Source organism: Streptomyces bauhiniae (assembly GCF_004784475.1).
Lineage (GTDB): Bacteria > Actinomycetota > Actinomycetes > Streptomycetales > Streptomycetaceae > Streptomyces > Streptomyces seoulensis.
Genome location: NZ_SRRT01000010.1, coordinates 55572 through 113242, shown reverse-complemented (window position 1 = coordinate 113242; position 57671 = coordinate 55572). Strand labels below are relative to the sequence as shown.

The 57671-nt window shown below is 71.1% G+C and carries 42 protein-coding genes and 1 pseudogene (2 of these 43 cut by a window edge); 24 read left to right on the top strand and 19 right to left on the bottom strand.

Annotated features, from left to right (window positions below; genetic code table 11):
• Positions 1-1226 carry the 3' portion of a heavy metal translocating P-type ATPase gene (locus E5083_RS28875; RefSeq protein WP_135788624.1) on the top strand. The gene continues 1039 nt to the left of window position 1, outside the view, so the window shows 1226 of its 2265 coding nt (coding positions 1040-2265); the start codon falls outside the window, past its left edge; the stop codon is at positions 1224-1226.
• A gap of 551 nt (positions 1227-1777) precedes the next feature.
• On the opposite strand, the gene E5083_RS28870 is transcribed toward E5083_RS28875, so the two are convergent.
• Complete coding sequence (locus E5083_RS28870) at positions 1778-3091, bottom strand: citrate synthase (RefSeq protein WP_199812214.1); 1314 nt, start codon at positions 3089-3091, stop codon at positions 1778-1780.
• 165 nt (positions 3092-3256) lie between these two features.
• Complete coding sequence (gene recD2 / locus E5083_RS28865) at positions 3257-5557, bottom strand: SF1B family DNA helicase RecD2 (protein ID WP_135788623.1); 2301 nt, start codon at positions 5555-5557, stop codon at positions 3257-3259.
• Between the two features lie 180 nt (positions 5558-5737).
• Here recD2 and E5083_RS28860 point away from each other — a divergent pair, with 180 nt between their 5' ends.
• The 4 genes from E5083_RS28860 to E5083_RS28845 are packed head-to-tail and all read left to right on the top strand — an operon-like array spanning position 5738 to position 11218.
• A complete protein-coding gene (locus E5083_RS28860; protein WP_135788622.1) occupies positions 5738-6796 on the top strand; it encodes a LacI family DNA-binding transcriptional regulator in 1059 nt (352 codons plus the stop codon).
• Positions 6793-8337, top strand: coding sequence for a sugar ABC transporter ATP-binding protein (locus E5083_RS28855; RefSeq protein ID WP_135788621.1), 1545 nt, complete (start codon positions 6793-6795; stop codon positions 8335-8337). The genes E5083_RS28860 and E5083_RS28855 overlap by 4 nt, the downstream gene beginning before the upstream one ends.
• Entirely contained in the window at positions 8327-10276 is a 1950-nt protein-coding gene (locus tag E5083_RS28850; RefSeq protein WP_135788620.1) for an ABC transporter permease/substrate-binding protein, read from the top strand. Before E5083_RS28855 ends, E5083_RS28850 begins: the two co-directional genes overlap by 11 nt.
• Positions 10277-10306: 30 nt before the next feature.
• Positions 10307-11218, top strand: a complete 912-nt coding sequence (locus tag E5083_RS28845) for a ribokinase (RefSeq protein ID WP_135788619.1) — start codon at positions 10307-10309, stop codon at positions 11216-11218.
• Positions 11219-11394: 176 nt separating this feature from the next.
• Here the strand turns inward: E5083_RS28845 and E5083_RS28840 are convergent.
• From E5083_RS28840 to E5083_RS28820, 5 genes and pseudogenes are all read right to left on the bottom strand, one after another.
• Positions 11395-12176, bottom strand: a pseudogene (locus E5083_RS28840) (IS5 family transposase).
• Positions 12177-12282: 106 nt separating this feature from the next.
• Positions 12283-14124 carry a glycoside hydrolase family 3 protein gene (locus E5083_RS28835; protein ID WP_135788618.1) on the bottom strand — a complete coding sequence of 614 codons (1842 nt, stop codon included), beginning with the start codon at positions 14122-14124 and terminating at the stop codon, positions 12283-12285.
• A gap of 164 nt (positions 14125-14288) precedes the next feature.
• Positions 14289-15722 (bottom strand): S28 family serine protease, encoded by a 1434-nt coding sequence (locus E5083_RS28830; protein ID WP_135788617.1) that lies wholly within the window; start codon positions 15720-15722, stop codon positions 14289-14291.
• 87 nt (positions 15723-15809) lie between these two features.
• Positions 15810-16199 carry a hypothetical protein gene (locus tag E5083_RS28825; RefSeq protein ID WP_135788616.1) on the bottom strand — a complete coding sequence of 130 codons (390 nt, stop codon included), beginning with the start codon at positions 16197-16199 and terminating at the stop codon, positions 15810-15812.
• A 118-nt stretch (positions 16200-16317) separates the two neighbouring features.
• A complete protein-coding gene (locus E5083_RS28820; RefSeq protein ID WP_135788615.1) occupies positions 16318-20037 on the bottom strand; it encodes an ABC transporter ATP-binding protein in 3720 nt (1239 codons plus the stop codon).
• A gap of 156 nt (positions 20038-20193) precedes the next feature.
• Between E5083_RS28820 and E5083_RS28815 the strand changes: the two genes are divergently transcribed.
• Positions 20194-20475, top strand: a complete 282-nt coding sequence (locus E5083_RS28815) for a hypothetical protein (RefSeq protein WP_135788614.1) — start codon at positions 20194-20196, stop codon at positions 20473-20475.
• On the opposite strand, the gene E5083_RS28810 is transcribed toward E5083_RS28815, so the two are convergent.
• Entirely contained in the window at positions 20468-21454 is a 987-nt protein-coding gene (locus tag E5083_RS28810) for an esterase-like activity of phytase family protein (RefSeq protein WP_135788613.1), read from the bottom strand. The genes E5083_RS28815 and E5083_RS28810 overlap by 8 nt on opposite strands.
• 41 nt (positions 21455-21495) lie before the next feature.
• Positions 21496-22419: a serine hydrolase gene (locus E5083_RS28805; RefSeq protein ID WP_135788612.1), complete on the bottom strand. Its 924-nt coding sequence runs from the start codon at positions 22417-22419 to the stop codon at positions 21496-21498.
• A 188-nt stretch (positions 22420-22607) separates the two neighbouring features.
• On the opposite strand from E5083_RS28805, the gene E5083_RS28800 reads away from it, so the two are divergent.
• The 3 genes from E5083_RS28800 to E5083_RS28790 are packed head-to-tail and all read left to right on the top strand — an operon-like array spanning position 22608 to position 27588.
• Positions 22608-22964 carry a WXG100 family type VII secretion target gene (locus E5083_RS28800; RefSeq protein ID WP_135788611.1) on the top strand — a complete coding sequence of 119 codons (357 nt, stop codon included), beginning with the start codon at positions 22608-22610 and terminating at the stop codon, positions 22962-22964.
• Positions 22961-27331 (top strand): DUF6531 domain-containing protein, encoded by a 4371-nt coding sequence (locus tag E5083_RS28795; RefSeq protein ID WP_244317685.1) that lies wholly within the window; start codon positions 22961-22963, stop codon positions 27329-27331. Before E5083_RS28800 ends, E5083_RS28795 begins: the two co-directional genes overlap by 4 nt.
• Positions 27328-27588: a hypothetical protein gene (locus E5083_RS28790; RefSeq protein WP_135788610.1), complete on the top strand. Its 261-nt coding sequence runs from the start codon at positions 27328-27330 to the stop codon at positions 27586-27588. Before E5083_RS28795 ends, E5083_RS28790 begins: the two co-directional genes overlap by 4 nt.
• On the opposite strand, the gene E5083_RS28785 is transcribed toward E5083_RS28790, so the two are convergent.
• Entirely contained in the window at positions 27568-28452 is an 885-nt protein-coding gene (locus E5083_RS28785; protein ID WP_135788609.1) for a helix-turn-helix transcriptional regulator, read from the bottom strand. The genes E5083_RS28790 and E5083_RS28785 overlap by 21 nt on opposite strands.
• Before the next feature lie 123 nt (positions 28453-28575).
• Here E5083_RS28785 and E5083_RS28780 point away from each other — a divergent pair, with 123 nt between their 5' ends.
• The 3 genes from E5083_RS28780 (at position 28576) to E5083_RS28770 (ending at position 31776) form a co-directional block, all read left to right on the top strand.
• Positions 28576-29967 carry an MFS transporter gene (locus E5083_RS28780; RefSeq protein WP_135788608.1) on the top strand — a complete coding sequence of 464 codons (1392 nt, stop codon included), beginning with the start codon at positions 28576-28578 and terminating at the stop codon, positions 29965-29967.
• Positions 29968-30101: 134 nt separating this feature from the next.
• The gene (locus E5083_RS28775; RefSeq protein WP_135788607.1) at positions 30102-30788 is read left to right on the top strand and encodes an alpha/beta fold hydrolase; all 687 of its coding nucleotides are present in this window, start codon (positions 30102-30104) and stop codon (positions 30786-30788) included.
• A gap of 184 nt (positions 30789-30972) precedes the next feature.
• On the top strand, positions 30973-31776 hold the full coding sequence (locus E5083_RS28770) for an endonuclease I family protein (RefSeq protein ID WP_135788606.1): 804 nt from the start codon (positions 30973-30975) through the stop codon (positions 31774-31776).
• A gap of 58 nt (positions 31777-31834) precedes the next feature.
• Here E5083_RS28770 and E5083_RS28765 read toward each other — a convergent pair whose 3' ends face one another.
• Genes E5083_RS28765 through E5083_RS28755 form a run of 3 tightly spaced genes read right to left on the bottom strand, consistent with a single transcriptional unit; the run spans position 31835 to position 36002 of the window.
• Positions 31835-33520 (bottom strand): thiamine pyrophosphate-binding protein, encoded by a 1686-nt coding sequence (locus E5083_RS28765; protein WP_135788605.1) that lies wholly within the window; start codon positions 33518-33520, stop codon positions 31835-31837.
• A complete protein-coding gene (gene speB, locus E5083_RS28760) occupies positions 33517-34485 on the bottom strand; it encodes an agmatinase (RefSeq protein ID WP_135788604.1) in 969 nt (322 codons plus the stop codon). The genes E5083_RS28765 and speB overlap by 4 nt, the downstream gene beginning before the upstream one ends.
• Before the next feature lie 56 nt (positions 34486-34541).
• Positions 34542-36002 (bottom strand): sodium:solute symporter family protein, encoded by a 1461-nt coding sequence (locus E5083_RS28755; RefSeq protein WP_135788603.1) that lies wholly within the window; start codon positions 36000-36002, stop codon positions 34542-34544.
• A 195-nt stretch (positions 36003-36197) separates the two neighbouring features.
• Between E5083_RS28755 and E5083_RS28750 the strand changes: the two genes are divergently transcribed.
• Positions 36198-37865, top strand: coding sequence for a PucR family transcriptional regulator (locus tag E5083_RS28750; protein ID WP_135788602.1), 1668 nt, complete (start codon positions 36198-36200; stop codon positions 37863-37865).
• A 70-nt stretch (positions 37866-37935) separates the two neighbouring features.
• Complete coding sequence (locus tag E5083_RS28745) at positions 37936-38724, top strand: phosphatase (protein ID WP_030816621.1); 789 nt, start codon at positions 37936-37938, stop codon at positions 38722-38724.
• A 71-nt stretch (positions 38725-38795) separates the two neighbouring features.
• Here the strand turns inward: E5083_RS28745 and E5083_RS31385 are convergent, their stop codons facing one another.
• The 4 genes from E5083_RS31385 to E5083_RS28725 form a co-directional block, all read right to left on the bottom strand.
• On the bottom strand, positions 38796-39185 hold the full coding sequence (locus E5083_RS31385) for a hypothetical protein (protein WP_167513656.1): 390 nt from the start codon (positions 39183-39185) through the stop codon (positions 38796-38798).
• A 404-nt stretch (positions 39186-39589) separates the two neighbouring features.
• On the bottom strand, positions 39590-40456 hold the full coding sequence (tesB, locus tag E5083_RS28735) for an acyl-CoA thioesterase II (RefSeq protein WP_135788601.1): 867 nt from the start codon (positions 40454-40456) through the stop codon (positions 39590-39592).
• Positions 40457-40492: 36 nt separating this feature from the next.
• Positions 40493-41650 (bottom strand): acyl-CoA dehydrogenase family protein, encoded by a 1158-nt coding sequence (locus E5083_RS28730; RefSeq protein WP_135788600.1) that lies wholly within the window; start codon positions 41648-41650, stop codon positions 40493-40495.
• 112 nt (positions 41651-41762) lie between these two features.
• Positions 41763-42365, bottom strand: a complete 603-nt coding sequence (locus tag E5083_RS28725; RefSeq protein ID WP_135788599.1) for an SACE_7040 family transcriptional regulator — start codon at positions 42363-42365, stop codon at positions 41763-41765.
• A gap of 86 nt (positions 42366-42451) precedes the next feature.
• On the opposite strand from E5083_RS28725, the gene E5083_RS28720 reads away from it, so the two are divergent.
• From E5083_RS28720 to E5083_RS28675, 10 genes are all read left to right on the top strand, one after another.
• The gene (locus E5083_RS28720; RefSeq protein ID WP_135788598.1) at positions 42452-44068 is read left to right on the top strand and encodes a carboxyl transferase domain-containing protein; all 1617 of its coding nucleotides are present in this window, start codon (positions 42452-42454) and stop codon (positions 44066-44068) included.
• A gap of 17 nt (positions 44069-44085) precedes the next feature.
• Positions 44086-46017 (top strand): acetyl-CoA carboxylase biotin carboxylase subunit, encoded by a 1932-nt coding sequence (locus tag E5083_RS28715; RefSeq protein WP_135788597.1) that lies wholly within the window; start codon positions 44086-44088, stop codon positions 46015-46017.
• Positions 46014-46967, top strand: a complete 954-nt coding sequence (locus tag E5083_RS28710) for a hydroxymethylglutaryl-CoA lyase (RefSeq protein ID WP_135788596.1) — start codon at positions 46014-46016, stop codon at positions 46965-46967. The genes E5083_RS28715 and E5083_RS28710 overlap by 4 nt, the downstream gene beginning before the upstream one ends.
• 5 nt (positions 46968-46972) lie before the next feature.
• A complete protein-coding gene (locus tag E5083_RS28705; RefSeq protein WP_031182417.1) occupies positions 46973-48133 on the top strand; it encodes an acyl-CoA dehydrogenase family protein in 1161 nt (386 codons plus the stop codon).
• Between the two features lie 118 nt (positions 48134-48251).
• Entirely contained in the window at positions 48252-49298 is a 1047-nt protein-coding gene (locus E5083_RS28700; RefSeq protein ID WP_135788595.1) for an ABC transporter substrate-binding protein, read from the top strand.
• Between the two features lie 37 nt (positions 49299-49335).
• Positions 49336-50181 (top strand): siderophore-interacting protein, encoded by an 846-nt coding sequence (locus tag E5083_RS28695; protein ID WP_135788594.1) that lies wholly within the window; start codon positions 49336-49338, stop codon positions 50179-50181.
• A gap of 131 nt (positions 50182-50312) precedes the next feature.
• Entirely contained in the window at positions 50313-51755 is a 1443-nt protein-coding gene (gene desA, locus E5083_RS28690) for a lysine decarboxylase DesA (protein ID WP_135788593.1), read from the top strand.
• Positions 51739-53013 (top strand): lysine N(6)-hydroxylase/L-ornithine N(5)-oxygenase family protein, encoded by a 1275-nt coding sequence (locus E5083_RS28685; RefSeq protein ID WP_135788592.1) that lies wholly within the window; start codon positions 51739-51741, stop codon positions 53011-53013. Before desA ends, E5083_RS28685 begins: the two co-directional genes overlap by 17 nt.
• On the top strand, positions 53010-53540 hold the full coding sequence (locus E5083_RS28680) for a GNAT family N-acetyltransferase (RefSeq protein ID WP_135788591.1): 531 nt from the start codon (positions 53010-53012) through the stop codon (positions 53538-53540). The genes E5083_RS28685 and E5083_RS28680 overlap by 4 nt, the downstream gene beginning before the upstream one ends.
• Positions 53537-55306, top strand: coding sequence for an IucA/IucC family protein (locus E5083_RS28675; protein WP_135788590.1), 1770 nt, complete (start codon positions 53537-53539; stop codon positions 55304-55306). Before E5083_RS28680 ends, E5083_RS28675 begins: the two co-directional genes overlap by 4 nt.
• Before the next feature lie 70 nt (positions 55307-55376).
• Here the strand turns inward: E5083_RS28675 and E5083_RS28670 are convergent, their stop codons facing one another.
• Both E5083_RS28670 and E5083_RS28665 read right to left on the bottom strand, forming a co-directional pair.
• Positions 55377-56996 (bottom strand): beta-N-acetylhexosaminidase, encoded by a 1620-nt coding sequence (locus E5083_RS28670; protein WP_135788589.1) that lies wholly within the window; start codon positions 56994-56996, stop codon positions 55377-55379.
• Positions 56997-57115: 119 nt separating this feature from the next.
• Positions 57116-57671: the end of a purple acid phosphatase family protein gene (locus E5083_RS28665; protein ID WP_208754183.1), read on the bottom strand. 1016 nt of this gene lie beyond the right edge of the window; only the last 556 of its 1572 coding nucleotides appear in the window; its start codon lies off the right edge, out of view; its stop codon occupies positions 57116-57118.

The following is a 57671-nucleotide window of genomic DNA, read 5'->3' as shown; positions in this document are numbered from 1 at the left end:
TTGCCCGGATGGCCCGGCTGGTGGAGGACGCGCAGAACGGCAAGGCCGAGGTGCAGCGCCTGGCCGACCGGATCTCCGGCGTGTTCGTGCCCGTGGTCATCCTGATCGCGCTCGGCACCTTCGGCGTCTGGCTGGGCGTCACCGGGGACACGGTCGCCGCCTTCACCGCCGCCGTCGCCGTACTGATCATCGCCTGCCCCTGCGCCCTGGGCCTGGCGACCCCGACCGCGCTGATGGTCGGCACCGGGCGGGGCGCGCAGCTCGGCATCCTCATCAAGGGCCCCGAGGTACTGGAGTCCACCCGCCGCGTGGACACCGTCGTGCTCGACAAGACCGGCACCGTCACCACCGGGCGGATGACGCTCCAGGAGGTGTACACCGCCCCCGGCGAGGACGAGAAGCAGGTGCTGCGGCTGGCCGGCGCCCTGGAGCACGCCTCCGAGCACCCCGTCGCCCGCGCGGTCGCGGAGGGCGCCGAGGAGCGCGTCGGCACGCTGCCCCCCGCCGAGCACTTCGAGAACGTCCCCGGCCGGGGCGTACGCGGCCGCGTGGACGGCCACGAGGTGGCCGCCGGACGGCTCTGGGACGACCTGCCGCAGGAACTGGCCGCCGCCCGCTCCCGGGCCGAACAGGAGGGCCGTACGGCCGTCGTGGCGGGCTGGGACGGCAAGCCGCGCGCGGTGCTCGCCGTCGCGGACGCGGTGAAGGAGACCAGCGCCGAGGCGGTACGCGAACTGCGCGCGCTCGGTCTGACGCCGGTGCTGCTCACCGGGGACAACCGCACGGTCGCCGAGGCGGTCGCGCGCGAGGTCGGCATCGACGAGGTCATCGCCGAGGTGCTGCCTGAGGACAAGGTGGACGTGGTCCGGAAGCTGCAGCGCGAGGGGCGGGCTGTCGCCATGGTCGGGGACGGGGTGAACGACGCGGCCGCGCTCGCCACCGCCGACCTCGGTCTCGCCATGGGCACCGGCACCGACGCGGCGATCGAGGCCGGGGATCTCACCCTGGTCCGGGGCGACCTGCGGGTGGCCGCCGACGCCATCCGGCTCTCCCGGCGCACCCTCGGCACCATCAAGGGCAACCTGGTGTGGGCCTTCGGCTACAACGTCGCCGCGCTCCCGCTGGCCGCGGCGGGGCTCATGAACCCGATGATCGCGGGGGCGGCGATGGCCTTCTCCTCGGTGTTCGTGGTGACCAACAGCCTGCGGCTGCGCCGGTTCCGCTGAGGCGGGCCAGGAAGTGCCGTGAGTGGCCGGAAGAAGTCCCCCGAGGAGAAGTAAGAGTCCCTCTAGAGTCCGGCGCGCACCTCACATAAGCTCTTCACAAGGCTCGCGCATCTTCCTTACGCTTGGGTCCCGATCGCCGTATCGGGGCTCTTGCGCACCTATGGGACGTATGCAAGAGACGCAGATCACAGTGACGCGAACGTAACCATCGAAGGGGTTCGAAGGTCTAAGTTGGCGGTGTCAGTCCAGCGTCTTGGGGGGCGCCGGCTGGCATCTGAAGACGTCTTGGGGGACTTCTTCAGAGATGCGTTGCCGGGGCACGTACACCGGGAAGCTTTGAGCGGCCCTCCCAGCGTGCGCTGTCCCGGCAGACCGCACTACGTTTCACATCACTGACAGCGAATTCAGGCGCTGTCTCTCCGAGCGCCCGGCCCGGATCCCGTGGGGGGAATCCGCACCGGGGCATGGGAAGGCGCCCTGGACGTCGGCCCGTGGGGGGACCGACGCCAGGGCGCCTTCCGCTTTTCTACGTACTCAGCGTGTCTACGTACTCAGCGCTGCTCGACCGGCACGAAGTCGCGCTCGACGACACCCGTGTAGATCTGGCGCGGGCGGCCGATGCGGGAACCCGGCTCCTTGATCATCTCGGTCCACTGGGCGATCCAGCCCGGCAGGCGGCCCAGCGCGAACAGGACCGTGAACATCTCGGTCGGGAAGCCCATGGCCCGGTAGATCAGACCGGTGTAGAAGTCCACGTTGGGGTAGAGGTTGCGCGAGACGAAGTAGTCGTCGGAGAGCGCGTGTTCCTCCAGCTTGAGCGCGATGTCCAGCAGCTCGTCGGACTTGCCGAGCGCAGAGAGGACGTCGTGCGCGGCGGCCTTGATGATCTTGGCGCGCGGGTCGAAGGACTTGTACACCCGGTGGCCGAAGCCCATCAGGCGGACGCCGTCCTCCTTGTTCTTCACCTTGCGGATGAAGGTGTCGACGTCGCCGCCGTTGGCCTGGATGTTCTCCAGCATCTCCAGCACCGACTGGTTGGCGCCGCCGTGCAGCGGGCCCCACAGCGCGTTGATGCCGGCGGAGATCGAGGCGAACATGTTGGCCTGCGAGGAGCCGACCAGGCGGACCGTGGAGGTCGAGCAGTTCTGCTCGTGGTCCGCGTGCAGGATCAGCAGCTTGTCCAGCGCGGAGACGACGACCGGGTCGAGGTCGTACTCCTGGGCCGGCACGGAGAACGTCATGCGCAGGAAGTTCTCGACGTAGCCGAGGTCGTTGCGCGGGTAGACGAACGGGTGGCCGATCGACTTCTTGTAGGCGTACGCCGCGATCGTCGGGAGCTTGGCGAGCAGCCGGATCGTGGAGAGGTCGCGCTGCTTCTCGTCGAACGGGTTGTGGCTGTCCTGGTAGAAGGTGGACAGCGCCGAGACCACCGAGGACAGCATGGCCATCGGGTGGGCGTCGCGCGGGAAGCCCCGGTAGAAGTTCTTGACGTCCTCGTGCAGCAGGGTGTGCCGCGTGATGTCGCCCTGGAACTTGGCCAGCTCGTCGACGGTGGGCAGCTCACCGTTGATCAGGAGGTACGCCACCTCGAGGAAGGTGGAGCTCTCGGCGAGCTGCTCGATCGGGTAGCCGCGGTAGCGGAGGATGCCCGCCTCGCCGTCGAGGTAGGTGACGGCGGATTTGTACGCGGCCGTGTTGCCGTAGCCGCTGTCCAGGGTCACCAGACCGGTCTGGGCGCGGAGCTTCCCGATGTCGAAGCCCTTGTCGCCGACGGTGCTGTCGACCACCGGATAGGTGTACTCGCCGTCGCCGACCCGCAGTACTACCGCGTCGTTCTTGGTGTGCTCGCTCACGTCTTCCCTCACCGACTTAGTGCCTCATCTTCGAGGTGCCCTGACTGTCTCTACCATCCCCCATTTGGCTCAGGAGAGTGCACTCGGGGTCGCCACTTGGCCCACTGGCGGCACTCAGTGCCGTCAACCTGCTCATCCTGCCCCCTGGGCGGGGCATCCGGAAAGGCTCTGTGACCTTCATGACTCATTTGATCGATCATTTTCGCCGAGGTGCCCGGAACCGGCGAGCCTGAAGTCGAGCGCCGTGCACCGCCGGCCTGCCGACACCGTGCGCACGGCCTGCCCGATCGCCTTGCGCGAACCCACCAGCACCACCAGCTTCTTGGCGCGGGTGACCGCCGTGTAGAGCAGGTTGCGCTGGAGCATCATCCAGGCGCCGGTGGTGACCGGGATCACCACGGCCGGGTATTCACTGCCCTGGGAGCGGTGAATGGTCACGGCGTAGGCGTGGGCCAGTTCGTCCAGTTCGTCGAATTCGTACCCCACCTCCTCGTCCTCGTCGGTGAGGACCGTCAGGCGCTGTTCGACCGGGTCGAGCGAGGTCACCACGCCCACGGTGCCGTTGAAGACGCCGTTCGCGCCCTTGTCGTAGTTGTTGCGGACCTGGGTGACCTTGTCGCCGACCCGGAAGACCCGGCCGCCGAACCGCTTCTCCGGCACGTCGGGGCGGCCGGGGGTGACGGCCTGCTGGAGCAGGGCGTTGAGGGCGCCGGCGCCCGCCGGGCCCCGGTGCATCGGGGCGAGGACCTGCACGTCCCGGCGCGGGTCGAGGCCGAAGCGGGCCGGGATGCGGCGGGCGGCCACGTCCACGGTGAGCCGGCCGGCCTCCTCGGTGTCGTCCTCGACGAAGAGGAAGAAGTCGTCCAGCCCCTCGGTGAGCGGGTGTTGGCCCGCGTTGATCCGGTGGGCGTTGGTGACCACCCCGGAGCGCTGGGCCTGGCGGAACACGCGGGTGAGCCGGACGGCGGGCACCGGACTCCCCCCGGCCAGCAGATCCCGCAGCACCTCCCCGGCGCCGACGCTGGGCAACTGGTCCACGTCCCCGACGAAGAGGAGGTGGGCGCCGGGCGGTACGGCCTTGACCAGCTTGTTGGCGAGCAGCAGGTCCAGCATGGACGCCTCGTCCACCACCACGAGGTCGGCGTCCAGCGGGCGGTCGCGGTCGTAGGCGGCGTCCCCGCCGGGCTTCAGCTCCAGCAGCCGGTGCACGGTGGACGCCTCGGCGCCGGTCAGCTCGGCCAGCCGCTTGGCGGCGCGTCCGGTGGGCGCGGCGAGCACCACCTTGGCCCGCCGGGCGCGGGCGAGTTCGACGACCGAGCGGACGGTGAAGGACTTGCCGCAGCCGGGGCCGCCGGTGAGGACGGCGACCTTCTCGGTGAGCGCGAGCCGGACGGCGGCCTCCTGCTCGGGCGCGAGATCGGTTCCGGTACGGCCCTTCAGCCAGCCGAGCGCCTTGTCCCAGTTCACGTCCCGGAAGGCCGGCATCCGGTCCTCGCCGGTGCGCAGCAGCCTCGACACCTGGGCGGCCAGGGAGAGTTCGGCCCGGTGGAAGGGGACGAGGTACACGGCGGTGACGGGCTCCCCGCCGTCCGGTCCGGGCACCCGTTCCCGTACGACTCCGGGCTCCTCGCCCTCCTCACCGGGGGCGGCCAGCTCGGCCAGGCACTCGATGACCAGGCCGGTGTCGACCTGGAGGAGCTTGACCGCGTCCGCGATGAGGCGTTCCTCGGGCAGATAGCAGTGGCCCTGGTCGGTGGACTGCGAGAGGGCGTACTGGAGCCCCGCCTTCACGCGTTCCGGGCTGTCGTGGGGGATGCCGACCGACTGGGCGATCTTGTCGGCGGTGAGGAAGCCGATGCCCCAGACGTCGGCGGCGAGCCGGTACGGCTGGTTCTTCACGACGGAGATCGAGGCGTCGCCGTACTTCTTGTAGATGCGCACGGCGATGGAGGTGGAGACCTCGACGGTCTGGAGGAAGAGCATCACCTCCTTGATCGCCTTCTGTTCCTCCCAGGCGTCGGCGATCCGCTGGGTGCGCTTGGGGCCGAGGCCGGGGACCTCGATCAGACGCTTCGGCTCCTCCTCGATGATCGTCAGGGTGTCCAGGCCGAAGTGCCGGGTGATGCGGTCGGCGAAGACCGGGCCGATGCCCTTGACCAGGCCGGAGCCGAGGTAGCGGCGGATGCCCTGGACGGTGGCGGGCAGCACGGTCGTGTAGTTCTCGCAGGTGAACTGCCTTCCGTACTGCGGGTGCGAGCCCCAGCGGCCCCGCATCCGCAGCGACTCCCCCACCTGGGCGCCGAGCAGCGCGCCGACCACGGTGAGCAGGTCGCCGCCGCCCCGGCCGGTGTCGACGCGGGCGACGGTGTAGCCGGTCTCCTCGTCGGCGTAGGTGATGCGCTCCAGCACCCCCTCCAGCTCGGCCAACTGCCGTTCGCCCGTGGTGTTCCCCGCCTGTCGAGACGCCTGCTGAGCCATGGACCGACGGTACCGGCGGGGGCGGACAGTGAACGCCGTACTGTTCGCGCTCATCTGAGCGGGGTTCATCACGATCTGATTTCAGCCACTGCGGAGGGGCTTGCCGGGAGCCCGTGTAATCGATTCCAATCCTCCGGAACACGTCGTTGTAAACGATTCCACAAGGAGGTGGAGCCGTCGATGGCGAGCATCAAGGACGTCGCCGCCGCGGCGGGTGTCTCCGTCGCCACGGTCTCGCGCGTGCTGAACGCTCATCCCTCGGTGAGCGCCGACGCGCGCTCCCGTGTGCTGGCCGCCGTGGCGGAGCTGGGCTACCGGCCCAACGCCGTGGCCCGTTCCCTGCGCACCGACCAGACCCACGCCCTCGGCCTGGTGATCGGCGATGTGCTCAACCCGTACTTCACCGAGCTGGCGCGCTCGGTGGAGGAGGCGGCCCGCGCGCTGGGGTACAGCGTGATCATCGGCAACGCCGACGAGCGCCCCGACCTCCAGGACCACCACGTCCGCACCCTGCTGGACCGCCGGATCGACGGCCTGCTGGTCTCGCCGGCCCCCGGCGACTCCCCGCTGCTGCTGGACGCGGCCCGCGCGGGCACCCCGGTGGTCTTCGTGGACCGCTGGATTCCGGGCGCCGAGGTCCCGGTGGTCCGGGCCGACGGACGGCGGGCGGTACGGGACCTGGTGGCGCATCTGCATCTGCTCGGGCACCGGCGGCTCGCCATCATCGCGGGCCCGGCCGGCACCACCACCGGCAGCGAGCGGGTGGCCGCCTTCCGGGACGCGCTGGCCGCGTACGGGCTGCCGCTCACCGACGAGCTGATCGGCCACGGCGACTTCCAGGCGGCCAGCGGACGGCGGGTCACCGAGGGCTTCCTCGACCTGCCCGAGCCTCCGCACGCGGTGTTCGCCGCCGACAACCTGATGGCGCTGGGCGCGCTGGACGCGATCCGGGCGCGCGGGCTGCGGATGCCGGACGACATCGCGCTGGCGGTGTTCGACGACATCCCGTGGTTCGTGCACACCGACCCGCCGATCACCGCCATCGCCCAGCCCACCGGCGAACTGGGCCGGGCCGCCGTGCGCGCCCTGGTCGACCGGATCGAGGGACGGACCGCGGAGTCCGTGACCCTCGACGCCCGGCTGGTGGTGCGCCGCTCGTGCGGCGCCCCGGCCCCCGTACTGATTCCTCCCACGTCCCCCATGCGAAGGAGCACCCCGGTGCAGAGGAGCACACCGTGAGCGATCCCGACGAACTGCTGCGCGTCGAGGGCATCCGCAAGGCATTCCCCGGTGTGGTCGCGCTGGACGGCGTCGACTTCGGCCTGCGCCGGGGCGAGGTCCATGTCCTGCTCGGCGAGAACGGCGCGGGCAAGTCCACGCTGATCAAGACCCTCTCCGGCGCCTGCCCGCCGGACTCCGGGCGCATCCTGGTCGACGGCGCCGAGGTCCGGGTGCGCTCCGCGCGGGACGCGGAGGCGCTCGGAATCGCCACGATCTACCAGGAGTTCAACCTGGTCCCCGATCTGACGGTGGCCGAGAACATCTTCCTGGGCCGCCAGCCGCGCCGGTTCGGCATGGTGGACCGGGGGCGGATGGAGGCGGACGCCGAGGCCCTGCTGAAGCGGGTCGGGCTGGACGTCCACCCGCGCACCCGGGTCCGTGAACTGGGCATCGCCCGGCTGCAGATGGTGGAGATCGCCAAGGCGCTCAGCCTGGACGCCCGTGTGCTGATCATGGACGAGCCGACCGCGGTGCTCACCTCCGAGGAGGTCGGCCGGCTGTTCACGCTGGTGCGCTCGCTGCGCGCGGACGGCGTCGGCATCGTGTTCATCACCCACCACCTGGACGAGATCGCCGCGCTCGGCGACCGGGTCACCGTGATCCGGGACGGCCGCAGCGTCGGCCAGGTCCCGGCGTCCACGCCCGAGGACGAGCTGGTCCGGCTGATGGTGGGCCGCTCCATCGAGCAGCAGTACCCGCGCGAACGCCCCGAGAGGGGCGAGCCGTTGCTCACCGTCGAGGGGCTGACCCGGGACGGCGTCTTCCACGACGTGAGCTTCGAGGTGCATGCCGGTGAGGTCGTCGGCATCGCCGGGCTGGTCGGCGCGGGCCGTACCGAGGTGGCGCGGGCGGTGTTCGGCGCCGACCCGTACGACGCGGGTTCGGTGACGGTGCGCGGCACCGCGCTGCGCCGGCACGACGTGGACGCGGCGCTGACCGCCGGGATCGGTCTGGTGCCCGAGGACCGCAAGGGCCAGGGCTTGGTGCTGGACGCCTCCGTGGCGGAGAACCTGGGCCTGGTCACCCTGCGTTCGGCGAGCCGGGGCGGGCTGGTGGACCGCAAGGGCCAGTACGCGGCGGCCGGGCGGATCGCCGAGCGGCTGAACGTGCGGATGGCGGGCCTCGGCCAGCACGCGCGCACCCTCTCCGGCGGCAACCAGCAGAAGGTCGTCATCGGCAAGTGGCTGCTGGCCGACGCGCGGGTGCTGATCCTCGACGAGCCGACGCGTGGCATCGACGTCGGCGCCAAGGTCGAGATCTACCAGCTCGTCAACGAACTCACCGCGGCCGGTGCCGCCGTCCTGATGATCTCCAGCGATCTGCCCGAGGTGCTCGGCATGAGCGACCGGGTGCTGGTGATGGCCCAGGGCCGGATCGCGGGCGAACTCGATGCCGCCGAGGCCACCCAGGACGCCGTCATGTCCCTCGCCGTGGGCACCCCCACGACCGACCCCTCGACCGACCCCAGTAGCGAAACGGAGGCCCCCGGTGGCCACTGACACCCTCAAGAGCCGGGCGGAATCCGGCAGTTCGACGGCGGGCGGCTTCGGCCGGCTGCTGCTCGACAACGGCGCGCTGACCGCGCTGATCGTCCTCGTCATAGCCCTGTCGGTGCTGTCGGGCGACTTCCTGACCACCGACAACCTGCTCAACATCGGTGTGCAGGCGGCCGTGACGGCGATCCTCGCCTTCGGTGTGACCTTCGTGATCGTCTCGGCGGGCATCGACCTGTCGGTGGGCTCGGTGGCCGCGCTGTCGGCGACCGTGCTGGCCTGGAGCGCCACCTCGCACGGCGTACCGGTCGCCCTCGCGGTGATCCTCGCGCTCGCCACGGGCATCGCGGCGGGCCTGGTCAACGGCTTCCTGACGGCGTACGGGAAGCTGCCGCCGTTCATCGCGACGCTGGCCATGCTGTCGGTGGCGCGCGGTCTGTCGCTGGTGATCTCCGGGGGCGTGCCGATCCCGTTCCCGGACTCCGTCTCCCACCTCGGGGACACCCTCGGCAACTGGCTGCCGGTTCCGGTGCTGGTCATGGTGGTGATGGGGCTGCTCGCGGCGTTCGTGCTGGGGCGGACCTACATCGGCCGGTCGATGTACGCGATCGGCGGCAACGAGGAGGCCGCGCGCCTGTCCGGCCTCAGGGTGAAGCGGCAGAAGCTCGCCGTGTACGCGCTGTCCGGCGTGTTCGCGGCCGTCGCCGGTGTGGTGCTCGCCTCCCGGCTCTCCTCGGCGCAGCCGCAGGCCGCCGACGGTTACGAGCTGGACGCCATCGCGGCCGTCGTCATCGGCGGTGCCTCGCTGGCGGGCGGCACCGGCAAGGCGTCGGGCACCCTGATCGGCGCGCTGATCCTGGCAGTGCTGCGCAACGGCCTCAACCTGCTCTCCGTCTCGGCGTTCTGGCAGCAGGTCGTGATCGGTGTCGTCATCGCGCTCGCCGTGCTGCTGGACACCGTGCGCCGCAAGGCGGGCGCGACCCCGGTGGCCGCCGGTACCGGCGGGAACCGGGGCAAGCAGGCGGCGACGTACGGGCTCGCGGCCGTGGTGACCGTGGCGATCGTCGGCGCGACCTCCTTCCTGCACAACGGCTCGGCCTCGGCCAATCCCAAGCTGGGTCTGTCCCTGTCGACGCTGAACAACCCGTTCTTCGTGCAGATCCGGGACGGCGCCCAGGCGGAGGCGAAGAAGCGGGGCGTGGACCTCACCGTCACCGACGCCCGGGACGACGCCTCCCAGCAGGCCGACCAGTTGCAGAACTTCACCAGCTCCGGCTACGGCGCGGTCATCGTCAACCCGGTGGACTCCGACGCGGCCGGCAACTCGGTGAAGGCCGCGGGCAAGGCCGGCATCCCGGTGATCGCCGTGGACCGGGGGGTCAACAAGGCGAAGGTGGCCGCGCTGGTCGCCTCCGACAACGTGGCGGGCGGCGAGCTGGCCGCGAAGACGGTCGCGGAGAAGCTCGGCGGCAAGGGCCGGATCGTCGTCCTCCAGGGCCAGGCGGGCACCTCCGCCGCGCGTGAGCGGGCCGAGGGCTTCGCCAAGGGGCTCAAGCAGTTCCCCGGCATCAAGGTGCTGGCCCAGCAGCCCGCCGACTTCGACCGGGCCAAGGGTCTGGACGTGATGTCCAACCTGCTCCAGGCCCACCCCGACGTGCAGGGTGTCATCGCGGCCAACGACGAGATGGCTCTCGGCGCGATCAAGGCGCTCGGCTCCAAGGCGGGCAAGTCCGTGCAGGTCGTCGGCTTCGACGGCACCCCGGACGGACTGAAGGCGGTCAAGGACGGCAGTCTGTACGCGTCGGTGGCGCAGCAGCCGACCCAGCTCGGCCGGATCGCCGTCACCAACGCCCTTAAGGCGCTGGACGGCGGCAAGGTCGCCCCGATGGTGAAGGTGCCGGTGAAGGTCGTCACCCGCGAGAACGTGGCCGGCTTCACCGGCTGACCGCGCCTCATATCTCTGTAGGGAGCCTTGATGTACGACTACGACCTGCTGGTCGTGGGGTCCGCCAACGCCGATCTGGTGGTCGGCGTGGAGCGGCGGCCGGGTGCCGGGGAGACGGTGCTCGGCGGTGACCTGGCCGTCCACCCGGGCGGCAAGGGCGCCAACCAGGCGGTCGCCGCCGCCCGCCTCGGCGCCCGTACGGCGCTGCTGGCGCGGGTCGGCGACGACGGCCACGGCAAGCTGCTGCGGGACTCGCTCCGCTCGGCCGGCGTGGACACGGCGGCCGTGCTGACCGGCGGGGCGCCGACCGGGGTCGCGCTGATCACCGTCGACCCGTCCGGGGACAACAGCATCGTGGTCTCCCCCGGTGCCAACGCCCGTCTCACCGAGGGTGATGTGCGGGCGGAGGTGCTGGGCGCGGCGCGGGTGGTGTCGGCGCAGTTGGAGATCCCGCCGGCGACGGTGGCGGCCGTGGTGCGGGCGCTGCCCGAGGGCACCCGGTTCGTGCTGAACCCGTCCCCGCCGCGCCCGCTGCCCGCCGAGGTGCTGGCCGCCTGCGATCCGCTGGTGGTCAACGAGCACGAGGCGCGGGTGCTGCTGGGCGACGGCGAGACCGGCGGGACCGGTGACGACCCGGCCGGCTGGGCCCGGCGTCTGCTGGCCCTGGGCCCGCGTTCGGTGGTGGTGACGCTGGGCGCGAAGGGCGCGCTGGTGTGCGACGCCTCGGGCGTACGGGCGGTGCCGTCGGTGGCGGTGGACGCCGTGGACACCACGGGTGCGGGGGACGCGTTCACGGCCGCGCTGGCCTGGCGGCTGGGCGCGGGCGAGGAGCTGTCGGTGGCGGCGGCGTACGCGGCCCGCGTGGGCGCGGCGGCGGTGACCCGGCGCGGGGCGCAGGAGTCGTACCCGACGGCGGCGGAAGTGGCGGCGCTGGACGCCTGAGATATTTCGAGGGGGCGTCCCCGGTCATATCGACCGGGGACGCCCCCTCGCTTTCCCCCTACGTGCCGGAGCTTCGCAATCCCCCCACGGAATCCCCCCCGAAGCCCTGACGCGTAGTACGACACGGGATGGCGGCGAAGGGTTGCACGCCCGCTGAAGATTTTTTTCGCGGGCTCCTAGGCCGTGTCCGGAAAGTCGTTGAGCCAGAGGCGGAGGCAGGCGAGGGTGACCATGGCCTGGTAGTGGATGGCTCGTTTGTCGTAGCGCGTGGCCAGGGCCCGGTTCTGCTTGAGGCGGCTGAAGCAGCGCTCGATGACGTTGCGCCGCCGGTAAGCGGTTTTGTCGAGGAGGCAGCGGCTTCCGCCGCGGCGGATGCGTCCGTTGATCTGGTCGATCCGCTCAGGGATGGCCGCCTTGATGCCGCGGCGTCGCAGGTAGGCGCGGATCTTGCGGGCCGAGTAGCCCTTGTCCGCGACGACGCGGTCCGGCCGGGTCCGGGGCCTGCCCGGCCCCGGCCGCGCGACCTTGATCTGGTCCATGACCGGTTCGAGCTGGGTGCAGTCGTTCACGTTCCCGCCCGTCAGCGTGAACGTGAGGGGCCGGCCCCGGCCGTCGCAGGCCAGGTGGATCTTGCTGGTCAGCCCGCCCCGCGACCGGCCGAGCGCCTCGCCCTTCCAGGGCCCCCTTTTCGGGCTCCGGCGGCGTGCTGATGAGCCCGGACCGTGGTCGAGTCCACGCAGACGACTGTCCAGTCAACCTGCCCGATGGCGTCGCAGTGCTGCTGGACGTGGGCCAGCAGGCGGTCCCAGGTGCCGTCGGCGGACCAGTGCCGGAAGCGTTCGTAGACCGTCTTCCAGGGCCCGTACCGCTCGGGCAGGTCACGCCAGGCAGCCCCGGTGGACAGCTTCCACAAAATCCCGTTCACCACCTGGCGCCGGTCCCGGACAGGTCTGCCCATCCGGCCCGGCACCAGCAACGGAGCAATCAACTCCCACGACGCATCAGTCAGTTCATGCCTACGCGCCACGAACAGAGCAACGAGCCATCGACTTTCCGGACACGGCCTAGTAGCTCAGTCCGTGCCCGAGGGGATACAGCTCCTTCGCCGGGTCGTCCGCCCGCGCGACCGGCACCGGGAGCTTGCCGCGCGGCTTCACCCGGCCCGCGATCACCCGTGCGGCGGCGCGGAGTTCGACGTCGGTCCAGCAGTAGGCGGCCAGGTGCGCCTTGACCTCGGTGAGCTGGGCGACGTCGTACGGGTTGCGGATCGCCAGCGCGACGACCGGACGTCCGGTGGCCAACAGCCGTTGTACCAGCGTGCGTTGGGAGCTGGACGCCGTGACGTTGTACGTGGCCACGATCACCGCGTCTGCGTCCTGGGCGGCGGCGACCGCCTTGGTGATGGCGTCCGCGGTGGGTGCGGTGCCGGTGGACAACGCCGTTGCGGTGAAGCCGAGTTCGGTCAGCGCGGCGGCCAGGACGCCGGTGGGCGGCCCGGTGGTGCCGGAGGGGGAGGCCGGGTCGGCGCCGACGACCAGGATCTTCGGCTGCCTGCGCCGGTCCAGCGGGAGCAGCCGGCCCTCGTTGGCCAGCAGGGTGGTGGTGCGGTCGGCGATGTGGTCGGCGGCGGCGAGGTGCTGCTTGTTGCCGACGGTCCGGTCGACGCCCGCACGGGTGACGCGGGTGTCCTGGAAGAGGCCGAGCCTGGCCTTCATGCGCAGGATGCGGAGAACCGATTCCTCCACGCGGGCCTCGGTCAGCTCGCCGTTGCGCACGGCGGCCAGCACCGCGTTGTAGGCCACGTCCATCGAGGGCGGGTTGAGCAGTTGGTCCACCCCGGCCTTGAGCGCGAGCACCGGTACCCGGTCGTCGCCGTACTTGGTGCGGACGCCCTCCATGCCGAGGGAGTCGGTGATGACCACGCCGTCGTAGCCGAGTTCGCCACGCAGGATGCCGGTGACGATCGGGTGGGAGAGGGTGGCGGGGTCGCCGGAGGGGTCGAGCGCGGGGAACTGGATGTGCGCGGTCATCACCGAGTCGATGCCCGCGGCGACGGCGGCCCGGAACGGCACCGCGTCCAGCGTGTCCCACTGCTCCCGGCTGTGCGTGATGACGGGGAAGCCGGTGTGGCTGTCGACGGCGGTGTCGCCGTGGCCCGGGAAGTGCTTGGCGGTGGCCGCGACCCCGGCCGCCTGATAGCCCTTGACCTCGGCCGCGACCAGGGCACCGACCAGGGCGGGGTCGGCGCCGAAGGACCGTACGCCGATGACCGGGTTGGCCGGGTTGACGTTGACGTCGGCGTCGGGCGCGTAGTCCTGGTTGACGCCCATCGCGCGCAGTTCGGTGCCGGAGATGCGGCCGGTGGTGCGGACGTCGGTGCGGGAGCGGCCGGCGGCGAGGGCCATGGCGCCGGGGAGCAGGGTGGCGGGCTTGCCGATCCGGCAGACGGCGCCGTGCTCCTGGTCGGTGGCGATGAGCATGGGCAGGCCGCGCGGCCGGGTCAGGGAGGAGCGCTGGATGCCGTTGGAGAGGTCGGCGATCTGGTGCGGGTCGCGGGTGTTGTGCGCCCAGGTGAAGTAGATGATGCCGCCGACCCGGTAGCGCTCGATCAGCTCGTCGGCGGTGCGGACGCCGAGTTCCGTCATATTGGCGTCGATGTCCGCCTGGTCGGGGGCGGTGGCGGAGTGGCCGTAGATCCGGGAGACGAAGAGCTGGCCGACCTTCTCCTCCAGCGTCATCCGGGCGATGACCGCGCGCAGCGCCGCGTCGTTCGGGGCGGCGGCGTGGGCCGTGCCGGAGGCGGCGGGGACGGCGAGGGCTGCGCCGAGGCCGGCCGCGCTCGCGAACAGGGACCGTCTGGAGGGTCCCGAGGTGTTTCCCGTGCTTCCCGTGCTGGTGTGGTGCACGTGCGCCCCTTCCGAAGGAGAGAACCGCTGAAGGAAACTTTCGGAAGTCACCAATATCCGGGAAGTTTCTTTCCGTCAAGGGAACTCACGGGGCATCACCCCCCGCGGCCGGAAACGGCGAAGGGGGCGCCGGTGAAGAACCGGCGCCCCCTCCCCCGCCTGCCTTACGGGCGCAGCGCGGGCTCGCGCTCCACGTCCCGTACGTCCAGCCTGCCGTCGAACCGGGCCAGCGGCTTGGCCGCCGACGGGTCGGCCTGGACCGCCGGGGACGCCACCCCGGCCCACTTGAGGATGCGGGCGGTGGCGAAGGCCCGCTCGTCGGCGACGAGCCCGGCGACGTTCGCGCCGTGGTTCATGCCGGGCGCGGTGAACACGTAGGAGTCACGGGCGCCCGTGCCGGGGCGGAACCGCTCCGAGCCCCACGGGTCGTTCTGCCCGTACACCCAGAGCATGTGCCGGGCGTCGTGCCGGACCCAGTTGTCCACGTCCCGCATGGCGCCCTGCTGGAAGCGCATCGGGATGGAGCGGGGCACGAAGTTGCGCGGCGGCTGGTAGCCGTAGCGGATCAGCTTCCGCTCGATGTGCGGGAAGTGGATGGTGGGCGCGCCGAGCTGGGTGCCCGCCTGGTAGTAGTACGGCGTGTACTGCTCGAGGCCCTGGTCGGTGTAGGCGGAGAAGCCGGAGATGGTGTCGACCGAGTCCCAGATCGCGTCGTCGGTCGCGGTGGCCGCGCCGGACGGGACGGAGTCGCAGTCGGCGAGGCCGCTGTACTGCCAGAAGCCCCACACGTAGTCCAGGACGACGGCCTCGTACGCCTTGTCCAGGGAGCCGATGGTGGTGAAGGTGTAGCCGTTGTCGGCGGCGTACGCCGCGTACCGCTGCTCCAGCGGCTTGCGGCGGACCAGTGCCTCGCGCTGGACGGCGTTCAGCTTGTCGCGGCACTCCTTGGTGCCGACGCGCTCGAAGAAGCGGTCGTAGGCCGAATCCTCGTCGTTCACCACGTCGTTGGGGGCGACGTAGGCGACCACGCCGTCCATGTCACGGGGGTAGAAGCGCTCGTAGTAGGTGGCCGTCATGCCGCCCTTGGAGCCGCCGGTGGCCAGCCAGTTGGCGGAGTACAGCGGCTTCAGCGCCTGGTAGACGGCGTGCTGGTCGCTCGCCGCCTGCCAGATGTCCAGCTTGGACCAGTCGGCCGGGGCCGGGCGGGACGGCGTGAAGAAGCGGTACTCCAGCGAGACCTGGTTGCCGTCCACGATCTGGGTGGGCTCGCGGCGGGACGGCGTGGTGGAGACGTTGTAGCCGCCGGTGTAGAAGACGGTCGGGCGGCTGGTGTCCTTGTGCAGCACGGTGATCCGCTGCTGGAAGGTGCCCCGGTCCGGGTGCCGGTGGTCGACCGGCTGGGTGAAGTTCAGGACGAAGTAGCGGTAGCCGGTGTACGGCTTCTCCTCCACCAGGCTGATGCCGGGTATCGCCAGCAGCCGGTCCTTGATGTCCGTGGGTGCCGGCGGTGCGGTGGTGGCCGCCCCCGCTGTGCCCGCCGTGCCCAGTGTGCCGATGAGCACCGTGAGCGCCAGCAGCCATCTCAGCGCCTTGCGCATGCGCACTCTCCCCTGTGAGACAGATGTCCGCCGGAAGCTATCCGAGCAACTGCCTTCACACCAGAGGGGATTGGCCGGATCGCGCGATCAGCACAGAATCCAGCCGGAGGCGACGGTGCCCCGGCCGGCCGCTCCGCGCACCTTGACGCACCGGTGCCCGGCGTGGACGGTCACCGGTCCGGCGTGGTGCCGGTAGCGGCCCCGGTCGGTCACCGGCCGGTTGCCGCGCGCCTGCACGCTGACCAGGAGGATGCCGGAGCCGGGCTTCTTGGCGACGGTGGTCGCGCACACGTAGCCGTTGCTCCGGTACAGGTGGACGGTGCCGGTGGGGAAGGGCAGCGTGCGCACCTCGCGTCCCGCGCACTGCCCACTGGCCGCCGCCTCGGCGGTGCCGGGGGCCGCGAGGGCGAACATCCCGGACAGGGACAGCGCGGCCGCGCCGAGTGCCGCCCACCGCCGTATCGCCCCACCGTCCACCGCTCGTCCTTCCCCGCCCCATGGGCACACTTTTGCGATCTACGCACTGATGTACGGACGCTTCGGATGCGCCGGATGGTTGCGCGGACCCCGGCGCTCGCACTCCTCAGGCGTCTCCTCAGGAGGTGACGCCGACTGGCTCCTCCGGCTCGGACTGGCCGATGAAGGTGCGCCACATGGCGGCGTACCGGCCGTCGCGGGCGAGGAGGTCGGTGTGGTGGCCGTCCTCCACGATCCGGCCGTGCTCCATCACCACGACCCGGTCGGCGCGCGCGGCCGTGGTCAGCCGGTGGGCCACCACCAGGGTGGTCCGGCGGCCCGCGAGCCGGTCGGTGGCGTGGTTGACCTGCGCCTCGGTGGCCAGGTCCAGCGCGGCCGTCGCCTCGTCCAGCAGCAGCACGTCGGGGTCGACCAGCTCGGCGCGGGCCAGCGCGATGAGCTGGCGCTGCCCGGCCGAGAGGTTCCGGCCGCGCTCGGCGACCTCGTGCAGATAGCCGCCGTCCAGCGTGGCGATCATCTCGTGCGCGCCGACCGCCCGCGCCGCCGCCTCCACCTCGGCGTCGGTGGCGTCGGGCCGCCCGTACGCGATGGCGTCCCGGACCGTGCCGGCGAACAGGTACGCCTCCTGCGGCACCACCCCGAGCCGGTGCCGGTACGAGGTGAGGTCGAGCGCGCGCAGATCCGTGCCGTCGGCGGTGACCCGGCCCGAGGTGGGGTCGTAGAACCGCGCCACCAGCTTGACCAGGGTCGACTTGCCCGCGCCGGTCTCGCCGACGAACGCCACGGTCTGCCCGGCCGGGATGGCGAGGTCGATCCCGGTGAGCGCCTCCTCCTCGTCGCCGTACGCGAACGTCACGCCCTCGAAGGCGATGTCGCCGCGCAGCGAGAGCACCTCCAGCGGGGCGTCGGCGGCCCCGGTGGACGCCGGTTCGCGCAGCAGCTCCTGGATGCGGCCGAGCGAGACGGTGGCCTGCTGGTAGCCGTCGAAGACCTGGGACAACTGCTGCACCGGGGCGAAGAACAGGTCGATGTAGAGCAGGTAGGCGACCAGCGCGCCCGTGGTCAGCGTGGCCGCCTCCACCCGCCCGGCGCCCGAGATCAGCACGGCGGCGGCCGCCACCGAGGAGAGGAGCTGGACGAACGGGAAGTAGATCGAGATCAGCCACTGGCCCCGGATGCGGGCCTGCCGGTAGGCGGCGCTGCGCTCGGCGAACCGGCGCCCGCCGTCCCGCTCGCGGCGGAACGCCTGCACGATCCTCAGGCCCGCCACCGACTCCTGGAGGTCGGCGTTGACCACCGACACCCGCTCCCGCGCCAGCTCGTACGCCTTCACGCTGGCCCGGCGGAAGAAGAAGGTGGCGAGGATCAGCGGGGGCAGCGTGGCGAACACGACCAGCGCGAGCTGGATGTCCAGCACCAGCAGGGCGCCCATGATGCCGAAGAAGGTGACGACCGAGACGAACGCGGTGACCAGGCCGGTCTGCAGGAAGGTGGACAGCGCGTCCACGTCCGTGGTCATCCGGGTCATGATCCGGCCGGTCAGCTCGCGCTCGTAGTAGTCCAGGCCGAGCCGCTGGAGCTGGGTGAAGATCTTCAGCCGCAGCGCGTACAGCACGCGTTCGCCGGTGCGGCCGGTCATCCGGGTCTCGCCGTACTGCGCGGTCCACTGCACCAGCACGGTGAGCAGGCCGAGCAGCGAGGCCGCCCAGACCGCGCCGAGGGCGGTACGGGTCACGCCCTCGTCGATGCCGTGCCGGATCAGCACCGGCAGCAGCAGGCCGGAGCCCGCGTCGACGGCGACCAGCGCCAGGCTGATCAGCAGGGGGCGCCCGAAGCCGTGCAGCAGGCGGCGCAGCCCGTAGGAGTCCTCGGCCCGGACCGCGCGGGCCTCGTCCACGTCCGGGGTGTCGGTGGCCGGGGGCAGCGCCTCGACCTGGGCGAGCAGCTCGGGGGTGGCCGGGGTGCCGGAGAGGGTCTCCTCCCTCGGTGTGCGGTCGCCGGTCCACAGCCGGGGGGTGACCCCGCGCTCGGCGTCGAACTCGGCGTCCAGCTCCTCGCGGAGCGTCGTGTCCTCGGCCCGCTCGGCCGGGCGGGCGTGGCCCGGCGAGGGAGCGCCCAGTTCGTCGGGGTCGGTGAGCAGCCTGCGGTAGAGCGGACAGCGCTCCTGGAGTTCCTCGTCGGTGCCGAGGTCGACCAGCCGGCCGCCGTCCAGCACGGCGATGCGGTCGGCGAGGCTCAGGGTGGAGCGGCGGTGCGCGATGAGCAGGGTGGTGCGGCCCGCCATGACGTGGGCCAGCGCCTCGTGGATCTCGTGCTCGACCCGTACGTCCACCGCCGAGGTGGCGTCGTCCAGCACCAGCAGGCGGGGGTCGGTGAGCAGGGCGCGGGCGAGCGCGAGGCGCTGGCGCTGGCCGCCGGAGAGGGTCAGGCCGTGCTCGCCGACCTTGGTGTCGTACCCCTCGGGCAGCTCGCGGACGAACCGGTCGGCCTGGGCGGCGCGGGCGGCGGCCTCGATCTCGTCCTGGGTGGCGTCGGGGCGGCCGTAGGCGATGTTCTCGCGGACGGTGGCGGAGAACAGGAAGGAGTCCTCCGGGACCAGGCCGATCGCGGCGCGCAGCGAGTCCAGCGTCAGCTCGCGCACGTCGTGGCCGCCGACCAGGACGGCGCCGTGGGTCACGTCGTAGAAGCGCGGCAGCAGCAGGGAGAGGGTGGACTTGCCGGAGCCGGAGGAGCCGACCACGGCCAGGGTCTCGCCGGGGCGGATCTCCAGGCTGAGCCCGTCGAGCACCGGGCGCGCGGGGTCGTAGCCGAAGGAGACGTCGTCGAACTCGACGGAGGCGGGGGCGTCGGCGGGGAGTGTCTTGGTGCCGTCCTTCAGGGACGGCTCGGTGTCGATCAGCTCCAGCACACGTTCGGTGCCCGCGCGGGCCTGCTGGCCGATGGTGAGGACCACGGCGAGCATCCGCACCGGGCCGACCAACTGGGCGAGGTAGGTGGAGAAGGCGACGAAGGTGCCCAGCGTGATGTGCCCGCGCACCGCGAGCCAGCCGCCGAGGGCCAGCATCGCGACCTGGCCGAGCGCCGGGACGGCCTGGAGGGCGGGGGTGTACTTGCTGTTCAGCCGGATGGTGCGCAGCCGCCCCGCGAACAGCCTGCGGCCGACCTCGCGCAGCTTCCCGGTCTCCTGCTCCTCCTGCCCGAACCCCTTCACCACGCGTACGCCGCTCACCGCGCCGTCGACCACGCCCGCGACGGCGGCGGCCTGGGCCTGGGCGTACCAGGTGGCGGGGTGCAGCCGGGTCCGGCTGCGGCGGGCGATCCAGCCGAGCGCGGGGGCGACGGCCAGCGCGACCAGGGTCAGCGGGAGCGAGAGCCAGGCCATGATGCCGAGCGAGATCAGGAAGAGCAGGACGTTCCCGATGGTCATCGGGAGCATGAACAGCAGGCCCTGGATGAGCTGGAGGTCGCTGGTGGCGCGGCCGACGACCTGCCCGGTGGACAGCTCGTCCTGGCGGCGGCCGTCGAGCCGGGTGATCGTGTCGTACATCCCGGTGCGCAGGTCGTACTGGACGTCCAGGGCGAGCCGGCCACCGTAGTAGCGGCGGACGTAGGTGAGGACGTAGATCAGCACGGCGGCGGCGATCAGGGCACCGGCCCAGGGGGCCATGTCGCGGGTGTGGTCGCCGATCACGTCGTCGATGATCACCTTGGTGATCAGCGGGACCACGGCCATGACGGCCATTCCGCCCAGGGAGGCGCCCAGCGCCAGGACGACGTCCTTCGGATGGCGCCAGGCGTATCCCGCCAGCCGTCGCGCCCATCCTCGTTGCGGTCCCACGCGGGTGTCCTCCGTCGCTCTGCCTGATCTTCCGTGAGGCACAAACACGGGGGTGCAGGGGGGTATTCCGGGCAGACGTGCGCCGCCCGGCGGGCGGGGCGTCCGGGTTTGTGCTGGAATGCGTCGCGTCGTACGGACTCTGCGCTGGAGGCGGTCATGGACAAGGGCAACATCGACGTGCCGGACGCGGCCGACCTGGACGCGGCGGCGCGGCGCTACTGCGCGTCGGAGGGGTGGTCGCTCCCGGACGGCAGCTATCCGGTGCGGCCGGCGGATCTGCACGGCGCCGAGGATCTGCGCCGGGCGATCCACGCGGTGGGGCGGGGGCGGCGCGATCCGCACGACACGATCCGGCGGCATGTGGAGGAGCGGGCGGGGGCGCTGGGGCTGACGGCGGAGATTCCCTCGGACTGGAACGCGGACGGCAGTCTCAGTTGAGGCGCACGCGGAGGCGGTAGAGGCGGGTCGTCTGGGCCGGGTTCTGGTTGTCGTCGCTGACGAGGAGCACCTTGAGGCTCTGTTGGTGACCTGTGACCGCCATTCCCTCGATGTTGTCCAGCAGCGGGTTGGGCTGGGGCTGGCGGGCGGTCGCGCCGAGGGAGGGGCAGTCGGCGAGGTCGGCCAGCCGGGTCTTGCGCATCGGGCGTACGCCGGGCTGCCCGGTGAGGTGCTCGATGCGGGACGTGTCGGTGGCGTGGCGGGGGTCGGCGAGGCTGAGGTGGACGGTGTTGCCGACGCCCGCCTCGAAGCCGCGCTCCAGGACGAGGAGGCTTCCGTCGGGGGTGGCCTGCACCTCGGGGACGCCCAGGGCGGAGTCGTCGGTGCGGTACGCGTACTGCGCGCCGAGCCGGAAGCGGCCGTGGTCCCGCGTCCAGGTCTGGAAGCGGACGGTTCCTGGGGTGTCGCCGGTGAGGGCGTATTCCATGGAGGCGAGGAGGGTTTTGCCGCCGGGGAGGAGGGTGAGGCCCTCGAAGGTCTGGTTGGGGGTGGCGCGGCCGGCGGGGGTGACGTGGAGGTCCGGCGGGACGGGGAGCTGCTCCAGGAGCGTGCCCTCGCGGGAGTAGCGGCGTACGGAGGGCTCGGTCTCGGAGGTGACCAGTCTGGTGCCGTCCCGGTCGATGACGAGTCCCTCGGAGTCGAGGTCGCCGGGGAGGGTCACGGCCCCGGTCGGCCCTTTCGCGTCCAAGCGGAACAGGGTGGACCGGTCGGAGAGGGCGGCGAGGCTCCCGTCGCGGTCGACAGCGAGGGCGGAGAGGTTGCCTACGTAGGTGCCGTCGTAGGTGGTCTTGTCGAGGGCGTCGGAGAAGCTGTCGATGGCGACGGAGGCCGAACACGCCCTTGGGTGAGGGGCGTTGGCGTTGGCGGTGCCGGTTGCGGCGAGGGTGGCGGCGGCGAGGGCCGCGAGCACGGTGCGCATGCCGGTCACCGTAGGGCGTGCACGGTGACCGGCGGGAGGGGTCAGCCCTGCGGCGGGGTCGCGACGAACGCCTCGCGGGGGGTGCTGGTGGGGACGTAGACGGCGGACTTGGACGCGGTCGGAACGAGGTCCTTGTGGACGGCCTTGGCGACGTTCTGGATGGTGGTGACGCCGTAGTCCATCGTGCTGTTGTCCTGGGTCAGCACGGTGATCGTGTAGTCGTGGCCGCCGCCGTTGAAGGTGCCGAGGCTGTGGACGCGCCAGCCGTGCGTGGAGCGCTGGAGCCAGCCGTTCTTGACGTGCACGGCGACGGTGGAGGGGGCGCCGGCGGGGGTGCCCCAGCGCTGGGACGAGACGACCTTGCCCATCAACTTCGATATGTACGCACGGGAGTTGTCGCTCAGCACGGAGTTCTTGGCGGTGATGAGCTTCAGCAGCTTCTGCTCGTCGGTGACGTTGATCTGGGTCAGGCCCCAGTACCCGTTCGCGCCCGGCGTCGTCTTCGTCATCCCGGCGGCCTTGAGGAAGCCCTTGACCTTCGTCACGCCGAGCTGCTTCCACAGTTTGCTGGTCGCGGTGTTGTCCGACTTCGTGATCATCGCGGTGGCGAGCGAGGTCTCGGTGCTGGTCAGGTACCGGTTGTGCTTCTTCGCGTCCCACAACAGGGTGGCCAGCACGGTGACCTTGACGGTACTGGCGGAGTCGTAAGAACTGGTCGCCCGCCGTGTGCACGTCGTCTTCGTCCCCGCCTCGTACACCCCGACCGCCACACTCCCCTTCCGCTTGGCGACCGCGGCCCCGATGTCCTTACTGAGCTTCGCCGCGAGCCCAGCCTTGGCGGAGGTACAACTGACCGCGGGGGCGGCGGATGCGGGGCCGGCCCCGAGAACGGGCACGAGCAGCGCCCCTCCGACCACAGCAGCGAGCGCTCCCTTACGGGCGCGGGGTGATATCCGGTGCGTCATGCACGGATTGACTGTTGGGGAGGGGGGAGGGTTGCACGGGTGTTCGTGGAGATATGGGGGGTGACGCCTCCGTTCAACGTGATCATGACCCGATCTTTGCCGCCTCTTGACGTTCTCTTCGATTGCAAACCGCCGCCCCCACTAGGGTCGTTGGGTTGGTGCGTCGACGGAGGGGACGAGAGCGGCACATGGGCGACCAGGGCAGCGACGGCAAGATACTCGACATCAAGATCGCCGATCTGAAGAAGACGGCGCCGCGTTTCCAGACGCACAGCCATGACCTCGCCAAGGCCCTCACCAAGCTGAAGACCGCGCTCGGCGAAGCGGGTTCACCGTGGGGTGACGACGAGCAGGGCGAAGCGTTCCACAAGGCGTACGGGCCGGTCGTGAAGAAGATCGAGCACGCCGCGTCCATCCTCTCCGACGGCATGGCGAGCATCCACGAAGCGATGAGCGACATGGCGGACAGCCACATCGACAATGAGGAACTCATCCGCTCGATGTTCAGCAAGGTCGGCGCGAAGGGCGAGGGACGGTCCGAGTGAGCGCGGCGGACAAGGCCAGGGAGATCATCCAGGATCTCACCGGCATGTGGTGGCCGGACGCCGACGAGGACGGCCTGCGCGACGCGGCCAAGGCATGGCGTGCCTTCGCCGACGACCTGGAGGACGTGGCCGCCGCCGCCAACAAGTCGGCGCACGGCATCATCGCGAACAATACGGGCGAGGCGATATCCGCCTTCGACGACCCGTTCTGGCGGCGCTACTACCACGACGGCCACGGCTGGCTGAAGGACCTGATCGACGGCGCCCGGGACATGGCCAAGGCGCTCGACAAGTACGCCGACGCCGTCCACAAGGCAGTCAAGCACCTGGAACACGAACTGGAGATCGTCGGCGCGACGATCGTCGCGGGCACCGCGCTGGCCATCTTCACCGCCGGTATCTCCGAGGCCGCCGCCGCGGCGGCCACCGCCACCATCGTCGAACTCGCCGGCACCCTGGGTGTCGCGGTGTCCACCGAGGTCGCCGCGATCGCGGGCACCACCCTGGCCACCGCCGCGATCGGCGGCATCGAGTCCGTCACCGTCGACCTGGCCGTGGCCCAGCCCGTCGCCATCTCCACCGGAGAGAGCGAGGGGTTCAGCCTCGACGAGGCGAGCGACTCCGCGCTGTACGGAATGGCCTTCGGCGGCGCTCTCGGCGGTGGCGGGGCGCTCGCCCGGTCCGCCGGTGAGGCGGGTGGCATGGGCGCCCTGTTCGACGGGGTCTCCGTCCCCGGCGTTCGCGTGCTGCCCACCGAACTCGACGGCGCCGGTGCGGGGTTGCGGGGCGGAGGCAAGAGCGCGCCGGGCGACACGCGCAGCGCCGCTCGTCAGGCTGCCGACAAGGACCCGGAGGGCGCGGCGGAGCACCCCGGGAACAAGGTCCAGGACGACAACACCGACCCGATCGACCTGGTCACCGGCAAGATGTATCTGCCGCAGACCGACCTCACGCTGCCCGGCACACTGCCGCTGGTCTTCACCCGGCGTGTGGAGTCGGGCTACCGCCTGGGCCGCTGGTTCGGACCGTCCTGGGCCTCCACTCTCGACCAGCATCTGGCCGTCGACGCCGAGGGGATCGTCTTCGTCACCGAGGACGGCCTGCTCCTGAGCTACCCCCACCCGAGCCCCGGCGCACCGTCGCTGCCCGGCCATGGCAGCCGACGCTGGCCACTGGACCGCGTGGACGGCGGCTACACCGTCACCGACCCCCGCTCCGGCCGCGTGTGGCACTTCGCCGACCAGGGCGACGAACGGGCCGTGATCGAGCAGATCGACGACCGCAACGGCAACTGGATCACTTTCGAATACGACGCCGAGGGCACGCCGCTCGCGATCGCCTCGTCCGGCGGCCACCGGCTGAAGGTCACGGCGGGCGGAGGCAGGGTCACGGCCCTGCACCTCGCGGGCGCGGCCCCAAACGGCACGGACCAGGAGATCAAGCGCTACGGCTACTCCCCCGAGGGCCACCTGACCGAGGTCGTCAACTCCTCGGGCCTGCCCCTCCGGTTCGCCTACGACGAGGCGGCCCGGGTCACCTCCTGGACCGACACCAACGACCGCTCGTACACCTACGTCTACGACGACCGGGACCGCTGCGTCGCGGAGGGCGGCTCGCACGGCCACATGGTCCTGCGCCTGTCGTACGACGAGACCGATCCGGCGACCGGCCACCGCGTCACCACCACCGTGACCGGCGAGGGCCACACCCGCCGCTATCTCATCGACGCCCACGGCCAGGTCGTCACGGAGATCGACCCGCTCGGCGCGGCGACCCACTTCACCCGTGACCGCCACAACCGTCTGCTCTCGGTGACCGACCCGCTCGGTCACACCACACGCCGCCGCTACGACGAGGCGGGCAACCTGGTCGCGGTCGTACGGCCCGACGACCGCGAAGCCCGCGCCGAGTACGACGACCACGGCCTGCCGACCCGGATCACCGGCACCGACGGCATCACCCGGCACCGCACCTACGACGCACGGGGCAACCGCACCTCGGTGACGGACCCCGCGGCCGGGACGACCCGCTTCACCTACACGGACTCCGGCCAACTCGCGTCCGTGACCGATCCGCTCGGTCACACCACGACCGTCCGCTGCGACCGCGCGGGCCTGCCGGTCGAGGTCACCGATCCGCTCGGCGCGACCACCCGCTACACCCGCGACGCCTTCGGTCGCCCCGTCGCGATCACCGACCCCACCGGGGCGACCACGCGCCTGGAATGGACCGTGGAGGGCCACCTCGCCGGCCGGACGGCCCCGGACGGCACGACGGAGTCCTGGACCTACGACGGCGAGGGCAACCGCGTCACCCACACCGACCCCCTGGGCGGCGTCTCGCACTTCGAGTACACCCACTTCGACCTGCTGACGGCCCGCACGGGGCCGGACGGGGTGCGGTACGAGTTCGACCACGACATGGAGCTACGCCTGACCCGGGTCACCAACCCGCAGGGCTTGACGTGGGACTACTCGTACGACGCGGTCGGGCGGCTGGTGTCGGAGGTGGACTTCGACGACCGGGCGCTGCGTTACGCGTACGACGCGGCGGGTCGTCTCACTGCCCGAACGGACGCGCTGGGCACACGGATCGCCTTCGAACGCGACACCCTCGGCCGGGTCACCGCGAAGGACGCGGCGGGCGCGATCACGACGTACGCCTACGACCTCACCGATCAACTCGCCCAGGCCACCGGCCCGGACGGCATCACGGTCGAGCTGCTCCGCGACCGCTACGGCCGTCTGCGCTCGGAGACGGTGGATGGCCGGACGGTCACGTACACCCATGACACGCTGGGCCGCCGCACCGGCCGCACCACACCCAGGGGCGCCGCGACCACGTGGTCGTACGACGCCGTCGGCCGCCGGAGTGGCATGGTGGCTGCGGGCCGGGCAATCGACTTCACGTACGACGAGGCCGGCCGGGAGCTGTCCCGCCGGGTGGGTACGACGCTCGCGCTGGACAACTCCTTCGACGTGCTGGGCCGCCTGACCACCCAGTCCGTGACGAGCGCCGGCGGGGAGACGATCCAGCACCGGGCATACACCTACCGCTCCGACGGCAACGTCATCGGCATCGACGACCTCCTCTCCGGCTCCCGCCGCTTCGACCTGGACGCGACGGGCCGGGTGACGGCGGTCCACGCGTCCGGCTGGGCGGAGCGGTACGCCTACGACGAGGCGGGCAATCAGACCGAGGCGTCCTGGCCCGCCGACCACCCCGGCTCGTGGGCCATCGGCCCTCGGGACTACACCGGCACCCGCATCACCCGCGCGGGCGGTGTCCGTTACGAACACGACGCGCTCGGCCGCATCGTGCTCCGCCAGAAAACGCGCCTGTCCCGCAAGCCGGACACCTGGCGCTACACCTGGGACACCGACGACCGCCTCACCTCGGTCACCACGCCCGACGGCACCCTATGGCGCTACACCTATGACCCGCTGGGCCGCCGCACCGCCAAAACGCGCCTGGACGCCGACGGCGAGACGGTCCTCGAAGAGGTGACCTTCACCTGGGACGGCACCACCCTCTGCGAGCAGACCACCACCTCGGCGGACCTCCCGAACCCGGTCAGCCTCACCTGGGACCACCAGGGCCTCCGCCCCGTGTCCCAGACCGAGCGCGTCACCACAGCGGAGGCCCCCGAAGCCGAGATCGACTCCCGCTTCTTCGCCATCGTCACCGACCTGATCGGCACCCCGAACGAACTGGTCGACGAACAGGGTGAGATCGCCTGGCGCACTCGCAGCACGCTGTGGGGTACGACGGCGTGGACGGCGAACAGCACGGCTTACACGCCGTTGCGTTTCCCGGGGCAGTATTTCGACCCCGAAACGGGACTGCACTACAACTACTTCCGGCATTACGACCCGGAGACAGCACGGTATCTCAGCCCTGACCCACTCGGCCTCACCCCGGCACCCAATCCCTCGACCTACGTCCCCAATCCTTTTCTGTGGACGGACTTCCTGGGACTGGCGCCCGACTACGTCCCGGTCTACCGGACCCCGAAGGGGGCTCATGCGGAATACGAACTCTCGAACGGCCCGAATCCCGCGAACCATCAACCAGGTGTGGACATAGGCGGCGGAATCCTCTCCGACGGCAAAATTTACTTCGGTGAACGATCCGTCGCAGCCGAATACGCCGGACCGACTGGCGTCAACTTCGCGAAGGGAATGGTCAAGTACGATATGCACCCATCCTTCCTGGAAGAATTCGGCGAACATGCAAAGGTGCACGACTATAATGGCCCCCAAGGAGCACCGCGCCTAGAATTTGAGATTCCGGTGGACAGACTGGACCGATTCAATGAGCTCACCTTGGGGCGAAGCTGGATTTCTATTTTCGGAGGGCCGGAGTGACATTCCGCAATCATCAGGAACTCGACGTGACCGTGGTGGCCGTTGCGCCCGTAGGGGCGCAAGTGAACGTCGACGGAGAGAGCGGATTCATCGACCAGGTGAAACACCCATCCTGGTGGGATCAGAACGCCGCACCGCCCCAGGTGGGAGATGTGCTGCATGTTGTCGTCCTGGACGCCGGTCGACAGCCTCCCCGACTCAGTGCGCTGCAGCGGGACATCGACATCGCGCGGCGGCTACGACAAGCCGACGCGTGAACCGGAGCCCGGCACGGCGTAGGGCCTGTCGAGGCTCTGGAGTACGCGGAGCGCCCGTTCCGAGGCCGAGCCTGCCTCCGCCGTGTACGTGATCAGGCGCTGACCCACAGGGGACGGGAGGGTCAGGGTTTCGAAGGTCAGGTCGAAGGGGCCCGCCGTCGGGTGGTGCAGGTGTTTCACGCCCGAGGTGCACGTGCGGACCGGGTGGCGTTTCCAGAGGGTTGTGAACTCGTCCGAGTGGATCGTCAGTTGGCCCACCAGGTCCGTCAGGCGTTGGTCGTGGGGGTGGTTCGCCGTCACTTGGCGGAGGGAGGCGACCGCCAGAACCGCTTCCGTGGGCCAGTCGCGGTACAGGGCGCGGTAGTCGGGGTCCAGGAAGAGCATGCGGGTCAGGTTGGGGCGGGTGGCGGCCGACTCCGGGGCGTCGGTGGGGAGGTGGGGGGCCAGGAGGGTGTGGCCGGGGGTGTTCCAGGCCAGGATGTCGTTGCGGCGGTCCAGGGCCAGGGCGGGGACGCCGGGCATCGCGGACAGCAACTGGCGTACCGACGGGCTCGCGTGTTCCGGGCGGGACGGGGTCGGACGGTGGGACGGGCGGGCCAGGGCGCGCAGGTGGGCCGTCTCGTCGTCGGTGAGGCGGAGGGTGCGGGCGATGGCTGTGAGGACGGAGTCCGAGGCGCCGGCCGCGCGGCCCTGTTCCAGGCGGGTGTAGTGGGTGACGCTGACGCCGGACAGCATGGCCAGTTCCTCGCGGCGCAGGCCGCGCACCCGGCGCCGGGTCGGGAGCGGGGTGAGGCCCACCTCCTCCGGACGCAGCGCCGCACGGCGGGACTTGAGGAACTCGCCCAGGTCGGACGGAACGTCCATCGCTGCCTCCTGAAGGTCGGGGCTTCCATGATGGCGCGCTCCGCCCCGCCAAGGGTGGTCACGTCATGACCACCCTCCGCACGGTTCTGGCTGACCCCCGCCCCTCCGGCCAGCCTGACGGACATGACCACGACGCTCGCACCGACGACCCTCACCCCCCGCCTCCGCCTCACCCTCGTCCTCCTCCTCGCCGCCCAGTTCATGCTCGCCGTGGACTTCTCCATCCTCAACGTCGCCCTCCCCGTCATCGGCCAGGGCCTCGGCTTCCCCCTCGGCCAACTCCAGTGGATCGGCACCTCCTTCGCCCTGTGCGCGGCCGGCTTCACCCTGCTCTTCGGCCGCGTCGCCGACCTGTTCGGGCGCCGTCGGCTGTTCCTGGGCGGCCTCGCCGTACTCGCCGTCGCCTCCCTCGCGGGCGGTCTCGCCACCAGCCCCGAGGTGCTGCTCGCCGCCCGCGTGCTGCAAGGGCTGGCCACGGCCGCGGTGACCCCGGCGGGGCTGTCACTGATGACGACCTCGTTCCCCGAGGGACCCCTGCGGGAGAAGGCGCTCGGGCTCAACGGGGCTTTGATGTCAGCGGGGTTCACCACCGGCGCGATCCTCGGCGGCGTCCTGACCGACCTGCTCTCCTGGCGCTGGGCCTTCTTCATCAACGTCCCAGTCGCCCTCACCGTACTGCTCCTCGCCCCGACGGTCGTCGCGGAGTCTAGGCCCGTCCACCGCCCCAAGCTGGACCTGCCCGGCGCCCTCACCGTCACCCTCGGCCTCCTCGCCGTCGTCCTCGGCCTCACGCAGGCCGGCGAGCACGGCTGGACCTCCCCGTACGCGCTGCTCTCGCTCGCCGCCGGCGCCGCCCTGCTGCTCGCCTTCCACGCCGTGGAGCGCCGGGCCGCCGCCCCGCTGGTACCGCTCGGGGTGCTGCGGAAGCCCACCGTGGCCTGGGGGAACGTCGTCGGGCTGCTCGCGTTCCTCACCGAGACCTCGCTGGTCTTCCTGCTGACGCTGTACCTCCAGAACGTGCTCGGCTTCTCCCCGCTCGCGGCCGGGCTGGCCTTCGGTGTGCTGGGCGTGGGTACGGTCGTCGGGGGCTCGGCCGCGCCCCGGGTCATCGGGCGGCTGGGCAACCGGCGGACACTGATCGTCGGCGGGCTCGTCCAAGCGGCCTCCACGGCCGCCCTGTTGGGCCTCGGCGAGGGTCACGGCTCGCTGGCGCTCCTGCTCGCCGCCACCTTCACCGGCGGCGTCGGCAACATGCTCGTCATCGTCGGCTTCATGGTCACCGCCACGTCCGGCCTGGCCGACCACGAACAGGGCCTCGCCACCGGCCTCGCCACCATGACCCAGCAAATCGGCATCACCATGGGCGCCCCGGTCATGAGCGCGATCGCCACGGCCGCAATGCCGGGCCCGACGGCCCCGGCCATCCTGACGGGCCTGAAGACGGCAATCGCGGTAAACGCGGCGCTGGTCCTGTTGGGGGTACTGGCGGGCCGCAGGGCCGCCCGGCGATCCTAGGGCCTGCCTCGGTAGGCACTCTCGGCCAAGCATCAGACGAGATCGGCGGGGGCGTCCCAGGAGGGCGCCCCCGCCCTTCGAGATCCGCAAGATGCCGAACTCCGCGCGCCCAGGGCCCCCGCTACCGTGCCCCCATGGTCAACTTCATACTCGTACCGGGCGCCCGCCTGGGCGCATGGGCCTGGGACGCCGTCGTACCGCACCTCCGGGAGGCCGGTCACGGCGCCTACCCGCTGACGCTCTCGGGCCTCGCCGAGAAGCGGGGCGTCCCGGCCGGGCAGCAGACGCACGTCCAGGACATCGTCGACGAGGTCGAACGGCTGGATCTGCGCGAGGTCGTCCTCGTGGGGCACAGCTACGCCGGTATCCCCGTAGGCCAAGCCGCGGAACGCCTCGGGGACCGGCTCGCGCACACCGTCTTCCTCGACTCCAGCATCCCGGTCGACGGCGAGTCCTTCGCCGGGCCCTGGCCGGACATCGAGGCATCCCTCGCCCGGAACGACGGCTTCTGGCCGCCCGCCGCCGCCTCCCACTACGCCGGCCACGACCTCACCGAGCAGCAGATCGCCCGGATCGTGGCCGACTCCACGCCCCACCCGGGCCGCACCCTGACCGAGCCCGCCGTATTGTCCGGCCCGCTCAGCGATCTCAAGGCGACCTACGTCCTCTGCGCACCCGCAGGGGAGGAACCCGACGACGACGTGGCCCAGTTGGTGGCCGACGGTCACTGGCGGCTGGTCCGCATGGACACCGGTCACTGGCCGATGTTCTCCCGACCGCGCGAACTGGCACAGGTGCTGCTCGACGCGCCAAAGGCTTGAGGCACAGGTTCGCAGCCTCGCCGGGCGCAATGAAGGACAGCTCCTGCTCCTCGCCAAACCGCGCCCGGCGCACGCCACTTGCCGGATCTCGACACACAACGGTCACTTCCTCTTCACCGCCATGTACGCGTGTTCATGTCACGCTCGTTGTCCGCTCAATCAACCCGCGTAGATCGGCACCCTCATGCCCGTGACGCACATGCACCGTTGGAAGGCTCCGGCGCTGGCCGTTTCGGCCCTGCTCGTCGGCCTCACCCTGCCCGCTGCGGTCGCCACCCCGGCAAGCGCGACGACGACCTCGTACGACACCACGTACTACAAGAACGCCGTCGGCAAGACGGGCGCGAGTCTCAAGTCCTCGCTGCACACCATCATCAGCAGCCAGAGCAAGATCTCGTACTCGGCGGTCTGGGACGCGCTGAAGGTCACCGACCAGGACCCGAACAACAGCAACAACGTGATCCTGCTCTACAGCGGCGTCTCCCGCGCCAAGTCCCTCAACGGCGGCAGCACCGGCGACTGGAACCGCGAGCACACCTGGGCCAAGTCGCACGGCGACTTCGGCGAGGTGACCGGTCCCGGCACCGACCTGCACCACCTGCGCCCCGCGGACGTCCAGGTCAACAGCATCCGCGGCAACAAGGACTTCGACAACGGCGGCAGCGCGGTCAGCGGCGGGGGCGGCAGCCTCACCGACTCCGACTCCTTCGAGCCGCGCGACGCGGACAAGGGCGACGTGGCCCGGATGATCCTCTACATGGCGGTCCGCTACGACGGGGGCGACGGCTTCGCCGACCTGGAGCCCAACGAGAAGGTCAACAACGGCAGCAGCCCGAACATCGGCAAGCTGTCCGTCCTCAAGCAGTGGAGCGACGAGGACCCGCCGAGCGCCTTCGAGGAGAAGCGCAACCAGGTCATCTACGACACCTACCAGCACAACCGGAACCCGTTCATCGACCACCCGGAGTGGGTCGACGCGATCTGGTAGAAGCACGACGGTGGTGAACTCCCCTGTGCAGAGGGGGCGTTCACCACCGACCGGCCGGTCAGCCCAGGTGCGTGGGCGCGAACATCCGCAGCACCGCGGGCAGTACGACCACCGAAGGCCCGGGCGCGGCCAGCGCCTTGGACAGGTCCGCCTCCAGGGTCTCCGGGGAGGTCCGCACACCCGGCACCCCGAAGGACTCCGCGAGGGCGACATAGTCCGGCCGGGTCAGCTCCGTCGCGGTCGGCTCGCCGAAGGCGTCCGTCATGTACTCGCGGAGGATGCCGTAGCCGCCGTCGTCGACGATGAGCCAGGTGACCGGGAGGTCGTACTGGCGAGCCGTCGCCAGCTCCGCGATGGAGTACAGCGCGCCCCCGTCGCCGGAGACCGCGAGGACCGGGTGGGTCGGGTCGGCGGCGGCCGCGCCGAGGGCGGCGGGGAAGCCGTAGCCGAGGCCGCCCGCGCCCTGGGCGGAGTGCATGGTGTTGGCACCGCGCGGGTCGAAGGCGGACCAGGCCCAGTAGGCGAGGATCGTCATGTCCCAGAAGGACGGCGAGCCGGCCGGGAGCGCCCGGCGGACGGACGCCAACACATCCTGCTCCAGCGTGAGTTCCTGCCCGGCGATGCGCTCCCCGATACGGCCGAGCACGTCCCGTACCCGCTCCGCCGCCGTGACGTCGGTCCGCTCGGACACCGTCTCCAGCAGGGCTTGGAGTGCGAGGCGGGCGTCCGCGTGGATGCCCAGCGCCGGGTGGTTGGACTCCAGCTTGCCGAGGTCGGCCTCGATCTGGATCACTCGGCCGCGCGGCTTGAACGTGTGGTAGTTCGAGGAGAGTTCACCGAGCCCCGACCCGACCACCAGCAGGACGTCCGCGTCCTCCAGCAGGTCGGTCATGTGCCGGTCCTCCAGCCAGGACTGGAGGGACAGCGGGTGCTCCCAGGGGAAGGCGCCCTTGCCGCCGAAGGTGGTCACCACCGGGGCGTCCAGCTTCTCCGCCAGTTGCCGCAGCTTGCCCGAGGCGTCCGCCCGTACGACTCCCCCGCCCGCGATGATCGCGGGACGCAGCGCACGGGACAGCAAGTCCGCTGCCACCGCCGTGAGTTCGACGCGCGGGACGAGTTCCTCCGGGGTCGCGTCCGGCGCCGTCACCACCGGCAGGGAGGTCTCCGCGAGGAGCACGTCCTGCGGGATCTCCACCCACACCGGCCCGTGCGGAGCCGTGAGCGCCGACCGCCACGCCTCCGCGATAGCCGACGGAATCTGCGACTGCGCACGCACCGTGTGAACCGACTTCACAACCCCCCGGAACGATGCCGACTGATCCGGGAGTTCATGCAGATAACCGTGTCGACCACCCCCCAGCCCCGCCGTCGGGATCTGGCTGCTGATCGCCAGCACGGGCGCCGACGCCGACGCCGCCTCCTGCAGCGCCGCCAGCGAGGTCAGCGCCCCCGGCCCGGTGGACAGCAGCAGCGGCGCCGCCTCCCCGGTGATCCGGCCGTACGCGTCCGCCGCGAAGCCGGCGTTGTTCTCCACCCGCAGGCCGATGTACCGCAGCGACGAGCGGCGCAGCGCGTCGAACATGCCGAGCGCGTGCTGGCCGGGCAGCCCGAAGACGGTCGTCGCGCCGAGCCCGGCCAGCGTCTCCACGACCAGGTCGCCGCCGTTGCGCCCCGGCGGGGGATTCAGGGCCGCCTCTGTCTGCGCCTCGGTCGGGCGGAGTTCCAGGTCGTGGTCGTGCGTCACTTGTCGCGAGCCTCCGCGATCTGCCGGGACATGATGGTGGTCAGTTCGTACGCCGTGTGCGAGGCCGCGACCGACGTGATCTCGGCGTGGTCGTAGGCCGGGGCGACCTCGACCACGTCCGCCGAGACCAGGTTGCAGGACGCGAGGCCGCGCAGGATCTCCAGCAGCTCGCGGGAGGTCATGCCGCCCGCCTCGGGGGTGCCGGTGCCCGGGGCGTGCGCCGGGTCGAGGCAGTCGATGTCGATGGAGATGTACAGCGGGCGGTCCCCGATGCGCTGGCGCAACTGGTCGGCGACCTCGTCCGCGCCCCGGCGGTAGACGTCCGCCGAGGTGACGATGCCGAAGCCCATCTTCTCGTCGTCGGTGAGGTCCTGCTTGCCGTACAGCGGGCCGCGCGTACCCACGTGGGACAGCGCCGACGTGTCGAGGATGCCCTCCTCCACCGCGCGGCGGAACGGCGTGCCGTGGGTGTACTCGGCGCCGAAGTAGGTGTCCCAGGTGTCGAGGTGCGCGTCGAAGTGCAGCAGCGCGACCGGGCCGTGCTTCTTGGCGACCGAGCGCAGCAGCGGCAGCGCGATGGTGTGGTCGCCGCCCAGCGTCATCAGGCGGGCGCCGGTGCCGAGCAGGTCGTCGGCGGCGGCCTCGATGGTGTCGACGGCCTCGTTGATGTTGAACGGGTTCACCGCGATGTCGCCGCCGTCCGCGACCTGCGCCAGGGCGAACGGGGAGGCGTCCTGCGCGGGGTTGTACGGGCGCAGCAGCCGGGACGCCTCACGGATGGCGTTGCCGCCGAAGCGGGCGCCCGGCCGGTACGAGACGCCGGAGTCGAACGGCACGCCGACCACGGCGACGTCCGCGCGGCCGACCTCGTCCAGCCGGGGCAGCCGGGCGAAGGTCGCGGGGCCCGCGTAGCGCGGGACGCGGGAGGAGTCGACGGGCCCGCGGGGCGTCTCGGAGCTGCTCATCGTGAAATGCCTTCTTCCTTGCGCTTCGTCGCGCATGTACTGCTTTCCGTACGACTCTACTGGTGAGCCGGGACCGGTTCGGACGGGAGTTCGGGGGACTGGCCGGCGAGGCGGTCGCGCCAGACGGCGAGGACGCGTTCGTCGGTGGGCTTCGTGGCCAGGGACACCACCAGGTAGGCGGCGAGGGAGGCGAGCAGGCCGTAGTAGACGGGCTCGTTGGCGAGGATGCCGTAGCCCGCCATCAGGCCGATCACCGCGAGGCCGCCGACGATCACGGCGGCGAGCGCGCCCTGCACGGTGCCGCGCTTCCACAGCAGGCCACCGAGGATCGGCACCAGCAGCCCGCCGACGAGCAGGTTGTAGGCGACGGTCAGCGCCTCGACCACGTTGTTCAGCGCGATGGCGGTGCCGATCACGCCGAGGCCCATGATCAGGATGAAGACACGGTTGCCCTTCACCTCGTCGTGCTCCTCGCCGCCGGAGCGGACCAGGCCGCGCAGCCTGGACCAGATGTCGTTGTTGGCGACGGTCGCGCAGGCGATCAGGGCGCCGGAGGAGGTGGACATCACGGCGGCGAGGGCGGCGGCCAGCACCAGACCCCTCACACCGATGGGGAGTTCGTCCTTGACGATGGTGGCGAAGGCGTCGTCGGGGCTGGCGAGCTTGGGGTAGAGCACCTTGGCGGCGGTGCCGATCACCGAGCCGGCGACCGCGTAGACCAGGCAGTACGTGCCGGACGCGGTGCCGCCCCACTTGGCGGTGCGGTCGTCGCGGGCGGTGAACACGCGCTGCCAGATGTCCTGGCCGATCAGCATGCCGAAGGTGTAGATCAGGACATAGGTGAAGATCGTCTCGCCGCCGATGCCCAGCGGATCGAAGTACGAGGTCGGCAGCTTGGCCTTCATCCCGGAGAAGCCGCCCGCCTTGACCACGGCGATGGGCAGCAGCAGGAGCAGCACGCCGATGGTCTTCACCACGAACTGCACCATGTCGGTGAGCGTGATCGACCACATGCCGCCGAGGGTGGAGTACGCGACGACGATCGAGCCGCCGAGGACGATCGCCAGGGTGCGGTTCATGTCGAACAGCACGTCGAAGATCGTGGCGTAGGCGATGGTCGAGGTGACCGCCAGCATCAGGGTGTACGCCCACATGACCACGCCGGAGATGACCCCGGCCCGGCCGCCGTAGCGCAGGTCGAGCATCTCGGAGACGGTGTAGACCTTCAGCCGGGCGATGCGGGCCGAGAAGAACACCGACAGGGCGAGCAGGCCGAGGCCGATGGTGAAGACCATCCAGGCGCCGGAGAGGCCGTACTTGTAGCCGAGGCCGACCCCGCCGATGGTGGACGCGCCGCCGAGCACGATGGCGGCCATGGTGCCGGAGTACATGGCCGGGCCCAGTCTGCGGCCGGCCACCAGGAACTCGCTCTTGGACTTGGCGCGGCGCATGCCCCACCAGCCCATGGCCAGCATCCCGGCGAGATAGACGACGATCACTGTGTAGTCGACGGCCATGGGCTGGGGCCCTCCTTCGCGCGCTTGTCCGGTGGCGTGTCGTGCGGTGGCGTGGGGGTGTCGACGGCAGCGGTTCGCGGGGACATCCGCCCGTACCCGAGGCTGCCGTTCCGCTAGACGATAGGTGGCCGGAAAGCGACTGCGAAGTGTACGTTTCATCCATATGAACGGGGTGGACAGGAGGATGTGCACACCATGTCGGAGCCGACCGCCCCGTCCGTCCCGCCGACCCCGCCCGTGCCGCTCTCCGCGCTGCTGGCCCGCGAGGACCTGGGCCTGCGCCAGATCGCCGGTCCCCCGGCCCCGGACACCGTCATCCACTGGGCGCACACCTCGGAGATGGCCGACCCGTACCCCTATCTGCTGGGCGGCGAGCTGCTGCTGACGGCGGGGGTGCACGTGCCGGAGGCGGCGGGGGCGGGCGCGTACTTCGAGGACTACGTGTCCCGGATCGTCGCGGCGGGCGGCGCGGCCCTCGGCTTCGGGCTGGCCCCGGTGCACGACACGGTGCCGCGCGCGCTGGTCGCCGCGTGTGAGGCGTACGGGCTGCCGCTGCTGGAGGTGCCGCCCCGGACCACGTTCTCCGGGGTGGCCCGCGCGGTGTGGCAGCTCATGGCGCAGGCCCGGCTCGCCGAGCTGCGCCGGGTCACCGAGGCCCAGCAGAGCCTCGCGGCCGCCGCCTCCCGCCCCGACCCGGTCCCCTCGGTCCTGCGCCAGCTCGCCCAGCGCCTCTCCGCCCACGCCCTGCTGTACGCCCCCGACGGCACGGTGATCGCGAGCGCGGGCCGCGCGCCGGTACCGGGGACGCAGGAGGCGCTGCGGAAGCTGACGGCGGTGGTACGGCCGGGGTCCGTCACGGAGCCCGGCGCACCCACCGGCACCGCCGGGCCGGCGGACCCGGCGCGGGACGCGGGTCCGGCCGGCCCGCCCGGCCCCGGTGACCCCACCGCCCACCGCGGGCGCGAGCGGCGCACACCAGGCCCGGCCCCGTCCGGCGCCGGAGGCGAAGGGCACCCGGCCGCCCCACCCGAGTCCGGCCCCGCCCGCGCCACCCCCGCCTCCGCCACCGACGCCCTCGGCGACACCCAGCTCGCCGCCTACGCCCTCGGCGGCAGCAGCGGGTTCGTGCTCGGTGTGGCCACGCGCAGGCGTGAACCGGCCGACCACACCATCGCCTCCGTCGCCGCCGTACTGCTCTCCCTGCTGACCGGCGAGCACCAGAGCGGGGCGGGCGCGGCCCGCTCCTCGGCGCTGGTGCGGCTGCTGCTGGGCGCGGCCCCGGCGGAGGTGGCCGGGCTGCTGGGGAACGGCGGGCGGTGGCTCGTCGTGCACGCCCGCCCGGAGAACGGCACCCCCGACCCCGTCGGCGCGGCCGCCCTCGGCGCGGCGCTGGGCTCGCCCCTGATCGACCTGGGCCGGGACGTCGTACGCGTCCTCGTGTCCGCCGAGCGGGAGCCGGCCGCGCAGCCCGGCTGGACGCTGGGCGTCGGCGCGCCCGCCGAACCCGACGGCTGGCCGGCCGCCGACGCGCAGGCCGCCCGCGCGCTGGCCCGCGCCCGCGCCACCCGTGCCCCGCTGGTCCGGCACGGCGCCCGGCCGGGGTTGAGCGAGCTGGTGCCGCGCGCGGACGCGGCGGAGCACGCGCGGGCCCTCCTCGCCCCGCTCGCGGCGGGCCCGGCCCTCACCGAGACCCTGCGCACCTGGCTGTCCCTGCACGGGAGTTGGGACCGTACGGCGGTCGCGCTGGACGTGCACCGCAACACCGTGCGCCAGCGCATCACCCGCTGCGCGGCCCTCCTCGACACGGACCTGGACGATCCGGACGTCCGCATGGAGCTGTGGTTCGCGCTGCGCAGCCACTGATCCACAAGGGTCCCCCGGAAGAGGGGCGTCCCGGAGACGGCGGATCGTTCGCTGCCCCACAATGGGGGGCATGCCGATATCCGGGACGCCCAGCCGTGCACAGCTCGTCGACCATCTGGTGAGAACGCGGATCGCGGGGGATGTGGCAACGCCCCGCGAGAACAACCTCTCCCACTACCGCAGGCTGGCCAACGGCGACCGGCACTTCTGGCTCGGCCTGGAGCTGGGCGACCGCTGGACCGACGAGCAGGACGTGCTCGCGGTGATGGCCGAGCGGGTCGGCGTGAACGACGACGCCGAGCACCGGTACGGGCAGGACACCATCGACCCGGAGCTGACCGTCGCCGCGCTGGAGCGGCTCGCGCTGCGGCTGCGCAAGGCGGCCGAGGACCGCCAGCGGGTGCTCTTCGCCACCGGGCATCCGGGCGGCCTGCTGGACGTGCACCGGGCCACCGCCGCCGCGCTGCGCGCCGCCGGCTGCGAGATCGTCGTCATCCCGGAGCGGCTGCAGACCGACGAGGGGTACGTCATGCAGTTCGCGGACGTGGCCGTGCTGGAGCACGGCGCGACCCTCTGGCACACCCACTCCGGGGAGCCGATGCGCGCCATCCTCACCGGGCTCGAGCGCGAGGGCCGGGAGCTGCCGGACCTTGTCGTGGCCGACCACGGCTGGGCCGGGTACGCGGCGCAGCACGGCGTCGACGCGGCCGGATACGCGGACTGCAACGACCCGGCGCTGTTCCTCGCCGAGGCCGAGGGCACCCTCCAGGTGGCGATCCCGCTGGACGACCACGTGGTGAGCCCACGCCACTACGACCCGATGACGGCGTATCTGCTCGACCAGGCCGGACTCGTCTGAATCCCGCCCCCTGACGCGGGAGTGCGACCCCCTCGGGGGCCGCACGTCTCGCTCAGATTGCGGTGTTGTTGTCAGCGACCGTGACCGCCGCCGCCGTGACCGCCACCACCGTGACCGCCACCGCCGTGGCCGCCACCATGGCCGCCGTGACCGCCGCCGTGGCCGTAGCCGCCGTGGCCGTAACCGTTGTGGCCGTGGCCACCCCAGTCGTTGTCGTTGTCACCCCAGTTCCAGTTGTTGTGGTGACCATAACGACCCCAGTCGTCATCGTCGTCGTTCCACCAGCCGCGGTCGTGGTTGTACCGGTTGTGGTGACCGTCCCGGTAGTCCCTGTCGTAGGAGCTGTGGTGGCCGTTCTGGGTCGCCGAAGCGGTGCCCGCGGCGCCCACCGCTGCTCCGCCGGCCAGCAGAAGGCCGGTGGCGGACAGGGCGACAAGACGCCTCGCGCGCGTTGATCGCATGAGAAATTACCTTCCATCTCCATCGTCTCTCGCGATCCCGATCTGGGTGCGAGGTTGGATGGCCGTCACCGCGAAGAGGAAGATTGCGGCACGGTCTTCAGGTGTCACCGCAGTGTGCTGAGCGGCACGGTCGTGCTCCGCCGACGCCTTACAGACCACCCGTACGCATTCACGCCATCAGGTGCTGCGGCTGAGGTCCCTTGGGAGCGGGAATCCTCGTCACCGGGCATGCCGTGTGCTGCGGCTTTCACTCATGAAGCCTAGTCCCGGATGCGTCGCGCGTCCTGTTGAGCGGTCTACTGAGTGACGGGTTGTCTCAGGTACCACCCGCACGGCGCGGGAGTCCTCGCAACCGAGGGCGCCGGGGTGGGACAACCCCGGCGCCGGGCAACGGTTTTGACGCCTCAGCGGGGTACGCGGACCACGCCCTCCTGGACGACGGAGATGGCGAGATTCCCGTCCCGCGTGTAGATCCGGGCCTGGCCCAGACCCCGGCCGCCGTGCGCGGAGGGGGACTCCTGGTCGTAGAGGAGCCACTCGTCGGCGCGGAAGGGGCGGTGGAACCACATCGCGTGGTCCAGGGAGGCCCCGACCACGTCCCCGACGGCCCAGCCGCCGCGCCCGTGGGCGAGCAGCACCGAGTCGAGCAGGGTCATGTCGGAGACGTAGGTGGCGAGGACGACGTGCAGCAGGGGATCGTCGTCCAGCTTGCCGTTGGCGCGGAACCAGACCTGGCTGTGCGGTTCGCGGGGGGCGCCGAATTCCCCGTACGGCGGCTCGTCCACGTACCGCAGGTCGATGGCCTCGCGGGCCTCCAGGAAGCGCTCGACGACCTCGGGGTCGAGGTGGGCGTAGCCGCGCAGGCGTTCCTGGGACGTCGGCAGGGTGGCCGGGTCGGGCGCCCCGGGCATGGGGGCCTGGTGGTCGAGGCCGTCCTCGTATGCCTGGAAGGAGGCGGAGAGGTGGAAGATCGGCTTGCCGTGCTGGACGGCGACCACGCGGCGGGTGGTGAAGGAGCGGCCGTCGCGGATGCGGTCGACGCTGTAGACGATCGGCGCGCCGGGGTCGCCGGTGCGCAGGAAGTACGCGTGCAGCGAGTGGGCGGCGCGGTCGGCGGGGACCGTGCGCCCCGCCGCGACCAGCGCCTGCGCGGCGACCTGGCCGCCGAAGACGCGGGGGACGACGGCGGAGCGGGACTGCCCGCGGTAGATGTCCTCCTCGATCCGCTCGAGGTCGAGCAGATCGAGGAGGTCCTGAAGTGCCTGGCTCATGTCGTGTAGTTGTACCGGCCAGTCATTGCGGGGGCCTTACAGGCCCATGTCCTTGGCGATGATCGACTTCATGATCTCGCTGGTGCCGCCGTAGATGCGGTTGACGCGGTTGTCCGCGTACAGGCGGGCGATCGGGTACTCGTTCATGTAGCCGTAGCCGCCGTGGAGCTGGAGGCAGCGGTCGATCACGCGGTGGGCGACCTCGGTGCAGAACAGCTTGGCGGAGGCGGCCTCGGCGGGGGTCAGCTCGCCGGCGTCCAGCGCCTCGGTGGCGCGGTCGGCGACGGCCTCGGCGGCGTCCACCTCGGCCTGGCAGGCGGCCAGCTCGAACTTGGTGTTCTGGAAGTGGGCGACCGGCTTGCCGAAGACCGTGCGGTCCTGGACGTACTGCTTGGCGAAGCGGACGGCGGCCTTGGCCTGGGCGTAGGCGCCGAAGGCGATGCCCCAGCGCTCGGAGGCCAGGTTGTGGCCGAGGTAGGAGAAGCCCTTGTTCTCCTCGCCGAGCAGGTCCTCGACGGGGACCTTGACGTCCACGAAGGCGAGTTCGGCGGTGTCGGAGGTCTTCAGGCCGAGCTTGTCGAGCTTGCGGCCCACCGAGTAGCCCTCGGACTTGGTGTCCACGGCGAAGAGGGAGATACCGAACCGGCGGTCGTCCTCCTTCGGGGCGGAGGTACGGGCGCAGACGATGACCTTGTCGGCGTGCACACCGCCGGTGATGAAGGTCTTGGCGCCGTTGAGGACGTAGTGCGTGCCGTCCTCGGAGAGCTTGGCGGTGGTCTTCATGCCCGCGAGGTCCGAGCCGGTGCCGGGCTCGGTCATCGCGATGGCCCACATCTCCTCGCCGGTGACGAACTTCGGCAGGAAACGCTTCTTCTGCTCGTCCGTGGCCAGCATCTTGATGTACGGCAGGGCGAGCAGCACGTGCACGCCGGAGCCGCCGAACTGGACGCCCGCGCGGGAGGTCTCCTCGTAGAGGACCGCCTCGAACTTGTGGCTGTCCATGCCCGCGCCACCGAACTCCTCGGGCACGTTGATGCCGAAGATGCCCAGCTCGCCGAGCTTGTAGTAGAAGTCGCGCGGAGCCTGACCGGCGGCGAACCACTCGTCGTAGACCGGCACGACCTCGGACTCGATGAAGTCCCGGAGAGTCTCCCGGAACGCCTCGTGATCCTCGTTGAACACCGTACGGCGCACGCCGCCACCTCCACGTACCTCGGCATGACACAGGGCATGTCTAAGCGCTTGCTCAGGCAAGCCTACCGGCGGGTACGGAAGGGAGTCCAGGGGGTGGCGACCGTAACGCTCGTCACGCCTGGGCGCCGGCCGCGGCGAAGGCGCCCCTGGCCATCCGGTGGAGCAGGGTCGCCGTTACCGCGCGGCCCGGGAGGGTGCCGGCTCGGCCCAGGTGGGGGGTGGAGTTGAGGAGGCCGAAGACGGAGTGGACCGCGGAGCGGGCGGCGGGTTCCGTGAGGGTGGGGTGGGCCTCGCGGACTACGCCGACCCAGAGTTCGACGTACTGGCGCTGGAGCTGGCGGACGAGCTTGCGGTCGCTGTCGCGCAGGCGGTCCAGTTCGCGGTCGTGGAGGGTGATCAGCGGGCGGTCGTCCAGGGCGAAGTCGATGTGGCCCTCGATGAGGGAGTCCAGGACGGCGAAGGCGCCCGCCTCTCCGTCCGCCTCGGCGACCCTGCGGCGCGCGCCGGTGAGGAGCTGGCCGCTGATGCCCACCAGCAGCTCCGCGAGCATCGCGTCCTTGCCGGGGAAGTGCCGGTAGAGGCCGGGGCCGCTGATGCCGACCGCCGCCCCTATCTCGTCCACGCCCACGCCGTGGAACCCGCGCTCGGCGAAGAGGCGGGCGGCCTCCTTGAGGATCTGCTGCCGCCGGGTCGGGGCGTCGGTTCTGCTGGCCATGCGGGTCATTGTAGACAGCGAGGTTAGCGGTCGTTAACCTGAGGGAAATGCGTTAACGCTCATTAACAAGGTGAGGGGTTCGCAGGATGCACGAGGCACCGGAGCTGACGAGCGCGGCAGACCCCGCGTCGACGGCCTGGCAGGCCAATGAACAGGCCCATCTCGCCCTGGGCGAGGAGCTGCGCGCCAAGCTGGCGGCCGCGGCCCTCGGCGGCGGCGAGAAGGCGCGCGCCCGGCACACCGCGCGCGGCAAGCTGCTGCCGAGGGACCGGGTGGACGCCCTGCTCGATCCCGGCTCCCCCTTCCTGGAGCTGGCCCCCCTCGCGGCCGACGGGATGTACGACGGACAGGCCCCGGCGGCGGGGGTGATCGCCGGGATCGGCCGGGTCAGCGGGCGCGAGTGCGTGATCGTCGCCAACGACGCGACCGTCAAGGGCGGCACGTACTACCCGATGACGGTGAAGAAGCACCTGCGCGCCCAGGAGGTGGCCCTCGACAACCGCCTGCCCTGTCTCTACCTGGTGGACTCCGGCGGCGCCTTCCTGCCCATGCAGGACGAGGTCTTCCCCGACCGCGACCACTTCGGCCGCATCTTCTACAACCAGGCCCGCATGTCCGCGGCCGGCATCCCGCAGATCGCCGCCGTCCTCGGCTCCTGCACGGCCGGCGGCGCGTACGTCCCGGCGATGAGCGACGAGGCGGTGATCGTCCGCGACCAGGGCACGATCTTCCTCGGCGGCCCCCCGCTGGTGAAGGCCGCCACCGGCGAGGTCGTCACGGCGGAGGAGCTGGGCGGCGGCGAGGTCCACTCCCGCGTCTCCGGCGTCACCGACCACCTCGCGGAGGACGACGCGCACGCGCTCAGGATCGTGCGGAACATCGTCGCCACCCTCCCCGCCCGCAAGGACGCCCCCTGGGAGGTGACCCAGGCCGTCGAACCCAAGGTCGACCCCTTCGGGCTGTACGGCGCGGTCCCGGTCGACTCCCGCACCCCGTACGACGTGCGCGAGATCATCGCCCGCGTGGTGGACGGCTCGCGCTTCAGCGAGTTCAAGTCCGAGTTCGGCCAGACCCTGGTCACCGGCTTCGCCCGTATCCACGGCCACCCGGTCGGCATCGTCGCCAACAACGGCATCCTGTTCTCCGAGTCCGCCCAGAAGGGCGCGCACTTCATCGAGCTGTGCGACCAGCGCGGCATCCCGCTGGTCTTCCTCCAGAACATCTCCGGCTTCATGGTCGGCAAGGACTACGAGGCGGGCGGCATCGCCAAGCACGGCGCCAAGATGGTCACCGCCGTCGCCTGCACCCGCGTACCGAAGCTGACGGTCGTCGTCGGCGGCTCCTACGGCGCGGGCAACTACTCGATGTGCGGCCGCGCCTACTCCCCCCGCTTCCTGTGGATGTGGCCCGGCGCCAAGATCTCCGTCATGGGCGGCGAACAGGCCGCCTCGGTGCTCGCCACCGTCAAGCGGGACCAGATGGAGGCGCGCGGCGAGGAGTGGCCCGCCGAGGCCGAGGACGCCTTCAAGGCCCCGATCCGCGCTCAGTACGAGAGCCAGGGCAGCGCCTACTACGCCACCGCCCGCCTCTGGGACGACGGTGTGATCGACCCGCTCCAGACCCGTCAGGTGCTCGGACTCGCCCTGACCGCCTGTGCCAACGCGCCGCTGGGAGAGCCCCGGTTCGGCGTCTTCCGGATGTGAGAGGGAGGGGAACTTCCGTGTTCGACACAGTGCTGGTCGCCAACCGGGGCGAGATCGCCGTACGGGTCATCCGTACGCTCCGTGCGCTCGGCGTGCGCTCGGTGGCGGTCTTCTCCGACGCCGACGCCGACGCGCGGCACGTCCGGGAGGCCGACACGGCCGTCCGGATCGGCCCGGCCCCGGCCGGGGAGAGCTATCTGTCGGTGGAGCGGCTGCTGGAGGCGGCAGCCCGCACCGGCGCCCAGGCCGTCCACCCCGGCTACGGCTTCCTCGCCGAGAACGCCGGCTTCGCGCGTGCCTGCGAGGAGGCGGGGCTCGTCTTCATCGGGCCGTCCGCCGACGCCATCGCCCTGATGGGCGACAAGATCCGCGCCAAGGAGACGGTGGCGGCGTACGGGGTACCGGTCGTGCCGGGCTCCAGTGGCAGCGGGCTGACCGACGCCCAACTGGCCGACGCCGCGCGTGAGATCGGCACCCCCGTGCTGCTCAAGCCCGCGGCGGGCGGCGGCGGCAAGGGCATGCGCCTGGTGCGGGACGAGGCCGCGCTGGCCGAGGAGATCGCGGCCGCCCGCCGCGAGGCCCGCGCCTCCTTCGGCGACGACACCCTGCTGGTGGAGCGGTGGATCGACCGCCCCCGGCACATCGAGATCCAGGTCCTCGCCGACGGCCACGGCAACGTGGTCCACCTCGGCGAGCGCGAGTGCTCGCTCCAGCGGCGCCACCAGAAGATCATCGAGGAGGCGCCCAGCGTCCTGCTCGACGAGGCGACCCGCGCCGCGATGGGCGAGGCGGCCGTGCAGGCGGCCCGCTCCTGCGGGTACCGGGGCGCGGGCACGGTGGAGTTCATCGTGCCGGGCAACGATCCGTCCTCGTACTACTTCATGGAGATGAACACCCGCCTCCAGGTCGAGCACCCCGTCACCGAGCTGATCACCGGCCTCGACCTGGTCGAGTGGCAGCTACGGGTCGCGTCCGGCGAGCCGCTGGGCTTCGCGCAGGAGGACGTGACGCTCACCGGGCACGCGGTGGAGGCCCGCATCTGCGCCGAGGACCCGTCCCGCGGCTTCCTCCCCTCGGGCGGAACGGTCCTGCTGCTGGCCGAGCCCCACGGCGACGGAGTCCGCACCGACTCCGGGCTCAGCGAGGGCACCGAGGTCGGCAGCCTGTACGACCCGATGCTGTCCAAGGTGATCGCCTACGGCCCCGACCGCGCGACCGCCCTGCGCAAGCTCCGCGCGGCCCTCGCGGAGACGGTCACCCTGGGCGTCCCGACCAACGCGGGCTTCCTGCGCCGGCTGCTCGCCCACCCCGCGGTGGTGGCGGGCGAACTGGACACCGGGCTGGTGGAGCGGGCGGTGGACGAGCTGATCCCGTCCGAGGTGCCGGAGGAGGTCTACGAGGCGGCGGCCGCCATACGCCTGGAAGAGCTGCGCCCCACAGGCGAGGGCTGGGTGGACCCGTTCTCGGTGCCGGACGGCTGGCGGCTGAGCGGGACGCCGAAGCCGGTGTCGTTCCCGCTGCGTGTCGCGGGACTTGAACCCGTCACTCGGGCCGCCCGCGCCGCCGAGGTCACCGACGACCACGTGACCGTCACCCTGGACGGCGTCCGGCACACCTTCCGCCGCGCCGCCGACTGGCTCGGCCGGGACGGTGACGCCTGGCAGGTGCGGGACCACGACCCCGTCGCCGCCTCGCTGAGCCGCTCCGCGCACGCGGGCGCCGACTCGCTGACCGCGCCCATGCCGGGCACGGTGACGGTGGTGAAGGTGGCCGTGGGCGACGAGGTCGAGGCCGGGCAGAGCCTGCTGGTGGTCGAGGCGATGAAGATGGAGCACGTCGTCTCCACCCCGCACGCCGGCACGGTCGCCGAACTCGACGTGACGCCCGGCAGCACGGTCGCCATGGACCAGGTGCTGGCCGTCATCGCGCCGAAGGAGGAGACGGAATGAGCGCCCTGCCCATGGTCGTCCCCGACCCCGGCCTCCCCACGCGGGTCCGCATCCACGAGGTGGGCGCGCGCGACGGCCTGCAGAACGAGAAGACGGCCGTACCGACGAAGGTGAAGGCGGAGTTCATCCGCCGCCTGCGCGAGGCGGGCCTCACCACCATCGAGGCGACCAGCTTCGTGCACCCCAAGTGGGTGCCCCAACTGGCCGACGCCGAGGAGCTGTTCCCGCAGATCTCCGACGTGGACGCCGAACTCCCGGTGCTGGTCCCCAACCAGCGCGGCCTGGACCGTGCCCTGGCGCTCGGGGCACGCCGCATCGCGGTGTTCGCCAGCGCGACGGAGTCCTTCGCCAAGGCCAACCTCAACCGCACGGTGGACGAGTCGCTGGCCGTCTTCGAGCCGGTGGTACGGCAGGCCAAGGACGCGGGCGCCCATGTCCGCGGCTATGTGTCGATGTGCTTCGGCGACCCCTGGGAGGGCGAGGTACCGCTCCCCCAGGTGGTCCGGGTGTGCGCGGCCCTCAGGGACATGGGCTGCGACGAGCTGAGCCTCGGCGACACCATCGGCGTCGCCACACCGGGCCAGGTCCGCGCCCTGGTCACCCTGCTCAACGAGGCGGGCCTGCCCACGGCCGAGCTGGGCGTCCACTTCCACGACACCTACGGCCAGGCGCTCGCCAACACCTACGCGGCGCTCCAGCACGGCGTCACCACGGTCGACGCATCCGCGGGCGGCCTCGGCGGCTGCCCGTACGCCAAGTCCGCCACCGGCAACCTCGCCACCGAGGACCTGGTCTGGATGCTGCGCGGCCTCGGCATCGAGACCGGCGTCGACCTGGCGGCGCTGACCGCCACCAGCGTCTGGATGGCGGGCCACCTGGGCCGCCCGAGCCCCTCCCGCACCGTCCGCGCCCTCGGCGGCACCACGACCCAGCCCGACAAGGACCAGTGATCAGCATGGACCACCGCCTCAGCCCCGAGCTGGAGGAACTCCGCCGCACGGTGGAGGAGTTCGCGCACGACGTCGTGGCGCCGAAGATCGGCGACTTCTACGAGCGGCACGAGTTCCCGTACGAGATCGTCCGCGAGATGGGCCGGATGGGCCTGTTCGGGCTGCCGTTCCCCGAGGAGTACGGCGGGATGGGCGGCGACTATCTGGCGCTGGGCATCGCGCTGGAGGAGCTGGCCCGGGTGGACTCCTCGGTGGCCATCACCCTGGAGGCGGGCGTCTCGCTGGGCGCCATGCCGATCCACCTGTTCGGCACCGAGGAGCAGAAGGCCGAGTGGCTGCCCCGGCTGTGCTCGGGCGAGATCCTGGGCGCGTTCGGGCTGACCGAGCCGGACGGCGGCTCGGACGCGGGCGCGACCCGTACGACGGCCCGGCTGGACCCGGACACGGACGAATGGGTCATCAACGGCAGCAAGTGCTTCATCACCAACTCCGGCACCGACATCACCGGCCTGGTGACGGTCACCGCGGTCACCGGCCGCAAGCCGGACGGCAGGCCGCTGATCTCCGCGATCATCGTGCCCTCGGGCACGCCGGGCTTCACGGTCGCCGCGCCCTACTCCAAGGTCGGCTGGAACGCCTCGGACACCCGTGAGCTGTCCTTCCAGGACGTCCGGGTCCCGGCCGCCAACCTGCTCGGCGAAGAGGGCCGCGGCTACGCGCAGTTCCTCCGCATCCTGGACGAGGGCCGCATCGCCATCGCCGCGCTGGGCACCGGGCTCGCGCAGGGCTGCGTGGACGAGTCGCTGCGGTACGCCAAGGAGCGGCACGCGTTCGGGCGGGCCATCGGCACCAACCAGGCCATCCAGTTCAAGCTGGCCGACATGGAGATGAAGGCGCACACCGCCCGTCTCGCCTGGCGTGACGCGGCGGCCCGGCTGGTGGCCGGTGAGCCCTTCAAGAAGGAGGCGGCCATCGCCAAGCTGTACTCCTCCACCATCGCCGTGGACAACGCCCGTGACGCCACCCAAGTCCACGGCGGCTACGGCTTCATGAACGAGTACCCGGTGGCCCGCATGTGGCGGGACTCCAAGATCCTGGAAATCGGCGAGGGCACCAGCGAGGTCCAACGCATGCTGATCGCACGGGAGTTGGGCCTGACCGGCTGACCTCGGAGAACGCCCCGACGGGGGCGGACGCCCCAGCCCTGGACAAAGAGCAAGGTTAGGCTAACCTTGCTGCGAATTGGTCAGGCGGTGTCCGCCCCGGTCGAAAGCAGTCATACCCATGTCCCACACCCGTGCCACCCACCTCACTCGCCGCGGCATCCTCGCCGCGGGCGGCGCCCTCGGTCTCGGCGCCGTGCTCGCCGCCTGTGGTGACGACAAGGGGAACAGCGGTGGCTCCGAGGGCGGGGCCAAGCCCGGCAAGTCCGGCGCGTGGAGCTTCAAGGACGACCGCGGCCAGACCGTGAAGCTGGACTCGGTCCCCACGAAGATCGTCGCCTTCACCGGTGTCGCCGCCGCGCTGTACGACTACGGCATCGAGGTCAAGGGCGTCTTCGGCCCGACCAAGACCAAGGACGGCAAGGCCGATGTGCAGGCCGGCGACATGGACGTCAGCAAGCTGACCGTCTTCGGCAATGTCTTCAACCAGTTCAACGTCGAGGAGTACGCGGCCTTCGGCCCGCAGGTCCTCATCACCACCACCTTCGACCCCAAGGGCGTCCTCTGGTACGTGCCCCTGGAGTCCGCCGCGAAGATAGCCAAGCTGGCGCCCAGCGTCGCCGTCTCGGTCTACGACCGCCCGCTCACCGGCCCGCTGCAGCGGATGTGGGAGCTGGCCGAGTCCCTCGGCGCCGACACCAGCTCCGCCAAGATCACCGACGCCAAGAAGCGCTTCGAGGCGGCCGCGGCCCGGCTACGCAAGGCGGCCAAGTCCCGCCCCGAGATCAAGGTGATGGCCGGCTCCGCCGCGCAGGACGCGTTCTACGTCTCCGGCACCAACCTCTCCGCGGACCTCGAGTACTTCAAGTCCCTCGGCGTGAACTTCGTCGAGCCCTCGGAAGCGGCCAAGAAGCCCACCGGCGGCTGGTTCGAGACGCTGAGCTGGGAGAACGTCGACAAGCACCCGGCCGACATCATCATCATGGACGACCGTTCCTCGGCCATCCAGCCCGCCGACATCACCAAGGCCACCTGGAAGAAGCTGCCCGCCGTCAAGGCCGACCAGGTCATCCCCCGCTCCGCCGAGCCGATCCTGTCCTACGACAAGTGCGCCCCGCTGCTGGAGAACCTCGCCAAGGCCATCGAGACGGCCAAGAAGGTCAGCTAGCCCGTAGCAGTCCCTTCCTGACGTTCAGGAGCCCCGCATGACGACGGCCGTAGCCGCCCCGTTCCGTTTCTTCGCCCTCCAGGTGGCCCGGACGAGGCGGCTCGGTCCGTCTCTGCTCCGGGTCACCTTCACGGGCCCCGAGCTGGCCGAGTTCCACTCGCTGGGCCGCGACCAGTCCCTCTCGCTGTTCCTGCCGCATCCCGGCCAGCGCGAGCCCGTCGTCCCCCTGGAGCTGGGCGACGACTGGTGGCACGGCTGGCGTGAACTCCCGGACGACGTACGGGCGGTGATGCGCTCGTACACCCTGCGGGCGCTGCGCCGGGACCCGGACGAGATCGACATCGACTTCGCCCTGCACGGCACCGAGCCCGGCGCCCCGGTCCCGGCCGGCCCCGCCTCCCGCTGGGCCGCCGGTGCGGTCGCGGGCGACCGGGTACTGCTGCTCGGCCCGGCGCTCGCCGACAACCGGGCCGTCCGGTTCCGGGCCCCGGAGGACACCGACCTGGTCGTCATGTGGGGCGACGAGACCGCCGTACCGGCCGCGACCGCCGTGCTGGAGTCGCTGCCGGCGTCCACCCGGGTGCACGCCTGGCTGGAGGTGCCGCATGCCGGGGACATCCAGGACGTGCGCACCGAGGCGGACGCCCGCATCACCTGGCTGGTCCGGCACCAGGGCGCCCCCTCGGCCGTGGAGGCCCTGCGCGAGGCCCAACTGCCCGCGCACACCAGCCCGTACGTCTGGCTCGCCGGTGAGGCCGGGCAGGTACGGGAGCTGCGCCGGCACTTCGTCGGGGAGCGCGGCACCGACCGGCGGCGGGTGACCTTCGTCGGTTACTGGCGGCGCGGGCTGACGGAGGAACAGCTCCGCGCGAGCGCCGCGTAAGCGCGGAACCCCTCGGAGTGACCGTCGTCACGGGAGGGGCGTGATCACGCGTCGCCGACTTAGGTTAGGCTTACCTAAGTTGAAGCCGCGGAACTTCACTCCCCCTCGTGTTTCCCTCGGAGGACCCCCTCATGCGCTCGCACCTGCTCAATGGCCTCACCGCGGAGACGTACCGCCGCTCCGTGACCGAAGGAGTAGAGCGGGTGGCGGCCAAACTCGCCACCGCCGCAAGCCCGTTCACCGGCATCACCGTCGACGACCTCGCTCCCCGCGTCGACTCCGTGGACCTCGACCAGCCGCTCGGCGACACCGCCGCCGCGCTGGACGAGCTGGAGGAGGTCTACCTCCGGGACGCCGTCTACTTCCACCACCCGCGCTACCTCGCCCACCTCAACTGCCCGGTCGTCATACCGGCGGTGGTCGGTGAGGCCGTGCTCTCCGCGGTCAACTCCTCCCTGGACACCTGGGACCAGTCGGCCGGCGGCACGCTCATCGAGCGGAAACTGATCGACTGGACCAACGCCCGCATCGGTTTCGGACCCGCCGCCGACGGCGTGTTCACCTCCGGCGGCAGCCAGTCCAACCTCCAGGCGCTGCTGCTGGCCCGCGAGGAGGCGAAGGCCGAGTCCTACGGTCAACTGCGCATCTTCACCTCCGAGGTCAGCCACTTCAGCGTGAAGAAGTCCGCCAAACTCCTCGGCCTCGGCCCGGACGCGGTCGTCGTCATCCCGGTCGACCACGACAAGCGGATGCACACCGTCGCCCTCGCCCACGAGCTGGAGCGCTGCGCCCAGGACGGACTCGTCCCGATGGCCGTCGTCGCCACCGCGGGCACCACCGACTTCGGCTCCATCGACCCGCTCCCCGAAATCGCGGAACTCTGCGCGCAGTTCGGGACGTGGATGCACGTGGACGCCGCCTACGGCTGCGGACTGCTCACCTCGCTCAAGCACCGGAGGCGCATCGACGGCATCGAGCGCGCCGACTCCGTCACCGTCGACTACCACAAGTCCTTCTTCCAGCCGGTGAGTTCCTCCGCCGTGCTGGTCCGGGACGCGGCCACCCTGCGCCACGCCACCTACTACGCGGAGTACCTCAACCCCCGCCGCATGGTGCAGGAGCGCATCCCCAACCAGGTCGACAAGTCCCTGCAGACCACCCGCCGCTTCGATGCGCTCAAGCTGTGGATGACGCTGCGCGTGATGGGCGCCGACGGCATCGGCGAACTCTTCGACGAGGTCTGCGAACTGGCCCAGGAGGGCTGGCGGTTGCTCGTCGCCGACCCCCGCTACGACGTGGTCGTGGCGCCCTCGCTGTCCACCCTGGTCTTCCGCTACATCCCGGCGACCGTCACCGACCCGGCCGAGATCGACCGCGCCAACCTGTACGCCCGCAAGGCCCTGTTCGCCTCCGGCGACGCCGTGGTCGCGGGCACCAAGGTGGCGGGCCGCCACTACCTGAAGTTCACCCTGCTCAACCCCGAGACCACCGCGGCCGACATCGCCGCCGTCCTCGATCTGATCGCCGGCCACGCCGAGCAGTACCTGGGAGAGTCCCTTGACCGCGCTTCCTGAAGCCAGCCCCGTCCTTGACTTCGTGGGGATCGGCCTCGGCCCCTTCAACCTCGGCCTCGCCTGCCTCACCGAGCCCATCGAGGAACTGAACGGCGTCTTCCTCGACTCCAAGCCCGACTTCGAGTGGCACGCCGGGATGTTCCTGGACGGCGCCCACCTCCAGACACCGTTCATGTCCGACCTGGTCACCCTGGCCGACCCGACCTCGCCGTACTCCTTCCTCAACTACCTGAAGGAGAAAGGCCGGCTGTACTCGTTCTACATCCGGGAGAACTTCTACCCGCTGCGGGTCGAGTACGACGACTACTGCCGCTGGGCCGCCAACAAGCTGACCAGCGTCCGCTTCAGCACGACGGTCACCGAAGTGACGTACGAGGACGGCGTGTACGCGGTGCACACCGACGCCGGTGACACCTACCGCGCCAAGCACCTGGTCCTCGGCACCGGCACCCCGCCGTACATCCCGGAGGCGTGCGAGGGCCTGGGCGGCGACTTCATCCACAACTCCCGCTATCTCGCCAACAAGGCGGAGCTGCAGAAGAAGCGCTCCATCACCCTGGTCGGCAGCGGGCAGTCGGCCGCGGAGATCTACTACGACCTCCTCAGCGAGATCGACGTCCACGGCTACCGGCTCAACTGGGTCACCCGCTCCCCGAGGTTCTTCCCGCTGGAGTACACCAAGCTCACGCTGGAGATGACCTCCCCGGAGTACATCGACTACTTCCACGCACTCCCCGAGGACACCCGTTACCGGATCACCGCCCAGCAGAAGGGCCTGTTCAAGGGCATCGACGGCGAGCTGATCAACGAGATCTTCGACCTGCTCTACCAGAAGAACCTCGGCGGCCCCATCCAGACCCGGCTGCTCACCAACTCCTCCCTGAATAGCGCCACTTACGAGAACGGCACCTACACCCTCTCCCTCCGCCAGGAGGAGCAGGGCAAGGACTACAAGCTCCAGAGCGAGGGCCTGGTGCTGGCCACCGGCTACCAGTACCGCGAGCCGGAGTTCCTCAAGCCGGTCCGCGACCGCCTGCGCTACGACGGCCACGGCAACTTCGACCTGGGCCGCAACTACGCCATCGACGTCACCGGCCGGGGTGTCTTCCTCCAGAACGCCGGCGTCCACACCCACAGCATCACCAGCCCCGACCTGGGCATGGGCGCCTACCGCAACGCCTCCATCATCCGCGAGCTGCTCGGCTCGGAGTACTACCCGGTGGAGAAGACCATCGCTTTCCAGGAGTTCGCCGTATGACCTTCACGATCCGCCCGCTCGACCCCCTGAAGGACGCGAGCCTGGTGCACGGCTGGGTGACCGATCCGAAGGCCGCGTTCTGGATGATGCAGGACGCCAAGCTGGTGGACGTCGAGCGCGCCTACATGGAGATCGCGGCCGACGAGCACCACCACGCCTTCCTCGGTCTGGACGACGGGGTGCCGGTGTTCCTGATGGAGTCCTACGACCCGGCGCACCGCGAGCTGGCCGGGCTGTACGAGGCCCGGCCGGGCGATGTGGGCATGCACTTCCTGGTGGCGCCCACCGACACGCCCGTGCACGGGTTCACCCGGCGGGTCATCACCGCCGTGATGGCGCACCTGTTCGCCGACCCGCGCACCCTGCGGGTCGTGGTGGAGCCCGATGTGCGCAACACCGCCGTGCACGCGCTGAACGAGGCCGTCGGGTTCGTGCCCGAGGGCGAGATAGAGAAGCCGGAGAAGCGCGCCTTGCTGAGTTTCTGCACCCGGGAACGGTTCGAGGCGGCGACGGAGGTGGCGGCATGACCCTCGCCGACTCCGTGGCCCACCTCTCCCCCGAGCGCTGGGAGAAGGCCAACCGCCTGCTGATCCGCAAGGCCCTCGCCGAGTTCGCGCACGAGCGCCTGCTCACCCCCGAGGCCGAGGGTGACGCGTACGTCGTCCGCGGCGACGACAAGCTCACCTCGTACCGCTTCGCCGCCGTCCGCCGGGGCCTGGACCACTGGCAGGTGGACGCCGACTCGATCACCCGGCACCGCGAGGGCGAGGAACTCCCGCTCGCCGCGCTGGACTTCTTCATCGAGCTGCAGGAGACCCTGGGGCTCAGCGAGGAGATCCTGCCGGTGTACCTGGAGGAGGTCTCCTCCACCCTCTCCGGCACCTGCTACAAGCTGACCAAGCCCCGCGTGAGCGCCAAGGAACTGGCCGGCGCCTCGTTCCAGGACATCGAGACCGGGATGACCGAGGGCCACCCCTGCTTCGTGGCCAACAACGGCCGGCTCGGCTTCGGCGTCCACGAGTACCTGGCGTACGCGCCGGAGACCGCGAGCCCGGTGAAACTGGTCTGGCTGGCCGCGCACCGCTCCCGCGCCGCCTTCACCGCCGGCGCGGGCGTCGAGTACGAGGAGTTCTTCCGGCGCGAGCTGGGCGAGGCCACCCTGGAGCGGTTCCGGGGTGTGCTCACCGGCCAGGGGCTCGACGCGGACGACTATCTGCTGATCCCGGTCCACCCCTGGCAGTGGTGGAACAAGCTCAGCGTGACCTTCGCCGCCGAGGTGGCCCGCCGCAACCTGGTGTGCCTGGGCGAGGGCGACGACGAGTACCTGGCCCAGCAGTCCATCCGGACCTTCTTCAACCGGACGCACCCCGAGAAGAACTATGTGAAGACGGCGCTGTCCGTGCTCAACATGGGCTTCATGCGCGGTCTGTCGGCCGCGTACATGGAGGCGACCCCGGCGATCAACGACTGGCTGGCCAAGCTGATCGAGAACGACCCGGTGCTCTCCGCGACCGGCCTCACGATCATCCGCGAGCAGGCCGCCGTCGGCTACCGGCACCTGGAGTACGAGCGGGCCACCGACCGCTACTCCCCCTACCGCAAGATGCTGGCCGCCCTGTGGCGCGAGTCCCCGGTGTCCCGCCTCGCCGAGGGCGAGTCGCTGGCGACGATGGCCTCCCTGCTGCACACCGACCACGACGGCGCCTCGTTCGCGGGCGCGCTGATCGAGCGCTCGGGGCAGACGCCGGCCGACTGGCTGCGCGACTACCTGCGGGCCTACTACGTGCCGCTGCTGCACAGCTTCTACGCCTATGACCTGGTGTTCATGCCGCACGGCGAGAACGTCATCCTGGTGCTGAAGGACGGCGCGGTCCGGCGCGCGGTGTACAAGGACATCGCCGAGGAGATCGCCGTGATGGACCCGGACGCGGCCCTGCCGCCGGAGGTGCAGCGCATCCGGGTGGAGGTCCCGGAGGACAAGAAGCTGCTGTCGATCTTCACCGACGTCTTCGACTGCTTCTTCCGCTTCCTCGCCGCCAACCTGGCCGCGGACGGCGTGCTCACCGAGGACCGGTTCTGGGACACGGTCGCGGAGATCACCCGCGAGTACCAGGAGGCCAACCCGCAGCTCGCGGAGAAGTTCGAGCGGTACGACATGTTCGCGCCGGAGTTCGCCCTGTCCTGCCTGAACCGGCTCCAGCTCCGCAACAACAAGCAGATGGTGGACCTCGCCGACCCGTCCGGCGCGCTCCAGCTCATCGGCACCCTGGAGAACCCGCTCGCCGGGCGTTGAGGGGCCGTACCAAGACCACGGGCACCCCGGAGACGGTCCTCCGGGGTGCCCGTACCCTTTCGCCGCGTCGTCAGCCCGTCGGCCAGGGGACCTCGGGCGAGCGGTAGTAGTTGATGCCGAGGGCGTCCCAGCGCGGGGCCTGCGCGGCCAGCCGCACCCGGTAGGCGTCCCAGTCGTGGGTGGCGGCCGGTGACCAGCCCAGCTCCGCCGCGCCCGGCAGCCGCGGGAACGCCATGTACTCGAGGTCGGCGGACTTCTTCAGCGTCTCCGTCCACAGGGGAGCCTCGACACCCCTGACCGCCGAGGCGGGCGCTCCGTCGAGATAGGCGCCCGGGTCCCAGTCGTAGGACCGCCGTACCTCCACCAGACCCGCCCACTCCAGGCCGAGCGGGGTGTCCTTGGTGTACTTCATGTCGAGGTAGACCCGGTCGGCCGGGGACAGGATCAGTCCGGTGCCGTTCCGCGCGGCCTCGGCGACCTGCGCCTTCTCCGCCGCGCTGGTGCGGTCCAGACCCCAGTACTGGGCGAGGGCGCCCTTGACCGGATGGGCGCCGGTGAGCTGGTGCCACCCGATGGCCGTCTTGCCGTACTTGGCGACGAGCGGCTGCACCCGGTCCATGAACGTCACGTAGTCCTCGTGGCTGGTGGAGTGCGCCTCGTCACCGCCGATGTGCAGATAGCGGCCCGGGGTGAGCGCGGCCAGCTCGCGGATCACGTCGTCCACGAAGTCGTAGGTGACCTGTTTGGGCACGCACAGCGAGCTGAAGCCGACCTGGGTGCCGGTGTAGAGCGGGGGCGCGACGCCGTCGCAGTTCAGCTCGGCGTAGGAGGCGAGGGCGGCGTTGGTGTGGCCGGGCATGTCGATCTCGGGGACGACCTCGAGATAGCGGCCGGCCGCGTACCGGACGATCTCCCGGTAGTCGGCCTTGCTGTAGTGGCCGCCCGCGCCGCCGCCGACCTCGGTGGAGCCGCCGTATGCGGCCAGGCGCGGCCAGGAGTCGATGGCGATGCGCCAGCCCTGGTCGTCGCTGAGGTGCAGATGCAGCTCATTGATCTTGTAGAGGGCCAACTGGTCGATGTAGCGCTTGACCTGGGCGACGGTGAGGAAGTGCCGGGAGACGTCCAGCATGGCGCCCCGGTAGGCGTAGCGCGGGCGGTCCTCGACGGTACCGCCGGCGATCCGCCAGGGGCCGGGCTGGACGGTCTTCTTCTCGACGGTCGCCGGCAGTAGCTGACGCAGGGTCTGTACGCCGTGGAAGAGGCCGGCGGGGGCGGCGGCGGTGATGGTGACGCCACCGGCTCCGCTGTGCAGCCGGTACCCCTCGGCGCCGAAGTCGCCCTTCTGCAGGCGGAGTCGGATGCCTCCGCCGCCGTGGTCGGTGAGCGGCAGCGGATAGCCGGTGGAGGGCCGCAGGATGCCGGTGAGGTAGGCGCCGATCCGGCGGACCTCGGCGGAGCCGTCCACCCGGACGGCGGTCGCGCGGGTGATGCGGTACGGGGTTCCGCCCGGCTCGACCGAGGCGGGTGCCGGGACCACCCGGTCCAGCGCGGGCGGGTCGGCCGCCTGCGCGGCGGGGTTCGCGGCGAAGGTGAAGACACCGGCCGCCGCGACGAGCAGCAGCGATCCGAGGATTCGGGGCGTTCGGGTCCTTCGGGTCGTTCGGGGAGTGGTGCCGTGGTGCCGTGTCACATGCGCTCCCTTCGGATGTGGTCGGGACAACTCTCCCGCAGATCCGCTGAATCGATCCCGCCCGTGCCGGCAACCGTCCGGCGGGACGGCCGAGCCGGATGCCGGCCGGCGGTACGGGTCTACTTGGCCCTGCGGGCCACCGTGAAGTGGTCGATGCGCTCACCGGTCTCGGCGATGCCGGACACGGTCAGCGTGGTGTGCCGGCCCCTCGGCGCGGGCGTGACGTCCACGCGCAGGAACGAGTAGTCGAGGTAGCGCACCCGCGACCAGGCGACGGTCTCGGGCTTCTTGCCGTCCTTGAGGTTGACGAAGGAGGAGACGGACTCCACCTCGTTCTCGTGCCCCTCGTAGGTGTCGGGCGCGGTGAAGGCGTACAGGCTGCGGCCGGCCGCGCCCGCGGTGACGTAGACGACGCCCTCGGTCTCGGGGTAGGCGGTGCCGCCGACGGGGAGCTTCTTGGTGACCGTGTCGCCCTTGATCACGTCGGTGCGCTCGTACTGGTGGTTGTGGCCGTTGATGACCAGGTCCACGGTGTACTTCTCGAACAGCGGCACCCACTCCTGGCGCACCCCGCCCTCGGAGGCGTGCGCGGTGGAGGTGCAGTAGGCGCAGTGGTGGAAGAAGACCACCACGAAATCGACGTCCCGCGCGGCCCGGAACTTCTTGAGCTGCGCC

What these genes read in the sequence shown, in the direction of transcription:
- recD2 (WP_135788623.1), bottom strand. Translation starts at nt 5,557, where the DNA reads ATGGCTCAGCAGGCGTCTCGACAGGCGGGGAACACCACGGGCGAACGG.
- E5083_RS28860 (WP_135788622.1), top strand. Translation starts at nt 5,738, where the DNA reads ATGGCGAGCATCAAGGACGTCGCCGCCGCGGCGGGTGTCTCCGTCGCC.
- E5083_RS28845 (WP_135788619.1), top strand. Translation starts at nt 10,307, where the DNA reads ATGTACGACTACGACCTGCTGGTCGTGGGGTCCGCCAACGCCGATCTG.
- E5083_RS28830 (WP_135788617.1), bottom strand. Translation starts at nt 15,722, where the DNA reads ATGCGCAAGGCGCTGAGATGGCTGCTGGCGCTCACGGTGCTCATCGGC.
- E5083_RS28815 (WP_135788614.1), top strand. Translation starts at nt 20,194, where the DNA reads ATGGACAAGGGCAACATCGACGTGCCGGACGCGGCCGACCTGGACGCG.
- E5083_RS28810 (WP_135788613.1), bottom strand. Translation starts at nt 21,454, where the DNA reads ATGCGCACCGTGCTCGCGGCCCTCGCCGCCGCCACCCTCGCCGCAACC.
- E5083_RS28805 (WP_135788612.1), bottom strand. Translation starts at nt 22,419, where the DNA reads ATGACGCACCGGATATCACCCCGCGCCCGTAAGGGAGCGCTCGCTGCT.
- E5083_RS28800 (WP_135788611.1), top strand. Translation starts at nt 22,608, where the DNA reads ATGGGCGACCAGGGCAGCGACGGCAAGATACTCGACATCAAGATCGCC.
- E5083_RS28785 (WP_135788609.1), bottom strand. Translation starts at nt 28,452, where the DNA reads ATGGACGTTCCGTCCGACCTGGGCGAGTTCCTCAAGTCCCGCCGTGCG.
- E5083_RS28780 (WP_135788608.1), top strand. Translation starts at nt 28,576, where the DNA reads ATGACCACGACGCTCGCACCGACGACCCTCACCCCCCGCCTCCGCCTC.
- E5083_RS28775 (WP_135788607.1), top strand. Translation starts at nt 30,102, where the DNA reads ATGGTCAACTTCATACTCGTACCGGGCGCCCGCCTGGGCGCATGGGCC.
- E5083_RS28770 (WP_135788606.1), top strand. Translation starts at nt 30,973, where the DNA reads ATGCCCGTGACGCACATGCACCGTTGGAAGGCTCCGGCGCTGGCCGTT.
- speB (WP_135788604.1), bottom strand. Translation starts at nt 34,485, where the DNA reads ATGAGCAGCTCCGAGACGCCCCGCGGGCCCGTCGACTCCTCCCGCGTC.
- E5083_RS28755 (WP_135788603.1), bottom strand. Translation starts at nt 36,002, where the DNA reads ATGGCCGTCGACTACACAGTGATCGTCGTCTATCTCGCCGGGATGCTG.
- E5083_RS28750 (WP_135788602.1), top strand. Translation starts at nt 36,198, where the DNA reads ATGTCGGAGCCGACCGCCCCGTCCGTCCCGCCGACCCCGCCCGTGCCG.
- E5083_RS28745 (WP_030816621.1), top strand. Translation starts at nt 37,936, where the DNA reads ATGCCGATATCCGGGACGCCCAGCCGTGCACAGCTCGTCGACCATCTG.
- E5083_RS31385 (WP_167513656.1), bottom strand. Translation starts at nt 39,185, where the DNA reads ATGCGATCAACGCGCGCGAGGCGTCTTGTCGCCCTGTCCGCCACCGGC.
- tesB (WP_135788601.1), bottom strand. Translation starts at nt 40,456, where the DNA reads ATGAGCCAGGCACTTCAGGACCTCCTCGATCTGCTCGACCTCGAGCGG.
- E5083_RS28725 (WP_135788599.1), bottom strand. Translation starts at nt 42,365, where the DNA reads ATGGCCAGCAGAACCGACGCCCCGACCCGGCGGCAGCAGATCCTCAAG.
- E5083_RS28720 (WP_135788598.1), top strand. Translation starts at nt 42,452, where the DNA reads ATGCACGAGGCACCGGAGCTGACGAGCGCGGCAGACCCCGCGTCGACG.
- E5083_RS28710 (WP_135788596.1), top strand. Translation starts at nt 46,014, where the DNA reads ATGAGCGCCCTGCCCATGGTCGTCCCCGACCCCGGCCTCCCCACGCGG.
- E5083_RS28705 (WP_031182417.1), top strand. Translation starts at nt 46,973, where the DNA reads ATGGACCACCGCCTCAGCCCCGAGCTGGAGGAACTCCGCCGCACGGTG.
- E5083_RS28700 (WP_135788595.1), top strand. Translation starts at nt 48,252, where the DNA reads ATGTCCCACACCCGTGCCACCCACCTCACTCGCCGCGGCATCCTCGCC.
- E5083_RS28695 (WP_135788594.1), top strand. Translation starts at nt 49,336, where the DNA reads ATGACGACGGCCGTAGCCGCCCCGTTCCGTTTCTTCGCCCTCCAGGTG.
- desA (WP_135788593.1), top strand. Translation starts at nt 50,313, where the DNA reads ATGCGCTCGCACCTGCTCAATGGCCTCACCGCGGAGACGTACCGCCGC.
- E5083_RS28680 (WP_135788591.1), top strand. Translation starts at nt 53,010, where the DNA reads ATGACCTTCACGATCCGCCCGCTCGACCCCCTGAAGGACGCGAGCCTG.
- E5083_RS28675 (WP_135788590.1), top strand. Translation starts at nt 53,537, where the DNA reads ATGACCCTCGCCGACTCCGTGGCCCACCTCTCCCCCGAGCGCTGGGAG.